Source organism: Roseovarius nanhaiticus, assembly GCF_900156535.1.
Taxonomy (GTDB): Bacteria; Pseudomonadota; Alphaproteobacteria; order Rhodobacterales; family Rhodobacteraceae; genus Roseovarius; species Roseovarius nanhaiticus.
Genome location: NZ_FTNV01000003.1, coordinates 450,836 through 508,017 on the forward strand (window position 1 = coordinate 450,836; position 57,182 = coordinate 508,017).

At 60.9% G+C, this 57,182-nt stretch carries 48 protein-coding genes and 1 tRNA gene (1 of these 49 cut by a window edge); 24 read left to right on the forward strand and 25 right to left on the reverse strand.

All coding sequences use genetic code 11. From position 1 onward, the window contains the following. Positions 1-1,009 carry the 3' portion of a lipid-A-disaccharide synthase gene (gene lpxB, locus BW975_RS15310; RefSeq protein WP_076535166.1) on the forward strand. Its footprint begins 149 nt before the window's first position, so the window shows 1,009 of its 1,158 coding nt (coding positions 150-1,158); the start codon falls outside the window, past its left edge; its stop codon occupies positions 1,007-1,009. A 6-nt stretch (positions 1,010-1,015) separates the two neighbouring features. On the opposite strand, the gene mnmA is transcribed toward lpxB, so the two are convergent. Next, positions 1,016-2,161 carry a tRNA 2-thiouridine(34) synthase MnmA gene (gene mnmA, locus BW975_RS15315; RefSeq protein ID WP_076535167.1) on the reverse strand — a complete coding sequence of 382 codons (1,146 nt, stop codon included), beginning with the start codon at positions 2,159-2,161 and terminating at the stop codon, positions 1,016-1,018. A 183-nt stretch (positions 2,162-2,344) separates the two neighbouring features. Here mnmA and sciP point away from each other — a divergent pair, with 183 nt between their 5' ends. The 5 genes from sciP (at position 2,345) to BW975_RS18390 (ending at position 8,244) form a co-directional block, all read left to right on the forward strand. Continuing rightward, positions 2,345-2,623 (forward strand): CtrA inhibitor SciP, encoded by a 279-nt coding sequence (gene sciP, locus BW975_RS15320; protein ID WP_076535168.1) that lies wholly within the window; start codon positions 2,345-2,347, stop codon positions 2,621-2,623. Between the two features lie 92 nt (positions 2,624-2,715). Beyond that, positions 2,716-3,432 (forward strand): response regulator transcription factor CtrA, encoded by a 717-nt coding sequence (gene ctrA / locus BW975_RS15325; RefSeq protein ID WP_076535169.1) that lies wholly within the window; start codon positions 2,716-2,718, stop codon positions 3,430-3,432. A 195-nt stretch (positions 3,433-3,627) separates the two neighbouring features. After that, positions 3,628-5,877 carry an NAD-dependent DNA ligase LigA gene (gene ligA, locus BW975_RS15330; RefSeq protein ID WP_076535170.1) on the forward strand — a complete coding sequence of 750 codons (2,250 nt, stop codon included), beginning with the start codon at positions 3,628-3,630 and terminating at the stop codon, positions 5,875-5,877. Beyond that, positions 5,874-8,009, forward strand: coding sequence for an ATP-dependent DNA helicase RecG (gene recG, locus BW975_RS15335; protein WP_076535171.1), 2,136 nt, complete (start codon positions 5,874-5,876; stop codon positions 8,007-8,009). Before ligA ends, recG begins: the two co-directional genes overlap by 4 nt. A gap of 103 nt (positions 8,010-8,112) precedes the next feature. Next, entirely contained in the window at positions 8,113-8,244 is a 132-nt protein-coding gene (locus BW975_RS18390) for a hypothetical protein (RefSeq protein ID WP_272482028.1), read from the forward strand. A gap of 216 nt (positions 8,245-8,460) precedes the next feature. Here the strand turns inward: BW975_RS18390 and BW975_RS15340 are convergent, their stop codons facing one another. Then, entirely contained in the window at positions 8,461-8,901 is a 441-nt protein-coding gene (locus BW975_RS15340) for an iron-sulfur cluster assembly scaffold protein (protein ID WP_076535289.1), read from the reverse strand. A gap of 67 nt (positions 8,902-8,968) precedes the next feature. On the opposite strand from BW975_RS15340, the gene hisI reads away from it, so the two are divergent. Then, positions 8,969-9,331: a phosphoribosyl-AMP cyclohydrolase gene (gene hisI, locus BW975_RS15345; RefSeq protein ID WP_076535172.1), complete on the forward strand. Its 363-nt coding sequence runs from the start codon at positions 8,969-8,971 to the stop codon at positions 9,329-9,331. A 19-nt stretch (positions 9,332-9,350) separates the two neighbouring features. Here hisI and gluQRS read toward each other — a convergent pair whose 3' ends face one another. The 3 genes from gluQRS to BW975_RS15360 form a co-directional block, all read right to left on the reverse strand. Further along, a complete protein-coding gene (gluQRS, locus tag BW975_RS15350; protein WP_076535173.1) occupies positions 9,351-10,265 on the reverse strand; it encodes a tRNA glutamyl-Q(34) synthetase GluQRS in 915 nt (304 codons plus the stop codon). A gap of 37 nt (positions 10,266-10,302) precedes the next feature. After that, positions 10,303-11,655 (reverse strand): methylenetetrahydrofolate--tRNA-(uracil(54)-C(5))-methyltransferase (FADH(2)-oxidizing) TrmFO, encoded by a 1,353-nt coding sequence (gene trmFO / locus BW975_RS15355; protein ID WP_076535174.1) that lies wholly within the window; start codon positions 11,653-11,655, stop codon positions 10,303-10,305. Positions 11,656-12,097: 442 nt separating this feature from the next. Next, positions 12,098-12,883: an enoyl-CoA hydratase gene (locus BW975_RS15360; RefSeq protein WP_076535175.1), complete on the reverse strand. Its 786-nt coding sequence runs from the start codon at positions 12,881-12,883 to the stop codon at positions 12,098-12,100. A 70-nt stretch (positions 12,884-12,953) separates the two neighbouring features. On the opposite strand from BW975_RS15360, the gene BW975_RS15365 reads away from it, so the two are divergent. The 4 genes from BW975_RS15365 to BW975_RS15380 all read left to right on the forward strand — a co-directional run bounded on the left by BW975_RS15365 (position 12,954) and on the right by BW975_RS15380 (position 16,646). Then, positions 12,954-13,388, forward strand: a complete 435-nt coding sequence (locus BW975_RS15365; protein ID WP_076535290.1) for a PaaI family thioesterase — start codon at positions 12,954-12,956, stop codon at positions 13,386-13,388. A 185-nt stretch (positions 13,389-13,573) separates the two neighbouring features. After that, the gene (rplM, locus tag BW975_RS15370; RefSeq protein ID WP_076535176.1) at positions 13,574-14,038 is read left to right on the forward strand and encodes a 50S ribosomal protein L13; all 465 of its coding nucleotides are present in this window, start codon (positions 13,574-13,576) and stop codon (positions 14,036-14,038) included. Further along, positions 14,038-14,520, forward strand: a complete 483-nt coding sequence (gene rpsI, locus BW975_RS15375) for a 30S ribosomal protein S9 (RefSeq protein WP_076535177.1) — start codon at positions 14,038-14,040, stop codon at positions 14,518-14,520. Before rplM ends, rpsI begins: the two co-directional genes overlap by 1 nt. A 119-nt stretch (positions 14,521-14,639) precedes the next feature. Further along, positions 14,640-16,646, forward strand: a complete 2,007-nt coding sequence (locus BW975_RS15380; protein ID WP_076535178.1) for an acyltransferase family protein — start codon at positions 14,640-14,642, stop codon at positions 16,644-16,646. Here BW975_RS15380 and BW975_RS15385 read toward each other — a convergent pair. The 6 genes from BW975_RS15385 to guaA are packed head-to-tail and all read right to left on the reverse strand — an operon-like array spanning position 16,628 to position 22,594. Further along, positions 16,628-17,257 (reverse strand): TetR/AcrR family transcriptional regulator, encoded by a 630-nt coding sequence (locus BW975_RS15385; protein ID WP_076535179.1) that lies wholly within the window; start codon positions 17,255-17,257, stop codon positions 16,628-16,630. The genes BW975_RS15380 and BW975_RS15385 overlap by 19 nt on opposite strands. After that, complete coding sequence (gene ppk2, locus BW975_RS15390) at positions 17,250-18,146, reverse strand: polyphosphate kinase 2 (protein ID WP_076535180.1); 897 nt, start codon at positions 18,144-18,146, stop codon at positions 17,250-17,252. Before ppk2 ends, BW975_RS15385 begins: the two co-directional genes overlap by 8 nt. A gap of 56 nt (positions 18,147-18,202) precedes the next feature. Then, entirely contained in the window at positions 18,203-19,138 is a 936-nt protein-coding gene (locus BW975_RS15395; RefSeq protein ID WP_083687153.1) for an alpha/beta fold hydrolase, read from the reverse strand. Positions 19,139-19,154: 16 nt separating this feature from the next. Continuing rightward, positions 19,155-20,078, reverse strand: a complete 924-nt coding sequence (metA, locus tag BW975_RS15400; RefSeq protein ID WP_076535182.1) for a homoserine O-acetyltransferase MetA — start codon at positions 20,076-20,078, stop codon at positions 19,155-19,157. A 30-nt stretch (positions 20,079-20,108) separates the two neighbouring features. Further along, positions 20,109-20,981 carry an ATPase gene (locus BW975_RS15405; protein WP_076535183.1) on the reverse strand — a complete coding sequence of 291 codons (873 nt, stop codon included), beginning with the start codon at positions 20,979-20,981 and terminating at the stop codon, positions 20,109-20,111. 50 nt (positions 20,982-21,031) lie between these two features. Further along, positions 21,032-22,594 carry a glutamine-hydrolyzing GMP synthase gene (guaA, locus tag BW975_RS15410; protein WP_076535184.1) on the reverse strand — a complete coding sequence of 521 codons (1,563 nt, stop codon included), beginning with the start codon at positions 22,592-22,594 and terminating at the stop codon, positions 21,032-21,034. A 218-nt stretch (positions 22,595-22,812) separates the two neighbouring features. Here guaA and BW975_RS15415 point away from each other — a divergent pair, with 218 nt between their 5' ends. Then, a complete protein-coding gene (locus BW975_RS15415; RefSeq protein WP_076535185.1) occupies positions 22,813-24,360 on the forward strand; it encodes a trimethylamine methyltransferase family protein in 1,548 nt (515 codons plus the stop codon). A 27-nt stretch (positions 24,361-24,387) separates the two neighbouring features. On the opposite strand, the gene BW975_RS15420 is transcribed toward BW975_RS15415, so the two are convergent. Next, positions 24,388-24,690, reverse strand: coding sequence for a DUF6477 family protein (locus BW975_RS15420; RefSeq protein ID WP_076535186.1), 303 nt, complete (start codon positions 24,688-24,690; stop codon positions 24,388-24,390). Between the two features lie 275 nt (positions 24,691-24,965). Between BW975_RS15420 and BW975_RS15425 the strand changes: the two genes are divergently transcribed. Continuing rightward, the gene (locus tag BW975_RS15425; RefSeq protein ID WP_092746238.1) at positions 24,966-26,093 is read left to right on the forward strand and encodes a DUF6456 domain-containing protein; all 1,128 of its coding nucleotides are present in this window, start codon (positions 24,966-24,968) and stop codon (positions 26,091-26,093) included. On the opposite strand, the gene BW975_RS15430 is transcribed toward BW975_RS15425, so the two are convergent. Both BW975_RS15430 and katG read right to left on the reverse strand, forming a co-directional pair. After that, positions 26,090-26,815 (reverse strand): VIT1/CCC1 transporter family protein, encoded by a 726-nt coding sequence (locus tag BW975_RS15430; RefSeq protein ID WP_076535188.1) that lies wholly within the window; start codon positions 26,813-26,815, stop codon positions 26,090-26,092. The two genes, BW975_RS15425 and BW975_RS15430, sit on opposite strands and share 4 nt — an antisense overlap. A gap of 113 nt (positions 26,816-26,928) precedes the next feature. Further along, on the reverse strand, positions 26,929-29,115 hold the full coding sequence (katG, locus tag BW975_RS15435) for a catalase/peroxidase HPI (protein ID WP_076535189.1): 2,187 nt from the start codon (positions 29,113-29,115) through the stop codon (positions 26,929-26,931). 167 nt (positions 29,116-29,282) lie between these two features. On the opposite strand from katG, the gene BW975_RS15440 reads away from it, so the two are divergent. The 5 genes from BW975_RS15440 (at position 29,283) to BW975_RS15465 (ending at position 37,054) form a co-directional block, all read left to right on the forward strand. Beyond that, positions 29,283-30,230, forward strand: a complete 948-nt coding sequence (locus tag BW975_RS15440) for a hydrogen peroxide-inducible genes activator (protein WP_076535190.1) — start codon at positions 29,283-29,285, stop codon at positions 30,228-30,230. Positions 30,231-30,309: 79 nt separating this feature from the next. Next, positions 30,310-31,266 carry a lipoyl synthase gene (gene lipA / locus BW975_RS15445; RefSeq protein ID WP_076535191.1) on the forward strand — a complete coding sequence of 319 codons (957 nt, stop codon included), beginning with the start codon at positions 30,310-30,312 and terminating at the stop codon, positions 31,264-31,266. 1,375 nt (positions 31,267-32,641) lie between these two features. Next, positions 32,642-32,716, forward strand: a tRNA-Asn gene (locus BW975_RS15455). Positions 32,717-32,880: 164 nt separating this feature from the next. Further along, positions 32,881-35,559 (forward strand): DpnII family type II restriction endonuclease, encoded by a 2,679-nt coding sequence (locus tag BW975_RS15460; RefSeq protein ID WP_083687140.1) that lies wholly within the window; start codon positions 32,881-32,883, stop codon positions 35,557-35,559. Between the two features lie 4 nt (positions 35,560-35,563). Continuing rightward, entirely contained in the window at positions 35,564-37,054 is a 1,491-nt protein-coding gene (locus BW975_RS15465) for an AAA-like domain-containing protein (RefSeq protein ID WP_076535194.1), read from the forward strand. A 54-nt stretch (positions 37,055-37,108) separates the two neighbouring features. On the opposite strand, the gene BW975_RS15470 is transcribed toward BW975_RS15465, so the two are convergent. Continuing rightward, complete coding sequence (locus BW975_RS15470) at positions 37,109-38,359, reverse strand: DNA cytosine methyltransferase (protein WP_083687141.1); 1,251 nt, start codon at positions 38,357-38,359, stop codon at positions 37,109-37,111. 109 nt (positions 38,360-38,468) lie between these two features. Between BW975_RS15470 and BW975_RS15475 the strand changes: the two genes are divergently transcribed. Continuing rightward, a complete protein-coding gene (locus BW975_RS15475; RefSeq protein WP_076535195.1) occupies positions 38,469-39,551 on the forward strand; it encodes a restriction endonuclease, SacI family in 1,083 nt (360 codons plus the stop codon). 12 nt (positions 39,552-39,563) lie between these two features. Here BW975_RS15475 and BW975_RS15480 read toward each other — a convergent pair whose 3' ends face one another. From BW975_RS15480 to BW975_RS15515, 8 genes are all read right to left on the reverse strand, one after another. Further along, the gene (locus BW975_RS15480) at positions 39,564-40,907 is read right to left on the reverse strand and encodes a hypothetical protein (protein ID WP_139194242.1); all 1,344 of its coding nucleotides are present in this window, start codon (positions 40,905-40,907) and stop codon (positions 39,564-39,566) included. Further along, the gene (locus tag BW975_RS15485) at positions 40,895-41,590 is read right to left on the reverse strand and encodes a recombinase family protein (RefSeq protein ID WP_076535197.1); all 696 of its coding nucleotides are present in this window, start codon (positions 41,588-41,590) and stop codon (positions 40,895-40,897) included. The genes BW975_RS15480 and BW975_RS15485 overlap by 13 nt, the downstream gene beginning before the upstream one ends. 691 nt (positions 41,591-42,281) lie before the next feature. Continuing rightward, positions 42,282-43,610 carry a tyrosine-type recombinase/integrase gene (locus BW975_RS15490; protein WP_083687142.1) on the reverse strand — a complete coding sequence of 443 codons (1,329 nt, stop codon included), beginning with the start codon at positions 43,608-43,610 and terminating at the stop codon, positions 42,282-42,284. 466 nt (positions 43,611-44,076) lie between these two features. Beyond that, positions 44,077-44,793: an ABC transporter ATP-binding protein gene (locus BW975_RS15495; RefSeq protein WP_076535199.1), complete on the reverse strand. Its 717-nt coding sequence runs from the start codon at positions 44,791-44,793 to the stop codon at positions 44,077-44,079. After that, positions 44,790-45,506 (reverse strand): ABC transporter ATP-binding protein, encoded by a 717-nt coding sequence (locus BW975_RS15500; protein WP_076535200.1) that lies wholly within the window; start codon positions 45,504-45,506, stop codon positions 44,790-44,792. Before BW975_RS15500 ends, BW975_RS15495 begins: the two co-directional genes overlap by 4 nt. Further along, positions 45,484-46,431, reverse strand: a complete 948-nt coding sequence (locus BW975_RS15505) for a branched-chain amino acid ABC transporter permease (RefSeq protein ID WP_076535201.1) — start codon at positions 46,429-46,431, stop codon at positions 45,484-45,486. The genes BW975_RS15500 and BW975_RS15505 overlap by 23 nt, the downstream gene beginning before the upstream one ends. Before the next feature lie 8 nt (positions 46,432-46,439). Then, positions 46,440-47,324 carry a branched-chain amino acid ABC transporter permease gene (locus BW975_RS15510; protein WP_076535202.1) on the reverse strand — a complete coding sequence of 295 codons (885 nt, stop codon included), beginning with the start codon at positions 47,322-47,324 and terminating at the stop codon, positions 46,440-46,442. Positions 47,325-47,411: 87 nt separating this feature from the next. Next, positions 47,412-48,599: an ABC transporter substrate-binding protein gene (locus BW975_RS15515; protein WP_076535292.1), complete on the reverse strand. Its 1,188-nt coding sequence runs from the start codon at positions 48,597-48,599 to the stop codon at positions 47,412-47,414. A 135-nt stretch (positions 48,600-48,734) separates the two neighbouring features. Here BW975_RS15515 and BW975_RS15520 point away from each other — a divergent pair, with 135 nt between their 5' ends. Next, a complete protein-coding gene (locus BW975_RS15520) occupies positions 48,735-50,099 on the forward strand; it encodes an amidase (protein ID WP_076535203.1) in 1,365 nt (454 codons plus the stop codon). Between the two features lie 244 nt (positions 50,100-50,343). Here BW975_RS15520 and BW975_RS15525 read toward each other — a convergent pair whose 3' ends face one another. Next, on the reverse strand, positions 50,344-51,276 hold the full coding sequence (locus BW975_RS15525) for an MBL fold metallo-hydrolase (protein ID WP_076535204.1): 933 nt from the start codon (positions 51,274-51,276) through the stop codon (positions 50,344-50,346). Between the two features lie 111 nt (positions 51,277-51,387). Here BW975_RS15525 and BW975_RS15530 point away from each other — a divergent pair, with 111 nt between their 5' ends. The 4 genes from BW975_RS15530 (at position 51,388) to BW975_RS15545 (ending at position 56,400) form a co-directional block, all read left to right on the forward strand. Further along, entirely contained in the window at positions 51,388-52,674 is a 1,287-nt protein-coding gene (locus BW975_RS15530) for an ATP-binding protein (RefSeq protein WP_076535205.1), read from the forward strand. Between the two features lie 98 nt (positions 52,675-52,772). Next, positions 52,773-54,344: an asparagine synthase-related protein gene (locus tag BW975_RS15535; RefSeq protein WP_076535206.1), complete on the forward strand. Its 1,572-nt coding sequence runs from the start codon at positions 52,773-52,775 to the stop codon at positions 54,342-54,344. Continuing rightward, on the forward strand, positions 54,341-55,459 hold the full coding sequence (locus BW975_RS15540) for a glycosyltransferase (RefSeq protein ID WP_076535207.1): 1,119 nt from the start codon (positions 54,341-54,343) through the stop codon (positions 55,457-55,459). Before BW975_RS15535 ends, BW975_RS15540 begins: the two co-directional genes overlap by 4 nt. Beyond that, complete coding sequence (locus BW975_RS15545; protein ID WP_076535208.1) at positions 55,456-56,400, forward strand: glycosyltransferase; 945 nt, start codon at positions 55,456-55,458, stop codon at positions 56,398-56,400. The genes BW975_RS15540 and BW975_RS15545 overlap by 4 nt, the downstream gene beginning before the upstream one ends. Before the next feature lie 4 nt (positions 56,401-56,404). Here the strand turns inward: BW975_RS15545 and BW975_RS15550 are convergent, their stop codons facing one another. Beyond that, positions 56,405-57,154 (reverse strand): WecB/TagA/CpsF family glycosyltransferase, encoded by a 750-nt coding sequence (locus BW975_RS15550; protein WP_076535209.1) that lies wholly within the window; start codon positions 57,152-57,154, stop codon positions 56,405-56,407. Positions 57,155-57,182: the final 28 nt, after the last annotated feature.

Consider the following 57,182-nt stretch of genomic DNA (forward strand, 5'->3'; position numbering starts at 1 on the left):
GGATGAGCTGAGCGTCATGGGCATCATCGAGGTTCTCCCGAAATATCGCCACCTCAAGCGCCGCATCCGCGAGACGGCCGAAGCCGCTCTTGGGTCGGATGCGGATGTGATGATCACCATCGACAGCCCGGACTTTTCGCTGCGCGTGGCCGCCTTGGTCAAGGCATCTAGCGATATGCGCACGGTCCATTACGTCGCGCCCTCGGTCTGGGCCTGGCGCGCGGGCCGCGCCGCCAAGATGGCGAAGGTGATCGACCATGTGCTCGCTCTCTTGCCCTTCGAGCCGCCTTACATGGAGGCGGCGGGCATGGCGTGCGACTTCGTCGGCCACCCGGTGGTCAGCGAACCGCAAGCGACGAAGGCGGAAATCGAGGATTTCCGGGCGCGCCATGATCTGGGCGATGCGCCCGTGATGCTGGTACTGCCTGGCTCGCGCCGGGGCGAGGTGGGGCGTTTAGGCCCGATATTCGGCAAGGCGCTTGGCCCTGTTCTGGAACGGCATCCAAACCTCCGCCTCGTTGTGCCGACGACGGCGCATGTGGCGCCGGTTCTGCGCGATGTGGTTGTGGACTGGCCGGCCTCGCCATTGATCCTCGATCCGTCGCAGATGGAGAGTGACGCCTATAAGGCTGAAAAGGCGTGTGCTTTTGGAACAGCTACTGGTGCGCTGGCGGCGTCGGGAACCGTGTCCCTCGAATTGGCGGCCAGCGCGACGCCCATGGTGATCGCTTATGATGTGAGTTGGGTGAGCCGTCAGATCATCGCGATGATGCTCAAGATCGATACGTTGACGCTGGTCAATCTGGTTAGCGAGACGCGCGCCATTCCCGAATGCAACGGCAAGCATTGCAACCCTCCCGAGATCGCGGCGGCGCTGATCAAGATGCTGGAAGCGCCGGGCGCACAGCTGGATGCTATGGCGCTGACGATGGAGCGTCTGGGCCGCGGCGGCGAGGCACCGGGCCTGCGCGCGGCGCGCGCCGTTCTGGATGGGATCGGCCGCGGCTAGCGGAGTTCAGTAGCCGCGCCAGATCCAGCCGCCGCCCAAGATGCGCGTGCCACCTGTCTCGTAGAAAACACAAGCCTGTCCGGGGGATACGCCCTCTTCGGGAGTCAGCAACTCGACTTCGGCGGTGGTGGGCGAGAGGGGCCGGATCACCGCCTCGCGCGGGGCGCGGGTGGAGCGCACCTTGACCGAGACGTGCCGGTCGGACACTGCGTCGAACGCATCGTCGCCCAGCCAGTTGATCTCGCGCAGGGGCACGATCGCGGTGCTGAGCATCTCCTTCGGCCCGACGATCACGCGCCGCGCGTCCACGTCCAGCTTGACCACGTAGAGCGGTGTTTCCAGCCCGCCGATCCCCAGCCCGCGGCGTTGACCGACGGTGTAGTGCAGCACGCCCTCATGCTGGCCCAGCACATTGCCCTCGTGATCGACAATCTCGCCCGGCTCGGCGGCGCCGGGGCGCAGCTTTTCGATCACGGAGGCGTAATTTCCGTTGGGGACGAAACAGATATCTTGGCTGTCGGGCTTGTCGGCGACACTCAGCCCGTACTTGGCGGCCAGCGCGCGGGTCGCGTCCTTGGAGGGCAGGTGGCCCAGCGGAAAACGCAGATACTCCAGCTGCTCGGGTGTCGTCGAGAAAAGGAAATACGATTGGTCGCGGTTGGCATCTTCTGCCGAGTGCAGCTCGGGGCCGTGGGCGCCCATCTTGCGCTGAATGTAGTGGCCGGTCGCCATGCAGTCGGCGTCCAGGTCGCGCGCGGTCTCGAGCAGATCCTTGAATTTTACCCGTTCGTTACAGCGAATGCAGGGCACGGGCGTGGCGCCGGCCAGGTAACTGTCGGCGAATTCATCAATTACGGCCTCTTTGAAGACGTTTTCATAATCAAGCACATAGTGAGGGAAGTTCATGCGTTCCGCCACGCGCCGCGCATCGTGGATGTCCAGCCCGGCGCAGCAGGCGCCCTTCTTGGCCAGTGCCGCGCCATGATCATAAAGCTGAAGGGTCACGCCGACGACGTTATAGCCTTCCTCGGCCAGCTGTGCCGCCACGACCGAGCTGTCGACGCCGCCGGACATCGCCACGACGACGCGCGTCTCGGATTCGGGCTTGGCAAAGCCGAGGGAATTGAGGCGGGGGGCGGTATCGAGAGGCATGATGCGGCATCCGTTATGTCAACTTGACGCCTCACATAAGCGTTCGGTGGACAAAACGCAAAACGGTTCGGCCGAAAACTGCAGCCGCGGTTTAGGCAAATCCTAGATACTTAGCCCGCCGCGTTTCAGGGCACATTAACGCTGCTGCGGCCAATCTGTCCTTGGTTTCACGAGGATGGAAAGATGTACCTGAAAAAAGTCGGCGGACCGCGCGCCGTTACACTGCCGGATGGCAGCAGCATGACCCAGGCTGACCTGCCTCCTGCAAATACCGTGCGCTGGGTCGCGTCCCGCAAGCTCGCCGTGGTTCGCGGCGTTCTTTACGGTCTGCTCAGCCAGGGGGAGGCGTGCAAGAAATATCAGCTGAGCGAGGAGGAATTCAGCGAGTGGGTGCGAGCGGTTTCCCTGCACGGCGAAGAGGCTTTGAAGGCCACGATGGTGAAAACGTATCGACAACCATAGATTGCATTCGCTAAATGTTCACCTACGGTAACTTGTAGTTAACCAATTTTAGTCAGGTTGGACAAAAGTGATCCTGCTGCGGAGAAAAGCGAATGCGTATCTTACTGGTCGAAGATGATCCAACAACTTCGAAGAGCATCGAGTTGATGCTGACCCATGCCAATCTCAACGTCTATACGACGGAGCTGGGCGAGGAGGGGATCGATCTTGCGAAGCTCTATGATTACGACCTCATCTTGCTGGATCTCGGCCTGCCGGACATGACGGGTCATGACGTCTTGCGCCAGTTGCGCCTTGCCCGGATTGAAACGCCTATCCTGATCCTGTCGGGCGCGGACGATACCGATAGCAAGATCAAGGGCTTTGGCTTCGGCGCGGATGATTATCTGACCAAGCCCTTTCACCGCGAAGAGTTGGTGGCGCGTATCCACGCGATTATTCGGCGGAGCAAGGGCCATTCCCAATCGGTGATCCGAACCGGGCTGATCAACGTCAACCTGGACGCCAAAACCGTTGAAGTTGCCGCCAAGGCCGTTCACCTCACCGGCAAGGAATATCAGATGCTCGAGCTGCTGAGCCTGCGCAAGGGCACGACCCTGACCAAGGAAATGTTCCTCAACCATCTTTACGGCGGCATGGACGAGCCCGAGCTCAAGATCATCGACGTCTTTATTTGCAAGCTGCGCAAAAAGCTGAGCGAGGCGACAGGCGGCGAGAGCTATATCGAGACTGTCTGGGGACGTGGCTATGTCCTTCGTGACCCCGAGCCGTCCGAGTTGGACGACAAACGGCTTGCCATCGGCGCCTGATCTCGGGCGGTGACGGCGACGTTGGGGCAAATCGCAGAGCCGCCCTGAGCCCGGTCGTTTTCGGCATCGTTTTATCGGGTGGGGGCGCTCGCTTGCGGGCCTGCGCGCTAGCGTCTGGACCTCGCCCGCGCTGCACCCTATCACGTCATGCATGAGATTGGCGGACCTTTGGGACCGCACGGCATGGGGGCTGGGATGCAAGACAGGCGCGCTGTGAACGATCTGACGGAGGAGGAGGCGCGCGCCGAGCTTGAGGCGCTGGCCGCTCTGCTTTCGCAGGCGAATCTCGAGTATCACGGCGAAGATGACCCGCATCTGACGGATGCAGAATATGACCGGCTGAAAGCGCGCAACAGCGCCATCGAAGCACGATTTCCGGCGATCAAGAGAGCTGACAGTCCAAGCGAGGTGGTAGGCGCCGCGCCCTCGGGCCGTTTCGGCAAGGTGGCACATGCGCAGCGCATGATGTCGCTGGGCAACGGCTTCGGGTCCGATGACATCACCGAATTTGACGACCGCGTTCGCAACTATCTGGGCCTCGCCAAAGAGGCGCCCTTGGCTTACACGGCCGAGCCCAAGATCGATGGGCTGAGCCTCTCACTGCGATATGAGGACGGGCGGCTCGTTCAGGCCGCGACGCGCGGCGATGGTGCGGTGGGAGAGAACGTGACCGCCAATGCGCGCACGATCGCAAGCATTCCGACTAGTCTCGACGGCGCACCCGACATCCTGGAGGTGCGCGGTGAGGTCTACATGACCCACGCCGATTTCGCGGCCCTCAACCAGCGCCAAGACGAGGCCGGCGCCAAAAGATTTGCCAATCCGCGTAACGCCGCCGCTGGATCAATCCGGCAGCTCGATTCCGAAATCACGCGCGCCCGGCCTCTGGCGTTTTTCGCTTATGCTTGGGGCGAGGTGAGCGCGCCTTTGGCCGAGACCCAAATGGGCGCGGTCACGCGGCTAGCGGCGCTTGGGTTTGAGACCAATCCGCTGACAAAGCTCTGCCACTCTGTCGATGACCTCCTCGATCATTACGCCCGGATCGAGCAGCAGCGGGCGAGCCTCGGCTACGATATCGACGGCGTTGTCTACAAGGTCGACGATCTCGATCTGCAGCGGCGCCTCGGCTATCGCAGTACCACACCCCGCTGGGCCATCGCGCATAAATTCCCGGCCGAGCTGGCCTGGACGCGGCTGGAGGATATCGAGATCAATGTGGGACGCACTGGCGCGCTGAGTCCTGTTGCAAGGCTTTCGCCCGTGACTGTCGGGGGCGTCGTGGTCAGCAACGCGACCTTGCACAACGAAGATTACATCGCCGGTCGCGCCAGCGATGGAGGTGAAATTCGCGGGGGTAAGGATATTCGCATAGGCGACTGGGTGCAGGTCTACCGCGCGGGCGATGTCATCCCCAAAGTGTCCGATGTCGATCTGGCACAGCGTCCCGAGGGCGCCAAGCCTTACGAGTTCCCCAAAACCTGTCCCGAATGTGGCTCGGACGCGATCCGCGACGAGGGCGACGCTGTGCGCCGCTGCACGGGTGGGCTCGTCTGTCCCGCGCAGGCCGTCGAGAAGTTGAAGCATTTCGTCAGCCGCGCCGCGTTCGACATCGAGGGTCTCGGCGCCAGGCAGGTCGAACTTTTCTACGCTGACGATCAGCTGCCGATCCACACGCCGGCGGATATCTTTACCCTCGAGGCGCGCGACAAGAAAAACCTGACCAAACTGGCCAACCGCGATGGCTGGGGCGAGACGAGCGCCCGCAACCTTTTCGATGCCATCGACGCGCGCCGGCGGGTGCCTCTTGCGCGGCTTCTCTTCGGCCTTGGCATTCGCCATGTGGGCGAGGTGGCCGCGTCTGATCTCGCGCGTCATTACGGCAGTTGGGAGGCTTTGACGCGGGCTGTCGATGCCGCCGCCCCCGCCGCAGCTTGCCACTTGCGCGCTGACGCAGCCGAGGCCGAAGAGCGGCGCGCCGCCGCCGAAGAGGGCCGGCGTGCGCGCATCAAACCCGCGCGCGAGGCAGAATGGCAGGATTGTGGGCCGGAGGCGCGCGCGGCGTGGGATGATCTCATCGGGATCGATGGGATTGGCGCCACGGTGGCCGCCGCGCTGGTCACTGGCTTTGGTCAGACAGCCGAGCGCGCAAGTATCGACCGGCTGACCGAGCAGTTGACGATCGAGGACGCGGCGGCGCCTGATACGGCGGACAGCCCGGTCGCGGGCAAGACTGTCGTGTTCACCGGTACGCTGGAAAAGATGACCCGCGCCGAGGCCAAGGCCCGCGCCGAGGCTCTTGGGGCCAAGGTGTCGGGCAGCGTTTCTGCCAAAACCGATATCCTGGTGGCCGGGCCCGGTGCGGGTTCCAAGGCCGACAAGGCCGCATCGCTGGGCGTCGAAACGCTGGACGAGGACGCCTGGCTCGCGCTGATCGGCGGCGCATGAGCGGGGGCGGCCCCAACGCGCCCAAGGATGCGGGCGCCGCGCCCAAGGGCCGCCCGCCCGCGCTCTTCCCGCTATTTGCGGGGATTGAGACCTTGCCGGGCGTGGGACCAAAATCGGCCAAGCTGCTATCGGCGCTTCACATCGAGAAGCCTGCGGACCTTTTGATGACGCTGCCGCATTCCGGGATCGACCGGCGCAAGCGTGAGACCCTGCTGGGCGCCGACTTGCCGGGCCATGTCACCGTCGAGGCGGTCATCGGTCAGCATCGCCCCCCGGCGCGGCGCGGCGGGGCCTACCGGATCACCGCCGAAGATGCGCAGACGACGTTTCAGATCGTTTTTTTTCGGGGACATGACGAATATCTGACGCGGATCCTGCCGCCCGGCGCAACACGGGTTCTTTCGGGCAAGGTGGAGTTCTTTGACGGGATGGCGCAGATGGTCCATCCGGAATACATGCTGCCGCCCGAGGAGGCAGGCGAGATCCCCGATTTCGAGCCGATTTACCCGCTGACAGCTGGCCTTACCCAGGGCGCGATGCGCAAGGCTGCGCAGGCCGCGCTGGCGCGTGCGCCTGAGCTATCGGAATGGATCGATCCGGCGCAGAAGGCGCAAGCGGGCTGGCCCGATTGGCACGCCGCGTTGATTGCGGCGCACGCTCCTGCCGCAATCTCGGACTTGGGCGCAACCCACCCCGCGCGCGAGCGCCTCGCCTATGACGAGCTGATGGCGCACCAGTTGACACTGGCGCTGGCCCGCAGCCGCATGAAACGCGGGAAGGGTCGGCGCACCGTGGGCGATGGCGCCTTGCGGGCGCGCGTTCTCAAGGCGTTGCCCTACACACCTACCGGCGCGCAGAGCCGCGCCATCGGCGAAATCGCCGAGGATATGGGCCGCGAGATCCGCATGAACCGCCTCCTGCAAGGCGATGTGGGCGCGGGCAAGACGCTGGTGGCGCTCAACGCGCTGCTGGTCGCGGTCGAGGCGGGCGGGCAGGGTGTGATGATGGCACCGACCGAAATTCTGGCGCGCCAGCATCTTGAGGGGCTGCGGCCTTTGGCCGAATCCGCGGGCGTTGTGTTAGAAATCCTGACGGGCCGCGACAAGGGTGCCGAGCGGCGCGCCAAGCTGGCCGCGCTGGCAGCGGGCGATATTCAGATCCTGGTCGGCACCCATGCGGTCTTTCAGAAGGATGTGGGCTTCCGCGACCTTCGCCTTGCCATCATCGACGAACAGCATCGCTTTGGCGTGCGTCAGCGGCTGGAGTTGGGGCGAAAGGGCGCTGCTGTCGATGTTCTGGTCATGACGGCAACGCCGATCCCGCGCAGCCTCAGCCTCGCGCAATATGGCGACATGGATATCAGCGTATTGGACGAAAAGCCGCCGGGGCGCAAACCCATCGCCACCGCGCTGGTGAACATGGCGCGCATAGACGAGGTGGTTGAAAAGCTGCGCCGCGCCATCGCCGACGGGCGGCAGGCCTATTGGGTCTGCCCGTTGGTCGATGAGAGCGAGCTGAGCGATCTGAGCAGCGCCGAGGAGCGGTTTCGCGCCCTGCGCGCGGCGCTTGGTGAGGGGCGCGTGGGTCTGGTTCATGGCCAGATGCCGCCCGAGGACAAGGACGCTGCAATGGCGGCGTTCCAACGGGGCGAGACATCCGTTCTGGTCGCAACGACCGTGATCGAGGTTGGTGTCGATGTGCCGAATGCCTCGATCATGGTGATCGAGCGTGCCGAGAGTTTCGGCCTTGCGCAGCTGCACCAGCTTCGGGGCCGTGTCGGGCGTGGCAGTGCGGCTTCGACCTGCCTTCTGATGTATCAGGCGCCGCTGAGCGAGAGTGGTGAGCGGCGGCTCGGCACGATGCGCGACACCGAGGACGGATTTCGCATCGCCGAGGTCGATCTGGAGATGCGGGGCGCGGGCGACATGATCGGGACCGCCCAATCGGGACTGCCACGGTTTCGCATCGCCGATCTGGAGGGGCAGGCGGCGTTGATGGCCGTTGCGCAAAGTGACGCGCGCAAGCTGCTGTCGGATGATCCAGATCTGAGCAGCGCGCGCGGGCAGGCGGCACGGGTGCTGCTTTGGCTGATGGAGCGCGATCAGGCGATTCGTTTGATTTCAGTAGGTTAGTGAGATCATCGCGCTTTGTTCTCAAATGTTCTTAAAAAGTTCTTTACAATGGTTAATGAAAATGAGAACAAAGTAGCAACTGATCCACCGAAAGGATGCCACGATGCTACACCAGATCAAAACTGCCGCGGCCCGGTCGCAAGAGACGCTGCTGGCGGATGCGCTTGGCGCTGCCGCTCTGGTCATCCTGCTGATGGGGTGCCTCTATATGCCTGGCCTCCTCCAGGGTTTCTGACACCGCCTGTTTCTGCCTGCGATATCCCTTGCTTGGGCGCCTCGCATCACCTGTCCCCAAACCACGTGATGCATCACAGACCGACACTGCCTGTCCCTGGTCGATTCGGATCCTGCCTTTCCGGAACTGCGCTCAAGGTCCCTCATGGGAACACGCATTCCTCCGCCGCCATCCACACCGGATGCGCGGCGGTTTTTTGTGCCGTTCAGGGGGTATTCAGTCGCAAGCCGTGTCCAGAGCTTCGACCGCGGCGTCGAGCGACAGCATGATCGATGCGTGGCGGTTTTTGTACTCCTGCGCAGGGCGCAGCACCTCCAGCCCGTCAAAGGGAGCGGGCGGGGTCGGGCCATCCTCGGTCAGCATTTTTGACAGGGCGTCGCGCGCGTCGCGCACCTTGGCGGCCTCGCAGCCCACTATAGCGCCGCCGACGACACTGGCGGCGGCCTGACCGAGGGCGCAGGCCTTGACGTCCTGTCCGTAGGCAGTGACGACGCCGTTTTCGCAAGTCAGATCGACCGTGATCGCCGAGCCGCAAAGCGGCGCCCGCCGCTTGACCGTTGCGCCGGGCGCATCGAGGCGGGTGTGGTTCGGAATGTCCGCCGCCAACGCGAGGATGCGCTGGGAGTAAAGCTTGATCATATCGGTCTTGGCGGTCATGTCTGGTTCCTCGTCGTGATGCGCCTTAGATAAGGCGGACCCGCCCGGAAGCAAAAGGAAATCCAGCATGTATTTCGATACCGCCAGCCTGACCTATGACGCCCGCGGTCTGATCCCGGCCATTGCGCAGGATGCTCATTCGGGCGAGGTGCTTATGATGGCTTGGATGAACGCCGACGCAGTCGCCCTGACGCTGCAGACGGGCCGCGTAACCTATTGGTCGCGTTCGCGGCAGGCGTTTTGGATCAAGGGTGAGACATCGGGCCATACTCAGCGCCTGATCGAGCTGCGGGTCGATTGCGACCGCGATTGCCTGCTGCTCAAGATCGAGCAGGTCGGGCCGGCCTGTCATACGAACCGGCGCAGTTGCTTCTACACAGTCGTCGAAGAGGGCGGCGAAAAGGTGGTGATGGCGCCCGAAGCTGACTGAGGGGCTGTGAGTATTTTTGCTAAGATGAAGCCGGACGGGATCCGAGGGTGTGAGCCGCAGGACCTTGGACAAGCCCGATCATTGCGCGGATGTCCTGAGGGTTAGCGCCCTCGGCGCGATACTTGGCGATGGCGCGCGCGTCGTCCCGCTTGGCCAAGCGTTTGCCGTGATCGTCCCGGATGAGGCGGTGGTGATGGTAGAGCGGTGTCGGCACGCCTAGAAGGCGCTGCAGGATGACGTGGATCACTGTGGCCTCGAACAGGTCTTGACCGCGGGTGACGGTGGTGATGCCCTGAGCCGCGTCGTCGAGGACGACGGAGAGGTGATAGGACGTGCCCATGGCGGGGCGGGCAATGACAATATCGCCGACCGTTTCGAAAACCGTTTCCCAGCATGTATCGATCCGGCCGGTCTCTCCATCGGGGCCTGTGCCGGTTTCCGTGAATGCGGGCGCTGCGCCGAGCCGCAGTCGTGCGGCGCGCATGTCGAGGCGCAGGGCCGCGCCATCGGAGACGCCGCGCGGTGCGGCATCCAACGAGGGCCTGCACGTGCCGGGATAAACGATCCCGTCCGGTCCGATCAGCGGCGCGCCTTCTTGCGGGGCGCTGGCGGCGGCGGCGATGTCGCGGCGCGAGCAGGTACAGGGATAGGCAAGACCCTTCGCGACGAGGTTATGCAACGCTGCGGAATAGGTGTCGATGCGCTCAGACTGGCGCATGACAGGCATGGGCCATGTCAGGCCGAGCCACGCCAGATCGTCGTAGATCTGCGCTTCCCACTCGGGCCGTGCGCGGGATTGGTCGATATCCTCGATCCGCAGCAGGAATTGTCCGCGATGCGCCTTGGCCATGTCATGGGCCAGGAGCGCCGAATAGGCATGGCCTAGATGCAGCGGGCCGGTGGGGGATGGGGCGAAGCGTGTGACATATGTCATATATCAGCGCTTTTTGATCCATAGTTCATGTAAACTATTAGGCTTGGGCGGGTGTCGCCACCAGCCAGTCCTGCCACGCTGCTTTGGCGCGGTCCGTATAGGCCTTGTAGCGGTCGGTGCGTCCGCGCCGGCCGCCCTTGAGGCCTTCGACGGGCCGGAAAAGACCGAAATTGACGTTCATCGGCTGAAAGGTCTTGGCCTCGGCGCCGCCTGTGATGTGGTGAATGAGCGCGCCCATGGCGCTGTCCTGCGGCGGGCTTGCCATCGGCTGGCCGAGGATCTCCGAGGCGGCAAGGCGTCCGGCCAAGAGTCCCATCGCCGCGGATTCCACGTACCCTTCGACGCCGGTGATCTGCCCGGCAAAGCGGATATGCGGATGCTTGCGCCAGCGCATCTGATCGTCGAGCAGCGTGGGCGAGTTGAGGAAGGTGTTGCGGTGGATGCCGCCCAGCCGCGCAAAGCGCGCGTTCTCGAGGCCGGGGATCATGCGCAGCACTTCGGCCTGAGCGCCATATTTCATCTTGGTCTGAAAGCCGACGATATTATAGAGCGTTCCCAGTGCATTATCACGGCGCAGCTGAACAACGGCCCAAGGTTTCACATCCGGCTGATGCGGGTTGGTGAGGCCTACGGGCTTCATCGGGCCGTGGCGCAGTGTCTCGCGGCCGCGCTCGGCCATGACCTCGATCGGCAGGCAGCCGTCGAAATATCCCGCCGTCTCGCCCTCGTGAAACTCGGTCTTGTCGGCGGCGAGCAGGGCGTCGATGAAGGCGTCGTAAGTATCCCGGTCCATCGGGCAGTTGAGATAGGCGGTGCGCTCGTCCTCGGTCTCGCCCTTGTCGTAGCGCGACTGCATCCAGGCCCGGCTCATGTCGATGCTGTCATGGTGGATGATGGGCGCGATGGCGTCAAAAAATGCGAGTGCGTCGGCGCCGGTTTCCGCAGCGATCGCCTCGCCCAGACCAGCGGACGTCAGCGGACCCGTGGCGATGATCCAATGGCCGTCTTTGGGGATCTCGGTGATTTCGGCATCCTGAACAGTGATGTTCGGATGCGCGCGCAACGCCTCCGTCACCGAGGCGGCAAAGGGATCCCGGTCCACGGCCAGCGCGCCTCCGGCGGGCAGTCGATGCTTGTCGGCGGTCTGCATGATGAGGCCATTGGCCGCGCGCATTTCCCAATGCAAGAGGCCCACGGCGTTTTGCTCATCATCGTCCGAGCGGAAGGAGTTGGAGCAAACCATCTCGGCCAGGTCGCCGGTGCGATGGGCGAAAGTGGCCACTTTGGGGCGCATCTCGTGGATCACGACCTGCACGCCCATATTGGCGGCTTGCCATGCGGCCTCGGATCCGGCCATGCCGCCGCCGATAATGTTCAGAACCTGTGTCATGTGGCGGCAGATAATCTATCGGGCCGCCCATGGAAAGGGGTCACTCGGGCGCAGGCGCCTGAGGGATTCCGTCGGATCTCGGCCCCCGTCAGTGGCCCCTTGGCCGTGTCCAGCGTCAGGTCCGAGAGGACGTACCCAAGGAGGACGGGTATCATATGGGGTCATGAAGGTCAGATCGGGTCGCCGCGCCAAGCATATCGGTGGCCAGAGAGAGGCTGGCCTGGAGGGACATGACAGCGGCTGCGGCGACCCGATATCTAGTTCTACGGTAACGTCAATTACGGCGCCCGGGAAGGACTACTTGAAGCATTGCGGCAAAAAAACGGCAATTGTGGGAATACTGTGGCGAGGTTTCGGAAACATTGGCCGTTGATTCATGGGACTGGATGAAATCCGTCAACAGATCCGCCGCTCGCGCCACCTCCACGGGTCGAATCGGGCTTTATTGTGACCAATTCGGGCTGCGCTTGGACAGGAACGCTTCAATCCCCTCGGCAGTCTCCGCCATCATCATGTTCTGGGTCATCACGTCCCCGGTATGAAGATAGGCTTGCTCGACGCCCATCTCGAGTTGCTCGTAGAAGGCGCGCTTGCCGATGCGCACCGCACCGCCCAGCTTGTCGGCGACCGTTTGGGCCAACTCCATCGTGGCGGATTGCAGGGCGTCCGGGGCCACGGCGCGGTTTATCAGTCCGATTTCGCACGCGCGATCGGCGTTCACAAAGGCGCCGGTGGTCAGCATTTCGAAGGCCTGCTTGCGCGGCACCGCGCGGCTGAGTGCCACCATCGGCGTCGAGCAGAACAGACCGATATTGACGTCATTGACGCCAAAGCGGGTGCCCTCGGCGGCAACCGCCATGTCACACGACGCAACCAGCTGGCACCCCGCGGCGGCGGCAACGCCATGCACCTCGGCAATGACGGGTTGGGGCAGGGCACGGATCGCCATCATCACAGCGGCGCAGCGTCCGAAAAGATCGGCAAAATAGGCTTGGCCATCATCCGCGGCGGCGCGGCCCAAGGTCATCTCGTTGAGGTCGTGACCGGCGCAAAATGCCTTGCCAGCACCCGCGATGATCACGGCCCGGATGTGGTCTTGCCCGGCGAGCGTCTCGAGTTCGGCCATAAGGGCAGCCAGCATCGCATCGCTGAGAGCATTCATCCGTTCGGGGGCGTTTAAAGTCAGGCGGGCCACGGCCCCGGTGTCGCTGCGCTCGATCATCGCCATCTTGTCGCTCCTCCTGCTATGAGCCAATCTGTAGCGGTGCCAAGGACCGGAGGAAAGCATGAAGCCGCAGATGACGCTCAAGATGACACGATCCGAATTGACCGAGTTCATGGCGCGCGAATTTCCGCAGGTGTCGGATGATTTCGTGATCGACGAACTGGGTCCGATGCGTCTGTCGCTGCGTCTCAAGGTGCGGGAATTGCATCTGCGTCCCGGCGGTACGGTCTCGGGGCCCGCGCTTTTTGCGCTGGCGGATGTGGGCATGTATTTGGCGGTGCTGGCCATGATTGGTCCCGAAGCCTTGGCCGTGACGACGAATTGCAGCATTGACTTCATGCGCAAGCCCCAAGCGGGCGTCGATGTGATCGCGGATCTGCGCCTGCTCAAGCTGGGACGCGTTCTGGCCGTTGGCGACGCGTTGATCCGCTCGGACGGTCATGAGGCGCCAGTCGCACGCGCGAGCCTGACATATTCGATCCCGCAGGGTAAGGTGCAGGCGGGCTGAGATCCGGCATTCTTAGCGGCAGGCTATTGGGGTATTATTATACCTAATTTTTAACACACTGAAATTGCTTAATTAATCCGATAAGCCACGTGTTGACCCGGCGCGCACCTTCTATATAACCCGCCCATCACCACGGGGTAGGCCCGGCCTGCACCCTATACGATGGAATCAAGGAATCTGCGGTCATGAAGACATTCTCAGCGACACCGGCGGATATCGACAAGAAATGGATCATCATCGACGCCGAAGGCGTCGTGCTGGGCCGTCTTGCGTCGGTTATCGCCATGCGCCTGCGCGGCAAGCACAAGGCAAGCTTCACTCCCCATATGGACATGGGCGACAACGTCATCGTCATCAATGCCGAGAAGGTCCAACTGACCGGCAAGAAGCGTGACAAGCCCAACTACTGGCACACCGGCCATCCGGGCGGCATCAAGTCGCGCACGACGGGCGAGATCCTTGAGGGCAAGTTCCCCGAGCGCGTCGTGATGCAGGCGGTCAAGCGCATGCTGCCGGGCAACCGCCTGAGCCGCCAGGTGATGACCAATCTGCGCGTCTATGCCGGCGGCGAGCATCCCCACGAGGCGCAAAGCCCCGAGGTGCTGGACGTCAAGAACATGAACTCCAAGAACACGCGGGTGGCTTACTGATGGCTGACGAAATCAACTCCCTCGAAGAACTTTCCGCCGTCGCAACCGGCACCCCCGTCGAAGAGGCCGCCCCGCGCGAGCCTGTCCGCGACGAGTTGGGCCGTGCTTATGCCACGGGCAAGCGGAAGGACGCGGTCGCACGCGTCTGGATCAAGCCCGGTTCGGGCAAAGTCACCGTCAACGGCAAAGAGCTGAACGTCTATTTTGCGCGTCCGGTTCTGCAGATGATCCTGCGCCAGCCCTTTACGATCTCGGGCACCGAGGATCAGTTCGACGTGATGGCAACTGTCGTCGGTGGCGGCCTCTCGGGCCAGGCCGGTGCGGTCAAGCACGGCATCTCGAAGGCGCTGCAGCTTTATGATCCCAGCCTGCGCGGTGCGCTGAAGGCGGCAGGCTTCCTGACCCGCGACAGCCGCGTCGTCGAGCGCAAGAAGTACGGTCGCCGCAAGGCTCGCCGGAGCTTCCAGTTCTCCAAGCGCTAAGACGCGCCCGGACGATCATGTACTGGACAGGGGCGCTGCGGGAAAACCGCCGCGCCCCTTTTGCTTTCTGGGCTTGAGCCATGGCGGCGCTTGGCCCAACTGCTGGATGCTATTGGCTCATGCGTTACCGGCCTGAAATTGATGGATTGCGCGCGGTTGCGGTGATCCCGGTCATCCTGTTTCACGCAGGCTTTGCGTCTTTCGCTGGCGGCTATGTCGGCGTGGACGTGTTTTTCGTTATCAGCGGGTATCTGATTACAACCATCCTGATTTCGGAACGCGAGGCCGGCACCTATTCGCTGCTGGATTTCTACGAGCGGCGTGCACGGCGCATCCTGCCCGCCCTCTTTCTGGTCATGTTTTGCACGATCCCGTTCGCCTGGCGCTGGTTGGCGCCGGACCCGTTCGACGACTACGCGCGCAGCGGGGCGTTTGCGGCGCTTTTCCTGTCGAATTTCCACTTCCTGGAAAAGTCGTCCTATTACGATATCGGCTCTGCCCTCCGTCCGCTGTTACACACTTGGAGCCTTGCGGTCGAAGAGCAATTCTATCTTTTGTTTCCACTGGTCCTGATTCCGCTTGGCGCCTTTGCGCGGCGCAAATTTCTGGTGGTGTTCCTGATCCTGTCGGCACTGTCGCTGGCCTTGGCGGAATGGGGGTGGCGCAACTATCCGGGACAGAATTTCTACTTCACCTTCTCGCGCCTTTGGGAATTGCTGGCCGGCTCGATCTGTGCTGCGATCCTCTTTGCGCGGCCCCGGATGCGCAATGATGTCGCGGCCCTGGGCGGGCTGGCGATGATCCTGTGGTCGGTGTTCAATTATACCGCTGCCACGCCTTTTCCGTCTGTATACGCGCTGGTGCCCATCGTTGGCACGGCGCTGGTGATCCTTTTCGCCGATACCGGGACATGGGCCGCGCGCGCGCTCAGCGCTCGGCCGATGATCTGGGTCGGGCTCATCAGTTACAGCGCCTACTTGTGGCACCAGCCGCTTTTTGCTTTTGCCCGCATTCGCAGCATCGAGGAGCCTCCCTTGTGGGTGATGGCGCTTTTGTCTGTGATCACTCTGGGTCTGGCGTGGCTGACAATGCGCTATGTCGAGACGCCGTTTCGGCGGCGCACTCTGCTGCCGAGGCGGCGCGCCTTGCTTTCGGTCAGCGTCGCGGGCATCGCCGGGTTTGCGGCGCTAGGCTTCTCGGGTGTTGCGACAGACGGCTATCCTGGTCGGCTTGATAACGCGGGCTCGGGCGGCATGACCGCGATGCGCGCCGAGTTGATGACCTGGCCCGAAAATACCGGCTGCCTCGACGGCGTGACGCAAAGCGATATGGAACTTTGCACCGTTTTCCAGCCATCTGGCGATGTTGCGGGCGATATCCCAAGGGTCGCAGTCCTTGGCGACAGCCACGCTCAGGCGCTGTTGCCCGCCTATGCCCTCATGTCGCAGGACCATTCGGTCGAGGTGCAGTATGCAGCGCTCGGTGCCTGTTCGCCTCTTTTGGGCGTGTATTCCGCCAAGGGCGGTAGCTATTCTCAGCGGTGCCACGACTTTGTGCGCAAATCTGCCGAAGATGTCGTCGCGCGAGGGATCGACACCGTTTACCTTGTTGCGCGCTGGACCCTCTATGCCATCGGCGACTACGCCGACGAAGAGCTGACATACGCCCTTGCCGAGCGCTTTGGCGCGCAGCATGTGCGCGCGGATCAAAGGCTGGCGACGTTCGAAGCAGCTCTGGCGCGCACCTTGGCCTTTTATCGCGCCGCGGGTGTGCGTGTGGTGGTCGTGGACCAGGTGCCTTTGCAACACGTGATCACCCAGACGATGATCGAGCAATCCATGCTGATCGGGCTGGACTGGCCGCAGGCTGAACAGAAATTTCGGGCCAGTTTCGTCGCGCGCAGAACCTTCGATGAGTTCAGCCAGGCCGCGGACGAAATCATGGCACAGCAGGTGGCCGAACACGGCGCCACACTCCTGATGCTGAGAGAAGCCTTTGTGGAGGGTGGCGGTTATGCATGGATGCGGGATGGCAAGGCGCTTTACCGCGATACCAACCATTTGTCGCTGGCCGGGGCGCTCGCCCTGGCGCCGATGATATCCCAAAGCTACGCGCCGCGCCCCTGATCCTGCGGGATAAGGCCGAGGCCGCGCAGGTAGATACCGATACCCGATTCCAGCAGATCCTCGGGCGCAAAAGGGCTGGCCGCGCCGGGTGCGCCGCGCGCAAAAAGCTCGACCACACCATGGCTGAGCGCCCAGATATGGGCCGAGAACATCGCCGCGGGCGGGCGCTGCGCTGCAGGGATATGCTGGCATAGCTGCTCGGCGGCCGCCTCGTGGACGCGGCGCGCCGCAAGGGCTGCAGCGGCCAGCTCGGGCGTGCGATTGATCGATATCCCGCTTTCGAACATGGCGATGTAATGGCCGGGATGCTTGCGCGCGAAGGCCAGATACGCGCGCCCCGTCGCCTCGAACGCTGCCAGCGCAGAAGGGCCGCCGCCGTTATAGGCGTGCTTCATCAGCGCGCCGAACATCTCGTAGCCTTGTAGAGCGGCCTCGGTGATCAGGTCTTCGCGGCCTGCAAAGTGGCGATAGACCGCGGCGGGGGTGACGCCCGCGCGGCTTGCCGCTTCGGACAGCGTGAACCCGGTCGGGCCCTTGGCCTCGATCAGCTCGAGCGCGGCCTCGACGAGCGCCTGGCGTAGATTGCCGTGATGATATCCGCGTTTAGGCACGGGGCGGCTGGTCCAGAGGCTCGCCCTGCCACAGCTCGGGTCCGCCAATGATTGAAGGATCTGCCGGGCCGATGGCCTCGGCGTCCTTGTCCTCGTAGGGCACGGCACGCAGGATGCGGCGGATGGCGGCAAGGCGTGCGCGGCGCTTGTCGTCAGCGCGGATCACGGTCCAAGGCGCATCAGAGCTGTGGGTGCGCGCGAGTGTCTCGGCAATGGCCTGCGAATAAGCATCCCATTTGTTCAGCCCCTCGACGTCGATCCAGCTAAGCTTCCAATGCTTGAGCGGATCGCCTTCGCGGCCCAGAAATCGGCGCAGCTGCTCGGCCCGGCCCACGTTCAGCCAGAACTTGATCAGGATGATGCCGTCCTGCACCAGCATCCGCTCGAAGGCGGGAGCTTGGTCAAAGAAAAGCGCGCGTTGCGCTGGCGTGCAAAAGTCAAACACATGCTCGACCACGCCTCGATTGTACCAGCTGCGGTCGAAGGACACGATTTCGCCCGCCGCAGGCAGATGCGATGTATATCTCTGGAAATACCACTGTGTCGCTTCGGTATCCGACGGCTTGGGCAGGGCGACGACGCGCGCGCCGCGCGGGTTCAGGTACTGATGGACACGCTTGATCGTGCCACCCTTGCCCGCAGCGTCGCGCCCTTCAAAAAGGATGGCGATGCGCGCGCCCGCCGTTTTCGCCCAAGCCTGAAGTTTGACCAGCTCGACCTGCACCGCGTGCAGCTCGCGCTCGTAGGTCTTGCGCGGCATGCGTTTGGTATAGGGATAATCTGCATCCAGAATATCGTCCTTCTGCGCCGCACGAATGGCATCGGCGACCTGCGCGGGCGCAGTTTGTTCAAAGAAGGCGCTGATCGCACCGTCAAAGGCGTGGGTCATGAGGCTGCTCTCCTCTTTCGCGCCAGTATGGGCCGGGCGCCCGATCCTTGCAATCGCTAGAGGCCTGCGCGCGCCGCTGCGCGGTCGATGGCCGCGATAACCTCGTCCTCGGCGACATGTTGCAGCATGTGGCCCATGCCGGGCAGGCGGGTCAGAACGGCGCCGTCTATCTGGTTCACCAGCTTTTCCGAGTGGATTTCAAGCCCGACTGTCGTGTCGGCGGTGCCGTGTATGATCTCGGTCGGGGCAATGATCTGGCCGTATTGCGGCACCAGCGCCTCGATCTCGCCGAGGAGATTCGCGCGCTGATCGGCATTGGCCGACAGGCTGACCCGGCGCAGGGTAAGGGGCGCGGCGATCGCCTCCGCGTAGCCTTCGGGGGGCTCTTGGGGTTTGAAGACGCCCTCGATCGACGATTGCACGACCGTCTCGGGCACGAAGGCGGTGATGAGCGGCACCACCAGCGCCTGGCCCCAGCGCGAGGAGGTGATTTCGTAGAAAGTGCCAAGGCCGGTGTCCCACGGGTTTGACGCGGCGGCGACGGGGATGAGGGCAGCGACATCCTCGGGGAAGGTCGCGGCCCATGCCAGCGCCACGGCGCCCCCATAGCTCTGACCCATGACAATCGGCTGCTCGGCGCCCAGTTTCGCGGCGGCGGCGCGCAGAAGCTCGGCCTGCTGGACGATGCTGGCGCCGGTGCTGTTCAGCCGCTCGGTATAGCCAAGGCCGGGGCGGTCAAACACGATGACGCGGTAGCGCTCGGCCAGGCGCGGGGCCAAGCTGAACGTCATGTCGCGCGTATTGCCGCTGGCGCCGTGGATCAGGACCAGATCGGGACCGTCGCCCATGACCACCGCATGGACCTGAGTGCCGTTCACGTCGAGTATCTGACCCTCGGGCGGGTACTCGGCGACGGCGGACCTTTCGCGCCAAGTGGCCATGACCTGTACGGCCACCACGAAAAGGGCAATGACAACAGCAACATATATCATGACCTTGCGCATCCGCTCATGTCCCGATGGTGTCGATGTCATAAGGCGTCGTCTGGTAGATCATTGAAATCCAGTTGCCGTAAAGTAGATGCGCGTGGCTGCGCCAGCGGTTGCGCGGCGCGCGCGTGGGATCGTCGTCGGGGTAGTAGTTGCAGGGCACGTTGATCGGTGTGCCGGCGGCGGCATCGCGGTCATATTCCTGCTTCAGCGTGTCGCTGTCATATTCGAAATGATTAAAGACATAGAGCGCGCGATGCGCCGCATCCTCGACGAGGCAGGGGCCGACCTCATCCGAATGCAAGAGCGTGGTCAGGGCGGGCACGGCATCGATCTCGGCGCGGCGCATTTCGGTCCAGCGGCTGACCGGGACGACCATATCGTCGGAAAAGCCGCGCAGATAGGGCGAGGCAGGCTGCATGTTGTCGTGCCGGAAACAGCCGAAGGCCTTGGCGGGCAGCATGTGTTTTTCAACGCCGTGGAAATGATTGATCATCGCCATGCCGCCCCAGCAGACGCCGAAGGTCGAATGAACATGGCTCTGCGTCCATTTAAAAACGCTGGACAATTCGTCCCAATAGGTGACGTCGCAAAAATCCAGATGCTCGATCGGCGCGCCGGTTATGATCAGCCCGTCGAACTTCTCGCCGGTGGCCTCGACCTCGGCGAAGGACCGATAAAAGCTCTCCATATGGTCGGCGGCGGTATTTTTGGTCTGGTGCTCGCTCATGCGGATGAGGCTCAGCTCGATCTGGAGCGGTGTCGCGCCTATGAGCCGGGCGAACTGGTTTTCCGTCTGGATCTTTTTCGGCATCAGGTTCAGCAGGCCGATGCGCAGCGGGCGGATATCCTGACGCGCCGCCTGATCCTCGTCCATGACCATGACGCCTTCGCGCGTGAGCACGTCGTAGGCGGGCAGGTTGGCAGGGATCTTGATGGGCATGGGTCAGGCGTCCGTTCTTGCAAAAAGGGCTTAGATAGGCGTGGACGTTCGGCGCTCAAGGGCGGCGGCGATCCGATCATTGAAACTTGCGGTGTCCGTGATCGCCTCGACATCCGCGGGGGTCAGGGTCACGCCCCAGGGGGCCATCGCCTCAAAGCGCGGCTGGCGGTGCGCGAGAGCCTTCGCATAGGTCCAGCGAATGAAGGCATCAGGATCAACATCCGCCTCTACGCATTCGTTTTCACTCAGGTATTCCTCCCATACGCGGGTCAGGAATTCGGGCTGATAGGCCATCGGTTTGGGCGCTCGGTCAAACCGCCGGATCAGCTCGGCAGTATGGGCGTCGGTGCCTTCGAGATAGACCAGCAGGCAATGCTGCGACAGCTCGGTCAGCAGCGGATCGGCCGGATCGTTGCCATCGGCCCATTCACAGATCGACCCGCCGGTGTCGCAGATGAAATTCGGATAGCCATAAAGCTGCACCGCACGCTCGATGAAATAGCCGGTATCCATCAGCGCGGCGATCTCGGCGCGGCGGAACTGCTCTTGGCGGGTGCGGTATTGATCCATGGCCATACCGCCGCACGCCGGATTGCCCGGCCTGCCCAGATAGGTCGAGACGGGGGCCAGATTGTTGAACGTGATGTTCGAGCCGATATAGATCGAGTCGGACAAGAGCAGATCGCGCAGGAAGGGCACCTGCATCGCGTGCGCCTTGGCATTGTCTGCGATCAACTCGCCCATGTAGCGCGTGCCGATGCGGTAATCGATGGAGTAGTGAAACCAGTCCCCAGCGCCGCGCAGCATGTTTGACAGATGCGTTTTGCCCAGACCCGACATGCCGTAAAACAGCACATGTTTGGCGGGCGCGGCGCGCCATGTTGCGGCGTCGGGATAGAGCATGACCTGCCTCTTTGGCTAGCGTGCCGGGGCGGTGGGCGGCGCTGCGTCGCCTATTCCCACTCGATCGTGCCCGGCGGTTTCGAAGTGATATCGTATGTGACGCGATTGATGCCGCGCACTTCGTTGATAATGCGTGTCGCCGTCTCGCCCAAAAAATCATGGGTGAAGGGATAGTAATCGGCGGTCATCCCGTCGACCGACGTCACGGCCCGCAGCGCGCAGGCAAAATCGTAGGTCCGTCCGTCGCCCATGACGCCCACGGTGCGCACGGGCAGAATGGCAACGAAAGCCTGCCAGATCTCGTCATAAAGGCCGTGCTTGCGGATCTGGTCGATGTAGACGGCGTCGGCCTTGCGCAGAATTTCGAGCTTCTCGCGGGTGATCTCGCCCGGGCAGCGGATGGCAAGGCCGGGGCCGGGGAAGGGGTGGCGCCCGATAAAGCTGGCCGGCAGGCCCAGCTCCATGCCCAAGGCGCGCACTTCGTCCTTGAAAAGCTCGCGCAGCGGCTCAATCAGCTTGAGGCCCATCTTTTCCGGCAAGCCGCCGACGTTGTGGTGCGATTTGATGGTGACCGACGGCCCGCCCGAAAAGCTGACCGATTCGATGACATCGGGATAAAGCGTGCCCTGCGCGAGAAACTCGGCTCCCTCAATCTCGTTCGCGTATTTCTGGAACACGTCGATGAAGAGGCGCCCGATGATCTTGCGCTTGGTCTCGGGATCGCTCTGGCCGTCAAGTTCGCCCAAAAACAGATCGGCCTCGTCGGCGTGAATGAGCGGGATGTTATAATGGTCGCGGAACATCGTGACAACTTCGTCCGCCTCGCCCTGTCGCAAGAGACCGTGATCGACGAACACGCAAGTCAGCTGATCACCGATCGCCTCGTGGATCAGCACCGCGGCCACGGACGAATCGACGCCGCCCGAGAGACCGCAAATCACCTGTTTGTCGCCCACCTGCTCACGGATCTGGCGCACGGCCTCCTCGCGGTAGGCGGCCATGGTCCAGTCGCCGGTAAAGCCGGCGTCCTGAATGAAATTCTGGTAGAGCGTCTTGCCGTTGGGCGTGTGATGCACCTCGGGGTGGAACTGCACGGCGTAGAAGCGGCGCTCGAGATCTGCCGTAACCGCAAAGGGCGCGCCGGGCGAGGTGCCATAGATGTCAAAGCCGGGCGCGATGGCCGCGACATGGTCGCCATGGCTCATCCAGACCTGCTCGCGTTCTTCCAGGAACCAGCCTTTCAGCAGGTCGATGCGCGTCTCGGTCGGCGTGACATAGGCGCGGCCGAACTCGGCGGTGCCGTCGCCGCGCTCCACCTTGCCGCCCAACATGTGCATCATCACCTGCTGGCCATAGCAGATGCCAAGGACGGGCACGCCCATCTCGAAGACCTTTTGCGGCGGTCTGGGCGAGCCTTCGTCCATGACGCTGGCCGGGCCGCCTGACAGGATGATGGCGCGGGGCGCCAATTCATCCAGAAAGGCGTCCGTCACGTTCTGGAACGGATGGATTTCGCAATAGACATCCAGCTCGCGCAGGCGGCGCGCGATCAACTGCGTTACCTGGCTGCCAAAGTCGATGATCAGGAGGCGTTCATGTTCAATCTCGGTCATGCCAGCCTAGTAGGCCGGGCGGCGCTTTTGCGCAAGAGGGCCGGTATGCCCTGATCCTGAATCACGGCATAGCAGCCTCGGTGTGCTTGGCAGAGCCGCATGTCGCTTTCTCCCCGCAGATGGCGCAAATCGCCGCCGGCGCAGCTTGGCACTGCGATATGAGAAGCCATCACTTGGCCCTGGACTCGGGGCCTTTCAGTATTGCGAGGGGTATTATCATGGCAGAAGCAGCAGCAGCCGGTCGGCGCACACGCGGGGGCGGCGGGGCCGCACGCCGCGCCGAGCGGACCGCCGTCAGCGTCGAGACCGCCAAATTCATCGAGCGGAACATCCCCAATTACGAACTGCTGAACGAAGAGGCGCTGGAGATCATCGAGCGCAATGCCGAGACCGTTCTGGCCGAGATCGGCGTCAATGTCGTCGACAACCCCGCCGCATTGGAGCGCTGGCGCGAGGCGGGCGCCGAGATCGATGGCGAGCGTGTGCGCATCCCCCGAGGCCTTGCCCGCAAGCTGTGCGCGACCGCGCCCAGCCGCTATACACAGCACGCGCGCAACCCCGAGCGCAATGTCGAGATCGGTGGCAAGACGCTGGTGACGGCGCCCGTCTATGGCCCGCCCTTCGTGCGCGACATGGAAGGTGGCCGGCGCTATGCGACGATGGATGATTTCCGCAAATTCGTGAAGCTGGGCTATATGTCCAAATGGCTTCACATGTCGGGCGGCACGGTGTGCGAGCCGACGGATATCCCCGTGAACAAGCGGCATCTGGACATGCTCTATGCCCATATGACCCTGTCGGATAAGCCCTTCATGGGCTCGGTCACCGAAGCGAGCCGCGCGCAGGATAGCGTCGATATGTGCGGTATCCTTTTTGGCGAGCAATTCGTGCAGGACAACACGGTGATGACGTCGCTGATCAACGTCAATTCGCCGATGACCTTCGACGACGTGATGATGGGCGCGCTCGAGGTTTATGCGGCGAACAATCAGGCTTGCATCATCTCGCCCTTTATCGTCGGCGGCGCCATGGCGCCCGTGTCGGTGATCGGCACGCTGACACAGGTTCTGGCCGAGGTGATGGCGGGCGTGGCCTATAGCCAGCTGGTGCGTCCCGGTGCGCCGGTGATCTTCGGCGCTTTTGTCACCTCGATCGACATGAACTCGGGCGCGCCCACCTTCGGCACGCCCGAAGCGAGCCACATCCTTTATGGCGCGGGCCAGCTGGCGCGCCGGATGAACCTGCCGTTCCGCTCGGGTGGGGCATTGTGCGGCTCCAAGCTGCCCGATGCGCAGGCGGCCTACGAATCGGCCAATACGCTCAATGCCGTGCTCCTTGGCGGCGTGAACTTCATGCTGCACAGCTGTGGCTGGCTTGAGGGCGGTCTGGTCGCCGGTTTCGAGAAGTTCGTGATGGATGCGGACCAACTGGGCGTTCTGCACAATCTGGCGCGCGGCGTGCAGTGGGACGAGAACGGGCAGGCGATGGACGCGCTGCGCGAGGTCGGTCCCGGCGGGCACTTCCTGGGCTGCGCGCACACGCAGGCCAACTTCAAGGACGCGTTCTGGCGTACCGAGCTGCTGGATTACAAGCCGTTCGAGACTTGGGATGAAGAGGGCGCACGCGATACCATGACGCTCGCCAATCTGCGCATGCACCGGATGTTGGACACTTACCAGCGCCCGGCGCTGGACCAGGGTATCACTGATGCGCTGGATGAATTCGTGGCCAAGAAGAAGGCGTCGATGCCCGACGCCTTCATGTAAGACAAGACCGCCCGCGCGGCCTGGCGATCAGGCCGCGCGGGTGCTGCGCAGAATCCGCGCCTCGCCCATCATGGCGATCAGGATCTCGACATGGCGTGTGGCAGAATAGCCGCCCGAGAACCCGTTGGTGCCAGTCTTGCGCTGATCATTCAGCGCCTCTTCCATTTCTACCAGACGCGCCAACGCCGCAGCGCTGCGCGGCAATGTGCCATAGCCGAAATGGCGGCGCAGATGCGCCTCGCGTCGGTATTCGGCCGCGCCGATGCGCGCCGCGCGGATCAAGAGGCGTGGGCGACGCAGGGTATCGAGGGCTTTGAGAATGTCGTGCATGGGGTGTCTCCGAACTGAATTGCGACCTTTTCATGGCACAACTATGGCGGGTGTTGCGCAATTGACCTCAACAGCGCGCGCTCCGGTTCCCGTTTGTTTACGCATTAGCAACCAATGTTGCCAAACCGTTGACAATTAACGGACCGGTAACGTTTTCTCGCTTAGGTTGCATTCAAAGACGTGGATAAGTCTGTGGATAACCGGCGAACCGTAGGGTGGGATCCCTGCGCAATCGCTGCGAAAAAGGCAAATGAAGGGTAGATATCTTGGGTAGCGTGAGGGATAGCGTCGGCGCGCAATGCGTGCCGTCTTGGGTGCCGCATGGGGCGAGGCTTTACCTCGCTCATACCGAGCAGGGGTCGTCGATCCGCGCTTTGGCACGGCAAACGGGCTGTCACGCCTCGACAATTCTGCGCCGCATTCGCCAGTTCGAAACCCGCCGCGACGATCCGATGGTTGATGAGGCGCTGCGGCGTCTTGGATGCCGCGTCGCGGCGCGAGACGAGACCGGTCCCCTGGATCAGGAGACTGCCATGACCGCCCAGACGAAATTCGACCACAAGGACAGCCGGACAGCACAGGCAAGCGAAGAAGTCGGCGGCGACGTGGCCGGCGTGACCGAGGCCCAGCTGACCGCCGAGGCAGGCCGCATCCTGCGCCGTCTGGCCGAGCCGGGGGCCGTCCTGGCCGTGGCGGCCCAGATGGAGAAAGCCGTCGTCGTGCGCGGCGATGGCGCTGCCGATCCAACCCGCACCGCCGTTGTCGACCGCGCAGTGGCCGAGGCGATGGCGCTCAAGGGCTGGATTGCCTGCGATGCGCCTGGCCGGTTGGCGCGCTATCACATCACCAAGGCGGGGCGCGCGGCGCTTGGCTGCCTCTTGGCCGAGGCCGAAAACCGCGCCTCAGGCTTTGCCGATGCGCAAGCACCTTTCAGCGCCCGCGAGGAGGTCTCGGCGCCGCGCCGTGTGCGGTACTCGGCCAACGAAAGCCCTTTGTTGGCCCTGGCCCGGCGGCGCGACCGGGACGGGACACGTTTTATCCCCGAAGATCTGGTGCGTGCGGGCGAGCGTCTGCGCGAGGATTTCGAGCTGAGCCAGATGGGCCCGCGCGTGACGCAGGATTGGAGCCGGTTCCTGACCACGGCGGGTGGCGGCGATCCTGCCGGCGGGCATGCGCGCGGCTTTGAGGCGGCGCGCCGCCGGGTTGAGGGAGCGCTGCATGATCTGGGGCCCGGCCTGGGCGATATCGCGCTGCGCTGCTGCTGTCATCTGGAGGGGCTGGAAAAGGCCGAGCGACGCATGGGCTGGTCCGCGCGCTCGGGCAAGATCGTGCTGCGCATCGCGCTGCAGCGATTGAAGCGCCACTATGACAGCCTGGGCGAGGCGGGCGGCATGATCGGCTAGCCGCCTACAATGGCGCCCACGCCAAAGGCCACCAGCGCGCAGACGGTGCCGACCAGCACCGTCTCGCCCACGGTGCGTACCAGACGCTCGCCCGTTGCGCTCCACCGCACGACCCCCAGCGCGACCAGCGCGGCGCCCGTGGCGGCAACCGACAGCCAGAAGGTCTCGCTTGTCGGATCGAGCAGGAAATAGGGGATCAGCGGGACCGAGCCGAAGATGACGAAGGACAGAAACGTCATAAAGCCCGACAGGGCCGGGCTGTCCTCGTCCGGATCGAGCATGCCGAATTCGTAGGTCATCATCAGATCGGCCATCAATTCAGGATGGCGCGCGACGATGGTGGTAAGCGTGTCCGCCTCCCCTGCGGGCACGCCGCGCTGGCGCAGGATCTCGAAGAGCTCCATGCGCTCATGCTCGGGGTCGCTGACAATTTCGCGCATCTCGCTGGCGCGGCGGTTGCGATAAAGATCGTGCTGCGAGCGGGTCGAGAGGAACTCGCCCAGCCCCATGCTGACCGCGTCGGCAAAGAGGTTAGCAAGGCCAAAGACGAGAACCGCAACGCCGCCGATCTGCGCGACGCCATCGGCCTGCGCGCCAGCAAAGCCTGCGACGATGGCGAAGGTCGTGACGATGCCGTCATTGCCGCCATAGACGATCTGCTTGAGAAATTCCTGCATTCGTCCAAGCGCATGTGCCTCGCGCCGATGTTCCTGCCAGTCCATGAAATGCCCTTGTTGCCCCGCGCTTCATTATTGCGCGCCAAGGCTGCCTTGTGCCACACGAAAAGAGCGGGCCATGGCCCGCTCTTTGCCTTGATGTTCACGCTGCGCTTGGATCACTTCAGATCGAAGCGGTCCGCCTCCATCACCTTGGTCCAAGCGGCAACAAAGTCGCGCACGAAGCGCGGGCCGGCGTCGTCCTGCGCGTAGACTTCGGCAACAGACCGCAGCTGCGAGTTCGAGCCGAAGACCAGATCCGCGCGCGTACCGGTCCAACGCTGCTCGCCCGTCTTGCGGTCTTTCGCCTCAAACGCGGATTGCGCCTCGTCGGTCGATTTCCACTCGATGTCCATGTCCAGCAGGTTGACGAAAAAGTCGTTCGTCAGTTGGCCGGGACGTGTGGTCAAAACGCCATGGCAATGATCGCCATGCACGGCGCCCAATGCGCGCAGGCCGCCGACCAGCACGGTCATCTCGGGCGCGTTCAGCCCCAGAAGTTGTGCGCGGTCCACCAGCAAATGCTCGGCATTCATGGTGTAGCGGCTGTCCTGGTAGTTGCGGAAGCCGTCATAGACCGGCTCGAGCAGATCGAAACTCTCGACATCCGTTTGCTCGGCTGTGGCATCCGTGCGGCCCGGCGTGAACGGCACATCGACCTTGTGGCCCGCATCCGCCGCTGCCTTTTCGATGGCCGCAACGCCGCCCAGCACGATGAGATCCGCGATCGAGACCTTCTTGGAGCCGGATTTGCCGTCGAAATCGGCCTTGATGCCCTCATAGACGTCCAAAGCCTTGGCCAGACGAGCAGGCTCGTTGCCGGCCCAGTCCTTTTGCGGGGCAAGGCGGATGCGCGCGCCATTGGCACCGCCACGGTTGTCAGAGCCGCGGAAGGTCGAAGCCGATGCCCAAGCCACGAAGACCAGATCGCTGACGCTGAGGTCGCTCTGCAGAATCTGCGATTTCAGCGCCTTGATGTCCGCGTCGTCGATCATGTCGTAATCGGCGGTGGGGATCGGATCCTGCCAGATCAGATCTTCTGCCGGGACGTCCTTGCCCAGATAACGCGATTTCGGACCCATGTCGCGGTGGGTCAGCTTGAACCAGGCGCGGGCGAAGGCATCGGCGAAAGCTTCGGGATCCTTGTGGAACCGGCGCGAGATTTTCTCGTATTCCGCGTCAAAACGCATCGCGAGGTCCGCGGTGGTCATCATCGGCGGATGGAACTTCTCGGGATCATGCGCATCGACGACCATATGCTCGGGCTTGGGATCGCGCGGCGTCCATTGCTGCGCGCCTGCCGGACTCTTGGTCAGCACCCATTCGTTGTCGAACAGCACGTCGAAATAGCCCATGTCCCAAGTCGTCGGCTTGGGCTTCCACGCGCCCTCGATTCCCGAGGTCAGCGTATGCGCGCCGATGCCGCTTTCGTTCGAGTTTTTCCAGCCAAAGCCCATGTCGGCCATGTCGCCCGCCTCGGGCTCGGGGCCCTGATAGATGGGGTCATTTGCGCCATGCGCCTTGCCGAACGTGTGCCCGCCTGCGACCAGCGCGACGGTTTCCTCGTCATTGACGCCCATGCGGGTGAAGGTCTGGCGAATGTCATAGCCCGATGCGACCGGATCGGGGTTGCCGTCCGGACCTTCGGGGTTGACGTAGATCAGGCCCATCTGGACGGCGGCGAGGGGGTTGTCCATCTCGCGCTCGCCATAATAGCGGCTGTTGTCGTTGTCCGATGTGGCCAGCCATTCGGTCTCGGCGCCCCAATGTACGTCCTCCTCGGGCGAATAGATATCCTCGCGCCCGCCGCCAAAGCCAAAGACGGGACCGCCCATCGATTCGATTGCGACGTTGCCGGTGAGAATGAAGAGGTCACCCCAGCTAAGGCTGTTGCCGTATTTCTTCTTGATCGGCCAAAGCAGGCGGCGCGCCTTGTCGAGGTTGCCGTTGTCGGGCCACGAGTTCAGCGGCGCAAAGCGCTGGTTGCCGGTGTTCGAGCCGCCGCGCCCGTCAGCGGCGCGGTAGGTGCCGGCCGCGTGCCACGCCATGCGGATAAAAAGCGGGCCGTAATGGCCGTAATCGGCGGGCCACCAGTCCTGGCTGTCGGTCATCAGCGCGTGCAGATCGGCCTTGACCGCGTCGAGGTCGAGCTTCTTGAACGCCTCGGCGTAGTTGAATTCCCGCTCCAACGGGTTCGGGCTGCGGCCATGCTGGTGCAGGACACTGATCTGCAGCTGGTCGGGCCACCAGTCACGATTGGTGCGTTTTTTCTTGGCGTTGAAGGGGCATTTGAGTGCGCCGTCCATGAGAAGCTCCTTGTTTTGGTGCGCGCATTTGCTGTGGCGCGTCTGTTGATGTCCGTGGGTCAGCGGGCCACCAAGTGACCGCGTCTGGAATCATTCTAGGTTGAACATGACCGCTGGTTGCCATAAATGCAAATTACAGTTTCTTCTTGTTGTGATAGGATTGGGTTATGGCGATTTCCTTGCGCCAGTTGGCATATTTCCGTGCACTGGCCGAGCATCGCCATTTCGGACGGGCTGCCGCCGCAATGGCCGTGTCGCAACCCGCGCTTTCGGTGCAGATCCGCGAATTGGAAAGCACGCTGGGCCAGCCGGTGGTCGAGCGGCGCGCGCGCGATGTCGTCCTGACGCCTTTCGGGCGGCGCATGCTGGCCCATGCCGAGACGGTGGGAGAGGGCGTGCGCGCCATGGAGGAGGCCGCGCGCTGGCATGGCGGGCTGCCGTCGCGTCTGCGGCTGGGGCTCATTCCCACCATCGCGCCCTATATCCTGCCCGGCACGCTGGAGCGGCTGCGCAGCGGTGACATCTCGCTCGACGTTCAGGTGCAGGAGGCGCGGACGGACCGCTTGACCGATGATCTGCTGGCGGGCCGCATCGACGCTGGCGTCATGGCGCTGCCCGTGGATGTGGCGGGTCTGGAGGCGCAGACGCTGTTCGATGACCGGTTTCTGCTGGCGGGCAGCGCTGCGCGACTGGGCAGTCTGACCAGTGCGGTGCGCACACTGCGCCCCGACGATCTGGGCGCCGAACAACTGCTTTTGCTCGAAGACGGCCATTGCCTGACCGATCAGGCGCTGGAGGCGTGCAGGCGGGGCAGGGGCCATGCACGGATCGACATGGGCGCGTCGTCCCTCGCCACGCTTTCGCGTCTGGTGGCGGCGGGCTTTGGGCTTACCTTGATGCCCGAACTCGCCGCCGAGGCCGAGCTGCGCGGCGCGTCCGGAATCCGCCTGATGCGCTTTGCCGCACCCGAGCCGAAGCGCAGCATTTGCCTCGTCCGGCGCGCCTCGACCGCGGGTGAGGGGTGGTTTGCGCAGCTTGCGGGCGTTCTGACGGAGGTCGGCCGCGGCATCACGGCGGCGGCGCAATCGCCTGGCGGTCTTGGTGGGCCGCAATGACGCACCGCTATACTGGCAACTTGCCGCTGCAAGGCCTATACTTACACCAATTGCCAACACCATTCGCGAGGACCCGTTCGTGCGTGATCTGAAAATCCCCAGCCAGCGCCATCCTGAAAAGGCACGGCGCCCCGATAATGCGCAGCCGAAAAAGCCGGATTGGATTCGCGTCAAGGCGCCGGGGGGGCAGGGCTATGCCGAAACCGCCCGCATCATGCGCGACAACAATCTGACGACCGTCTGCGAAGAGGCGGGATGCCCCAATGTTGGCGAATGCTGGAGCCAGGGCCACGCCACCATGATGATCATGGGCGAGGTCTGCACCCGCGCCTGCACCTTTTGCAACATCGCCACCGGCAAGCCGCCCGAGGATCTGGACGTTTTCGAGCCGGGCCGCGTCGCCGATGCCGTGCAAAAGCTGGGCCTGAACCACGTCGTCATCACTTCGGTCGACCGAGACGACGTCGAGGATGGCGGAGCCGAGCATTTCGCGCAGACCATCCGCGCCATTCGCCACCGCAGCCCAGGCACCACGATCGAGATCCTGACGCCCGATTTCCTGCATTGCGACCCGTCGGTCCTGCAAATCGTCGTCGATGCCAAGCCGGATGTTTTTAACCACAATCTCGAAACGGTGCCTGGTCTCTATCCGTCCGTGCGCCCCGGCGCGCGCTATTTCCACAGCCTGCGCCTCTTGCAGCGCGTCAAGGAGATGGATCCCGAGATCTTCACCAAGTCCGGCATCATGGTCGGCCTCGGAGAAGAGCGCGCGGCGGTGCATCAGGTGATGGATGACATGCGTGCGGCGGATATCGATTTTCTCACCATCGGTCAGTACCTTCAGCCGACGCCGAAGCACCATGTGCTGGACCGTTTCGTCACGCCCGACGAATTCAAGGCCTACGAGAAGGCCGCGTTCGGCAAAGGATTCTTGATGGTGTCGGCCACGCCGCTCACCCGCTCGTCCTATCACGCGGGCGACGATTTCGCACGCTTGCGCGAGGCGCGGCTTGCCCGGCTGGCCAAGGCGGTTTGAGGTCGCTCAGTTGACGATCTCATAAAAGCCGCGCGGACTCGCGCCCGAGCGCAGATTACCCGACGGCGGTGCTTGAAAACGACCCTTCGGGCAGTGACAGACCTCTTCGCAATTGACGATATCCGCGCGGGCGCCGTTGCAAATGCTGGCAAGGTTCAGGTTTGCTCGAAGGAGGTGCGGAGCGTGCCGCTCTGCGATGAGCGCCCGAGCCGATCTTGGTCCGCCTGGCTTGCGCTTGACAGCTGAACTTCCCAGTGCGCACCCCGGTAACCATTGGTTGCGTGACACGATCAGACGGGGGCTGGCATGCGAATAGTTTTGAGCTCTGCCATCTTTTTTTCACGGCTGGACATCGCGGCGGTCAAGCAGTGGTCTTATCGGCAAAACCTGAAAGCGGTATAACGAAGCGACCATGACAGCGGTGGAGTCCGTTGAGTCAGCCACGACCGAGCTTGTTGACGCGATCCGGCGCGCTTGCGCGCAAGCGGAGAAATCGATCGCTCAAATGATTGCGTTTCTCTCGCTATGCACAACTGTCGGTTTGGTGGCGCAGATGATTGACTTTGCGCATTCACCTGTATCCCCGGACTTGCTGACGAGGCGTATTCTTTCGGCGGTATCCGGTGTCTTGGTCGTGTTTCTGACGGCACTCGTATGGAAACGGTCGAGGCAGTAGCCAGACGAGTCGTCGTGTCTTGATTATCTCGCAGCGCGGCATATTCTGACGCGGGCCGCTCAAAATACATCAAAGCGTCAAGCAGAGGCCGCGCGATGGTCCAAGCAATCAGTGTGCGCTTGTAATCAGGGATGCGATCGATACGCCTCGACACGAGCGCGCAACTCGTGCGGCCTGCCTTTGCGTTCTGTACTCTATCCTTACCCGCTGCCGGACCGACAACACAGGTTTGAGACGCATGCCGCCCTTGTCTTTAAAGCCTTTTAGGGAAGGGGTAGCAGGGGATATACCGCTTGAAAACTTCGGAAATGCCATCGACCTTCAAGCGCTCACGACCTGCCACGAGCGGCGCTTAACCTTGATTCCAAGGTTTAGATACTGCGAGGCTGGGAGGTCCTCCAGGCCGTTGGGGAGATTGCATATGACCGCCTCTCAGCCTCTTCCTACTCGCTTCAGCGTTGGCTTCAAATCCAAGCCCGATGCAAGCAATTCTACGCACATGAGGGACGAGCGCCGGATCAAGCGGTAACCGCAGTGCCGACGGTTCTTATGGTCTGCCCTGCCAGCGCGTCGGACGTACTCACACGGAGGCCACGCAGATACCGAAACGCCATTCTGGTACTTTGGGAATTTGATGCACTTTTTTGCCAAGAACCCTCTGGACGCCGCCAAACCCCATTGCTATACGGCACCTCGTGTTCCGGCGTAGCTCAGCGGTAGAGCAGTTGACTGTTAATCAATTGGTCGTAGGTTCGATCCCTACCGCCGGAGCCATAAGTTTCAAGGGCTTGGCGAGCAATCGCTGAGCCCTTTCTGCTCCTCGCACCATGGTAGGACACAAATAGGCCGCAGCGCAGCGGTTAGCTTCGGTAACTTTTGGGAGTTCGGCTTCCTGAGAGCAACAATAGTCCACAGAAATACCTGAGTGCTGTTCTGAGTTGATCCTCGTCGAGCCAATGAGACTGGATCAAGGCAATGGTGCGTTGCAAAAAGATCAGATATTAGGGGGAAGAGCAGACCGAAACCATGAGGCGAAGTTCGTAAGTGCCATGACCAACTTGGAAAAACGAATTGATGACTTCAGAAGCTCTGTCGTCTCAAGCCTCTTGTCTCCAACAGACTTTGTCGACTGGGGTGCAGTCTCGCGCGAGATGTCACAGCAAACTAGAGCTATCGCTGATCTTCAAGATTTTGTTGACCATGGGAACTTAAGCTACGAAGCGTTGGCATCACACTTGTCCGAGAAGCCAGCAACCTATCCACTTTTGCTTTCGCTTTTGGCGTTCAATGCTTCAGGTTCGCAGATTGAAAAGTGGGGACTTCCAGAAAGGGTTCCAACGGAACCTACACAGCGGCAGCGTCTAGCTAAGAACCTGACAACAATCGGTTACTCTGAACTCTTTACTGAGAATTCTCGTATCAGCGATCAGTTGAGAGTTGCCGAAATCTATAAAGACAGCTTCAAGCGCCGATTTCGTTCTGGAAATCAGTTCGAGAAAAGCGTTTCGGGGCTTGTCAAGAAAGCAGTTTCGATAGCCAACGATCATTGTGAAGAACAACTGCGCAGTGCAGGCACTAGTGTTTTACGGCACTCATCGGTGGCGAGGTTCTTAGATCACGTTATTATGCAAGGCCAAAGGCCGATTGCGGGTATCGCCACGGTTTTTCAACAGCAGTCAGGAGGCCGCCAGCAGCGTGAACTCTCGGTAACTTATCCTACCCTACAAAGGAATTTGCGCGAACTTGGCATGTCGCTAGTCTTAATTGCTGACGGCCCAGGTTTTCAAGATGCTTCACCAAGAGCGCTCCAAGCGCTTTTCGAAGGTGTCAGATTCCCCATGACTATCCGACAGGCAGGAGATGGCGAATTGGTCGACGCCTTGCTGGCGGCGAGTACTGAACCAGAGATTGCTCCCTTGGAGAGCGCTGCAGTCGATCGGCTAATTGATGCTGCGTTAAATGAGCGAGGAGAAGTTAATGCTTCAGATCTGCCTCTAGGGAGCAAGGAAGCTACGCTTGCGATGGCTAAATTTGCTGAAGTGCATCGGGACCTTTCCATTCGAATGTCCTTTGACGGCACACACCTAGAGTGGGACAACCGTGAACATGTGCAGTCGGCGATCAATTTAGAGACATCGTTTGAGCCCGAATTAGCCGTTAAGCTGTTCTCGTTCCTCATGAGCGCAGACGAAATCGAAATAAAAAATTCGAACGGCGACTGTGACGCCATAGTGGAAATTGACAAGGTTGCCCCCTTTCCACAGAAGCTCTTTGTCAAGGCAACAGGAAACGACTTTGACAACAGTTTGGCACAAGCCGCGTCAGCAAAATCGATGGAGTTCGCCCACGATGCTCGCTTTTCTGTGCTCATTCTTTCGGAGGAGTTGCGTGCACCTGACCTAGAAGAGCATAGACGGATGCAGTCGTTACGCCCAGTTAGCATAATTGTTTTATCCCCAGCGCAGCTGAAAAAAGCGAGCAAATCTTCGACGCCGCGCGCACTTTTCGTGGACGAGCTTTTGGGACAAGCAGACTTGTCCAAGGTCAGTCCGTTTGTTCTTTCTAATGCAACGCCCAGCAGAATGTTCTTCGGTCGAGAGCAAGAAGCAGCAGCTACGCTCGCCACTATTAGTACGAACAGTGTCGCGATCCTTGGAAGTCGACGGATAGGCAAAACGTCGCTACTCAGACGTTTGCGCGAAGATTTGAAGGACGCCAATTTCTCCCCATTTTTCACTGACTGCCAGACCGTTCGTACTTGGCAGGACTTCGCAAACTTGGCGCAACGCGATTGGCATGTTTCTGTTCCTGGTGAATTCTCCCCCAACCACTTGACCGACCTAGTGCAACAGCTCAGGCAGAGGTCAGAAGACCCGGTTGTTATTTTGCTGGATGAGATCGACCAGCTCCTACTTTGGGATATGCAACACGACGAAAACTCCGTACCGGAGGCCTTCTTCCGAGCATGTCGATCAATATCGCAATCTGGGGCAGCACAGTTCGTTTTTACTGGTGAACGAGTAATATCAAAGAAACTTTGGGACCCGCAGTCTCCCCATTGGAATTTCTGCCGCCCCATTCAATTAACTCAATTACCGCGCAAAGACGCGCTTGAACTACTGCTGATACCTCTAAGCGGTCTTGGCATTGACCTACCACAACGAAGTGAGACATCTGAACTGGTATGGCGGTTCACGAGCGGACATCCACAGCTCGTTCAGTTTCTAGGGGATCGGCTAATTCGAAATTTAGAAGTCGGGCGCCACAATACTTCATACTCCATCGATGCGGATGACGTTATGAAGGTGGCGCATTCGTTTGATTACGCCGAGCACTACGTTTCCACCTACCTCGGGCAAGCAAACAGTTTAGAGCGCGCTATCGCTCGTAGCTTTGGGGCCGCCTCAAAGAAAAAGGCACAGCTAAGGGACGTGGCAAGAAGCGAACACGCAGATGTTCTCGAGGACGAGTTCGAGACAGCGCTGCGTATGCTTCAATTGTACGGAATTCTTGAAGTTGAAGATAATCTTTTCAAGTTGAGAGCTGATTGGCTCCCTGAAGCGCTGACGCATTTTGGTGCATCTGAAAACGCAAGCATTTTATCGACAAGGAAATAATTTGATGGTTTTCTATCAGGGGCCTATCCCGATTGGGAACGACAGCTACATCGAGCGCGATTTAGTTAATATTCTTTGTGGTGAACTTCTAAACGAACGCTGGGTGTTGTTCCTTGGTCCGCGACAACATGGCAAAACTACGGCGTTAATTCGAGTTAAGAAGCTCATAGATGATGCCGGAATACAATGCGTCTATGTCGACTTGCAACAGCAACCACCGCTGGAGAGCTACTCTGGTTTCGTCAACTGGTTCTCAGCGAAGGTTGCAGAGCAACTTGGCGCAGAGTTCGAGCAAGATGAAAGCTTGGACGACTTACAGGTTGCACTAAATCGAGTGCTACCAGAAGGTACAAGCCGGGTCGTCGTACTTGTAGACGAAGCATCAAATATCCAAAGAGATGATTGGCGTAACTCATTCTTTGGCCAACTACGTGGTCTTTCGAGTGCAAGGGCATTCGCAGAGGACATAGACGCATCAAAGCGGCTTACATTTTTGTTCTCCGGCACGTTTCGGCCAGAGACGCTGATCGATGCAGCCAACTCACCTTTTAATGTTTGCGAAAAGATAGAAACGGTCGATTTGACTGAAGAAGAGGTGCATCGGCTGGCTATGCTCACACTAGGGGAGGATGAGCGGTCGCGACAAATTTCTGAAAAGGTGTTTTCCGCAGTAGGAGGTCAACCCTATTTGATACAGAGGTTGCTTGGAAAAGCATCGGGGGCCGAAAATCAGCAGGCTGCGTTAGCGACGGCGATTGATGAGCTTAAGACAGGCCAAGCCGATCATATAATCAACCTGTTCTCTCGCTATTTGGCTGAGACTAATTTGACGAAATTGGTTGCAACGTTGGCAGCTAATGGAGAGCTTGATAACTCTCCAGCTGACCCAGACTACGCGTTTTTGTGCACCGGTGGCCTTGCCAAAAGAAACGGCGGCAAAATTATTTTTAGAAATGCTGTTTACGAAGAAGTCGCCAAGACAAGCCCACAGATAGGGAACAGTGATCCAGCGGGTGAAAGAGCGCCTGTTTTTCCACTCAGACCTGAGAGTTTCAGAAAACTTATCGATGATGAGCTTAGAGAGATAGCATATAGTGCTCAACAAGGCGCCGTTGCTTCATACATGGGCAATAGCAACAGATTGGCACTGGCAGGATATGGCTGTTCAATTGAAGCCATCCTGATTGACTACCTAAAGCGCAAGTCTGAACAAGAAAGGCGCGCCGCGGGCCAACAAGCGCCGCAGTGCAACCTCAACAACTTCGAAACCTATGCAGACGCAGGCAGCCTACGTCTGGTTAACCTTGTCAAAATAGCCAATCGTCTCTTGGGCTCTAACGCCCAAGTGCCAGATGCCCTTAGGGATTGGAGAAACCTAGTTCACCCAAGCGTAGCCACACAAAACTATATGAGAGACGAACAACTGGCGCCAGAAGTTCGAGCTGCGGCTGCTCTTCACGAGATATTTCTGCGTGATCTACCTGAGCAGCCTTAGGATCGGATTGAATTTCCGGTGTAAGACTGCTGTGATAGTATTGGATTTAGTATACTAAGGCTCAGATAAGGTTAACTTGGGAGACGTTTTCCTTTGCCTCTCTTTTTGCCTTTTCGTTCCCGGGTGGTCTTTGTGTTCACCGACCATATACATGTACTTTCCAGGCACTTTATCGACGGGCTCCGGCTCTGGAACTGGCAACCGCTTCGGCGGGAGAAGTCTCAGCGAGCCTTCCGGGGCATCGTCCAATATCTGCGACCGGATGGAACGAGCCAAAACTTCGGCAACAAGCGACGGTACTGCATTCCCCAGCATTTTTTGCACATCGGTTCGGCCGCAATCAAACACCAAACCATCTGGAAAGGTTTGAATTCGGCACATCTCTTGTGTGGTCAGTTTGCGATTATTCCAGTGGAATGGACCAACTGCGGAACCCGGCTGCGCTTGTATGGTCCATGATGGCTGGTCTTTGGCAAGTTTCAACAGGAAACTCCAGTATCGAGTTCGCCAACCAAACAAGTTTTGACCGCCTCGGCGATTTGTATGCCAAAGGTAGTTGTGACCCTCAGGGATCGACGGTAGTAGATCACCCCATTTTCCCCCTACCGCAATTGAAGTTTCATTAGAATTCTTAGGAAGGTCTCCGATTGCATCCCAAGCCGTACGGAATGGCTCTCGATCATCCAAAGGCGCGATTTCGTCTACTGAAGCATGCGTTTCCGCAGGAAATTGAAAATCACGCCCGTCCCGGCTTGCGATAAGAAAAACGCGCTCCCGAGCTTGTGGAACGCCGTATCGAGCGGAATTCACCATTTTCCAGTGAACTTTGTAGTTAGTTCCAGCTTTTGTGTTAATCGCATCAATGCCAGACAACAGATGCTTCAATCCTTCGTCTTTGTCACGATAAACGAGCCCATACACATTCTCTAAGAGAAACGCTTTGGGCTTTGTATCGCGAAGCACACGCAAAAACGCATCCAGCGTAGACGCCCGAGGGTCGTCCAGCCGCCGAGTATCACCGTTAAACCAATATGACGACTTCGAGAACGGCTGGCAGGGTGGCCCGCCGATCAGTACATCGGCTTCTTCGGGAAGTAGCTGTGCCGCTGTGAGTATCTGTTCCGAAGAGAAGTTGTGTATGTCGCCTTCCAGAACAGGCCACTCAGGCCGATTGAGACGCATTGTGCGGCAGGCGACCTTATCGATTTCGCAAGCGACGCGCGTAACAAACCCTGCAGCTTCAAAGCCGAAATCAAGACCCCCGACACCTGTGTAAAGGCTTATGACTTTAAGTTCCTTAGACACGTGCGGACCCCAACTTCTTGTAGCGACTTGACCCTCGAAACACTACCTGTTCTGTACTAGGTTGACAATGACCCGACACTCGAACCACAAAAAGCCTTAGGAAAAAGCATTGAAGATTGACAAAGTAGCAGCGAAGGAGCTGGTGCGGCACCAAGCGGAGCGCGATGATGTACCATCTGCATGGATAGGTAAGGTTCGAGAGTTGTCGCGGTTGTGCGAAGAAGGGGTGTCCAAGACCCACTTGGCTTTTTTGGCGACCGCCATGCTTGCCAAAGCCTGCGACAGACGCGCAGACCTATTCGCTATTAAGCCGCAGCACGCCAAGAACGCAGAAGGAGCTTTTTCGGCTCGGGTTCTGTGTCATAGCGTCTTAGTCCCCCTATCCGCCGAGCTTGGGTTTAGCTTAGGTGTGACTGGGCGAGAACCTCTGAACAATCAGCCTTACTTTCGGATGACGCGGCTGGACGATGGTACACCGGTCCATCCGGGTGGTCGGGCGGCATTCGAGTACATGCTGGACCTAGTAAGAGAACTAGAGCAAGGCGACGAGGAAAATGCTGCTGACGCGTTAGCGGCCTTTGTCGCAGTTCGCAGAGAATTCCAGCCAAACTACGCCGACCATAGCTCTTCGATTACGGTTGTGCCTTGGAAACTGGCAGAACTGGCGGAAGGTTTCGTCAGCGAAGCTTCCGAGAACGGACGTAGAGCGCAAGCCGTTGCGGCGGGCCTAATGGATACTGTCTACGGCGCGGATAGGGTTGAGAGCGGGCGTGTGAATGACCCTAGTCGTCGGCATCCCGGAGATGTGTGCGTAGTTAACGCTGAAAGAACTGGCTGGGAAAAAGCTATAGAGGTGCGCGACAAACCGGTGGCAGCTTCAGATGTTCAAATATTTGGGAAGAAGTGCTTGGACTTAGGGGTAAGAGACGCCGCGCTTCTGATGGTTTCAGAAAAGCAAACTATTTTGGATAGCGTGGCTCTGCAGCGCTGGGCACAAAACTTTGGACTGGGCTTGACGCTGTTTGTGGGTTGGCAAAGTTTTGTGGAGCAAGTGCTCTACTGGAGCCCCCTAACAAAACCGGACGTTGCCAAATTGGCAATAGGAACAATCCACAAACGGCTGGTCGAGGTTGAGGTTGCGGAGACGTCTGTCGTTCGCTGGCAAGAAATAACTGCGAAGGCAAATACTTGACGCTAAATGAAGCTAGCGATACCGCCGAAGGCTGGCCAAAGCGTCGCGGTATTCATCAGTGACAACGTAAATACGGCTTCTGGGGCGAAGCGTCCTAAGAACACCCAAGTCACGCAGCGCATGAACGACAGAAAGCAGTCTTGGATTTCCGTAGGGCACAACCTTTCCAAAAGCTACCAGCGCGGCAATGATCGCCTCGGCAGTATGCGCATTGTCGGCTGTCCGTGTGATTTGGTACATCAGCTCCACAGCCGTAAAACTGCCCGGTGGCGGCGGGTCCGCTACAATCGATTGCAGTATGGGCTTCAAACGTCTGACCGCCACTTCGGCCAACGGTGCAATCATGGACACGACACCTTCAATGCTGTCGCGTCGTCTGCCGCCCACAACTGCATTATGGATAGCTGAATCTTTCAATGTTACCTCGAAACGGACGCGGCGGGTTGTTTTTGCGTAAATCTTGATGCTGATGTTCTGGGTCAGCTTAAGCTTGATGCAAGGACTTTGGCGCTGTATTTCGAGCGAAGGTGCGGCTGTATCGTACCAATCCTCAGCCATGGTTATGGCCTGCTCGGAGAGTATTTCTCTAAGCTGTAGAACCCAGTCAATTGGCGCGTTGCTATCGAACTCCCAGTAGAATTCGATTTCCCGAATTGAGAAGTACGGCAGAAGCACCGCCCTTGCTTTGCTGTGCTGAAATGCAGTCTGAACAGATTCCGATAGAACGCTTTGCGCCAATGTCAGGTATTCACGAAGCTGGCTTCCACGGGGAGATGCAAGAGCGAACGCATATTTCTTGTTCGGCCCTATTATGAGATTGGTTGCAGGCCGGAGAGGAATTTCGTTTTCGTACCAGTTTTCGTCCGGAGAAATTGCCAAGACGTACTCAGAAACCAACTTTGGGCGATCCAGCCGGGTGATGCGTTTTAACGCCTGAGCCTGAACGAAGCGCGTATGGTTGAGTGTGGCTTCAAACGCGAGGCGGCCCACTTCGCCATCTTGGGGGCTGGTCAGGCGGGATTGCCATAAGACTTCGGCTGCTTTGCCCGAAATTAGAGGCTTGCTTGCACCCAAGCTATCCCGGTTGGGATTGGAGCGGAACTTTAGGTGACGGACGTCCCGAATTCGTTCAACCAACTGGTTATTGAAAAGCGGCAAGCATTCGCCATCTACCGAAGTTACCTCCGCTTCACGCAACCCCGACAAAGCCTCACAGATATGATCCCTTTCCCCGAATAATGCCCAGTCGCCCACATCTATGCGGATACGGTCAATAAACGCATTTTCAGCATTGATTTGCGTAGACGGTGACAGTTGCCGTACAAAACTGTCTCTTCTGACTATTAGGTTTGACATGGGGGGTTAGGAATATTCCCGATGGTAGTATGGTTACGGTCTGCATACCTTTTCCACACTCGCTGGACTGTAGATGGATGCCACTGTCCGGCCGTATAGGATGGTACTTTGTCGAAATTTAGCCGATCTGCGATTTTTCTGACCGAAAGGCCATTCGCTTTGTGCTGCTTTATCACTGGCCCCAGCTTGTCGCTGTAAGCGTCGGCATCTGCGATTTTCAGATCGGCAAGCGCTTGGCATGATTTGCCAAGTTTTACTCCCCTAGCTTTTGCTGCCGCCAGAGCGGCTTTGGTTCGCTCCGAGATTGCCCTACCTTCATGCTCAGCCACTGCAGCCATAATGTGAAGTACAAATCGGTTCGCCTCGGGCATGTCCACCGCGCGGAAAGGAACACCGCTCTCAATAAGGCCAGAGATGAAGTGTACGTTGCGGGCAAGTCGGTCGAGCTTGGCGATGATGAGGGTTGCCCCCTCCTGCTTGCATTCTTCAAGAGCATATAGGAGCTGTTTCCGCGAGTTGCGCTTACCGCTTTCTACCTCCACGTACTCATTGATAAGTTGACCGCCGGATTGGGTGACGAAGCGGTCCACTACCGTTTTTTGTGCTTCCAGTCCAAGACCGCTCTTTCCTTGGCGGTCAGTCGAGACCCGAATATAGGAGATATATTTTTCCGCGAAATCCATTATGTGCTCCTGTAAACGTTGGTTCGTTCAGGTACACCTGGTCACCTCGATTGCCTTTGCGTAGGGTTTACGCCGCTTTTTTCGACGATGAGGGCGATTGTGTCTTGGCAACACGCTTATGTGAGGTATCGCACCGAAAACATTAGGCTTTTTGCTGCAATCGATTGCATTGAGGGTATCGCTACACGTACGAGCAACCGTTTTGTACTATTTTGTAATAATTTTCAGTAGGTTGCTTTGTAATTCGTTATGTCTATTTTCCTATAGGCCCTACAGCACCGAACACTGGCTTCCATTCGAATTTCCCTGTAAGTTTGTTATGTCCCTTCCCATTTACTGTCCGCAATTTTTTGGCCTGCAGAGAGTAGGGGGGGGGGGTCGTAGTGTCGATTTTTGAAAGTTTGGGTGCCCTATTCTGGTTTGTCGCGCGTGTAGTCCTGTTGCGAATATCCACTCTTATTGTACTCATCTAGCAACGCGATCTGGTACTTCACGCCACTACCTCTTCCAAAAGAAACAGGACCTTGACCCTTGCTGCGTAGGTTGCGCAAGGTTTGCTTGGTCTTGTTCACATATCTTGCTGCGTATGTGATGTCGCACCATTTGCCGTCCTCTGACACCCAGCCGCCGCTTTTCTGTTCTTCTAACTCTTTGACCCGTCGTTCGAGGCTCCTGATTTTTAGGCGGAGCCTTACGGTTTCCGGCGTTTTAATGCCTTTCTTAAGTTTCCGCTTCGACCTGTTTTGATCGTCGGGCATGCTCGCTTATTCCCCTCTGGCTGGTCCTGCTGATAGCTGGTCGAGCTACGGCGGTTAGTTTCAATGGACGTGATGGCATTTTCAAGGTCGCCGCGTACAGCCGTTTCAAAGGGGTGTGCATATCGCCGTGTCGTGATCGGACTTGTGTGCCGCAAAATAGCTTGCGCGGAGTGGAGGCCGCCAGTCCGTGCCACATACGTCCCGACTGTGTGACGAATATCTTTTAGGCAGGCGTTGGGAAGCCCCGCTAAATCACAGGTGCGCTTCCAAGGTTTTGTGAGCGTTTTCAATCGTTCTTCTGGGTTGACGCCTGGGAATACCCAGCCTTGTCGATGGTCGCTAGATGCAATTGATTGCAAGAAATTCACCGCAGCATTTGCCAATAGCAACCTTCCCTCACCAGTTTTGGTACTATGCAGAGTGGCGACGCCCGACCCCAAGTCGATGTCCTCCCAGCGGAGGCGCAAAACCTCTGACGGTCTACACCCCGTGAAGAACAAAAGAGTAATCGCTTCAAAGGCGACTTTGCTCCTAGGCATTTGCTTTTGTGCCGCTTCTATTGCACGAAAAATACGGGCCTGTTCGGTGTCTGAAAAATAGTGCTGCTTGGGTCGTTCCTTATTCATCTTAACCCGCGATGCTGGGTTGCTGCCGCGCGGTATCACATCCCAGTCTTCGGCCTTAAAGAGCATTGCCTTTACAACGCTGAGCATGCGGTTTGCGCGGATCGGTGCGCTCGACATTGACGCATGTAAGGATTCGATGTCCAAGCGCGTCAACTCGACCAAAGGAAGTTTCCCAATTTTCGGCACCACTCGACTCTCCAGTACTCGCTCATATTCTTTGAAGGTGGATGGAGCCAATGTTCTCTTTGCTTGGTCGCGCAGATAGATCGCCGCGAACTCCGCGACGGTCATCGCGTTTCTTTGGTTGATCCTGTCACTTGCTGGATCAGCACCATTGCTTACTTCAACCGCAAGTTCCTTCGCCTTCCGGCGGGCTGTTGATACTGAGATTTCACCCAGCTTACCGACTGTAAGCTTTCGCTGCCGACCGAATAACGTGCGGTACCTGTAAACAAATACCTTACGGCCAGCGGGGGTGACCTTGAGCAAGAGACCTACGGTTTTCGGATCGTTCACGGTGTAATCTGAGGGTCCCGGCTCAGCATTTCTTAAACCCACTTCTGTGAAGGCCACATGCTTCGGTGGGGCAGGTCGGCTTTCAAGCCGCGGTCGGGGTCTTGGTTTTTTAGGGCGCATATAGGGCACAAAGCTCCGGGAGTTATCCGTATGCTTTGAGTGTATTCTCCAAGTCGATCTTTGAAAATATCAAATAAAATTAGTAACTTATGTGGCTTTGTGATGGTATAGTATAAATTGGTATAATCGGAAAAAACGGCTGTTAATCAATTGGTCGTAGGTTCGATCCCTACCGCCGGAGCCAAAGATTTGAAGGACTTAACGCACGCCCGCTAGGTCCTTTTTCTTTTAGGACGACAGCCTAGCTGCGATATTCGCGTTCGGTTACCACCTTGCGAAAGCGCTGATCCAAACCAACGACGAAGCGTGTGAAAACGAGATTTGCAACGCGCTGGTATGTGCTGGGAGCCTGTGGGGGCAGCATGATTGGCGAAATGCTTGGACCGCCCAATTAGCGCCATCTCCTGCGGCACGCATGCCGACATGGTAAAGGTCGGGATCGAATTCCCGCGCTCAAAAATGAGATTTAAAGGCCCAGATAAGCCTTGCGAACAGCAGGGTGTCCTTCCAGTTCTTCCGCCGGACCTTCCAGCACGATCCGGCCATGTTCCAAGACATAACCGCGATCTGCGACTTTCAGGACCTGGCGCACATTCTGCTCGACCAAGAGGACGGGCAGGCCCGTGGCGGCGACGCGTTGAATGGCGGCCATCACGTCCTTGACCAAGAGGGGTGAGAGGCCGAGGCTCGGCTCGTCCATCAATAGCATCTTGGGCCGCAGCATCAGGGCGCGCGCGATGGCCACCATTTGCTGCTGCCCTCCGGACAAGGCGCCCGCCGGGCTGCCTGCCAGACGGACCAGATCGGGGAAAAGCGCGTGCACCTCCGCGAGGCTTTCGTGGCGGCGCGCGCGCGCCTCCGGCAGGAAGGCTCCGAGAAGCAGGTTGTCTTCGACCGTAAGGTTCGGGAACAGCTGCCGTCCCATCGGCACATGCGCCAGCCCTTTTTGGGCCATCTGGTGCGGTTTGACGTTGCCTATGGCCTCGCCGTCAAACAGGATTTGCCCCTTCCAGGTCGGGATCATGCCCGAGACGGCGCGCAAAATGGTCGATTTTCCGCTGCCATTGCCGCCGACAAGACCGACAAGTTCGCCCTGCCGAACCTCGAGATTGATGTCGAACGCCACCTGAAGCGTGCCGTAGCCCAGATCGACGCCTTCGACTGAAAGAACGCTCTTGCTCATTCCGTCCCCAGATATGCTTCGATCACTTGCGGATCGCTTGTGACGGCCTGCGGCGTGCCTTCGGCGATGCGCGCACCGCTCGCCAGAACGATGACGTGATCGGACAGTTCGATGATCGCCTCCATGATATGCTCGACCATGACGATGGCCATGCCGCTGTTCTTCAGCCCGTGGACCAGCCCGATCATTTCGCGCAGCGCAGGTGGGTTGAGGCCCGCCATGATCTCGTCCAGAAAAAGGACCTTGGGACGCAGCGCCAAAGCGCGCGCAAGTTCCAGTCGGCGCCGCCTGGCCAGGTTGAGATCCATGGCCGGCTGATGCGCGCGATCACCCAGACCGACGATCTCAAGCTGCTTTAGTGCAAGATCCTCGGCATTCTTGCGTCGCGGCTCTGACAGGAATGCCCCGATCAGCACGTTTTCCAGTACCGTCAGCTCCTCAAAAGGGCGCTCGGTCTGGAACGTGCGCCCCATTCCCAGGCGCGTGCGTGCGTAGGCGGGCGCCTTCGTGACATCTTGGCCCGCGAAGGAGATCTGCCCCTCATGGACCGGCACATAGCCGGTCAGCGCGTTGAAGAGCGTCGTTTTCCCGGCCCCGTTGGGCCCGATAAGGCCCAGAATTTCGCTGTCCGCAACCCGCAGCGAGACATGATCGACCGCGACCACGCCGCCGAAGCGGACGACGATTCCATCAGCCTTGAGAGCGTCGGGCATATCGCCTCCGGATCATGTTTCTGGCCGCCTCGCCAAGGATGCCACGCGGCATGAAGAGGACAACGATGAGAATGAGAAGCCCGTAGATCAGCAGGTTGGCCTCGGCGAAGGCGGTGCGGAAAATCTCGCCCGCGCCGATGATCAGCACGGCCCCGACAAGGGGGCCGAAAATTGTCCCGCGGCCGCCGATGATGGCGGTCAGGGCAATCTGGATCGAGAGCAGCAGGTAGAACATGATATGCGGCTCGAGAAAGGACAAAAAGATGCCGTAGATGCCGCCGCCGGCGGCCGTCAGCGCGCCCGACACCATGAAGGCGCGCAGCTTGATCGCACGCGGATCGATGCCGGCGGCCATGGCCGCGTTCTCGTCCTCGCGCACGGCGCGCAGCTGATAGCCAAACCGCGCCATCGACATCCAGGCGGTGCCACCAAGGCAGACCAGTGCAAAGACCAGTGCCATGTAGAACTGGGTCGCACGCTCGAAGAAATCGATGCCGAAGGGCTCGGGCAGGGTGGCAATGAAGACGCCTGTGGCGCCCCCGGTCAGCCAGCCCTCGTTGATGGCGACGAGGCGCAGGATTTCGGCTACGGCGATGGTCGAGAGTGTGAAGTAGGGCCCGCGCAGCCCAAATGTGATCGACCCCCAGAGCCAGGCCAGCGCGGCCGCGGCCAGCATTGCCAGCGGAAGGGTGATCCAGGGCGCAAGCCCGTGATCGATCTGTCCGATGGCGACGACATAGGCGCCCAGCCCCACAAAGGCCGAATGCCCGAGGCTGACCTGACCGGCCCATCCGCCAAGGATATCCCAGGCCGTGGCCCAACCGATGAACAGCAGCATGCTGATCCCCACGGTCATGTATGCCGGAAAGACATGCGGATAGGCCAGTCCGACGAGTGCGAAGAGCGCGATGGCGCCAAATGTCATGGGCCGGCTCATACGCGTTTCACCGAGCTGCCGAAGAGGCCTTCGGGCCGCAGGAGCAAGATGAGCAGGAACGCGATAAGCCCGTAGGCGTCACGGTACTCGGAGGCCAGATAGGATGCCCCCAGCACTTCGACGACGCCCAACAAAAGCCCCCCGCCAATGGCGGCCCCGATGCGACCCAACCCGCCCAGAACCGTCACGACAAACGCCTTGAGCGTGAAAATGGCGCCCGTGGTGGTCGGGGTGGCAAACAGCAGCGGGATCAGTGTCGCACCGGCGATCATCGCCAGCATGACACTGAGGCCGAAGACGATGGAGTGAATCCGCGTCGTGTTGATGCCGACCAATTCGGCGCCAAGACGATTTTCGGAAGTGCCCCGGATGGCCCGTCCGATTTCCGTCCGCTCGAGCACGAGGTAGAGACCGATAATGGCAAGCGCGGTGGCCAGACCTGCCAGAAGCAGGACCACCGAAATCCGGACTGGCCCGACGGCGATGGTCGAAGCCGCGTAGCTGACCTGAACCGACTGCGGCTCGCCGCCGAAGGTCAGCAACAGCGTGTTGCCGATGACGAGCGACAGCCCCAGCGTGGCCAGCATCGACGCTTCGGCAGGCGCCTCGACAAGGCGCGCCAGCATCAGCCGTTCGATGAGCACGCCGGTCAGGAACCCGACGGGCATGGCGATGACAAGCGACAGATAAGGGTCCCAGCCGAGGACCAGGTTGAACAGGACGGCGGAATACATGCCCAGAACCACGAAATCGCCGTGGGCGAAGTTGATCGTGCGCATCACGCCAAATATCAGGGTCAGCCCGACCCCGACCAGCGCATAGACACCGCCGATCAGAAGGCCGTTCGACAGGTTCTGCGCAAACGCAATGAAGTCGAGCATGATGTGTTATTCCAGACTTGGGCGGCGCTTATCGACTAAGGGCGGCGTGGCCTGCCAAGATTTCATGGCAGGCCGCTTTGACAGGGATCAGCGTGCATCCCAAGCCGGGTTCGGAAACCGGACTTCTTCTGCCGCAAGGTCCGCGGGGTAGACTGTTACATGCCCACCATCCTGAATTTGCAGGATCAGGCTGCGGATCGGGTTCTGGTTCTGGAACTCGCCCTCGTCCTCGAATTTGACCGTCGTCACGGCGGTGTCGAGATCGGTCGCCTTCAGAGCATCGCGCACGGCGGTCCGGTCTGTCGATCCGGCGCGGCGCAGGGCGTCGGCCGCGACGGTCAGGGCCAGATAACCTTCGGCCTCGTAGAATGAGGGCTCGGCGCCGGCGGCTTCCTTGAGGCGGGCATAGAGATCCTGTGCGCCCTCATATTGAACGTCCTTGCTCCAGCTGACGGCGGTCACGACATATTCCGCCAGATCGCCGACCTGATCGATGAAGCTGGTCAGGGCGGCAGACGTATCCATCGCGATGACCTTGGCGTTGAGGCCAACTTCGCTGATCTGGCGGGTCAGGGCGACACCGTCCTCGGCATAGGAGATCATGTAGAGGATATCGGGCTCGTTCTCGCCGATGAACCGGTTGAGGATCGGGCGGAAATCGGTCACGCCCTGATCGTATGCTTGGCGGCCGACCACTTCATAGCCGCGCTCCTCGGCCAACATCTCGCCCTTCTCGGCCAGCGATGTGGGCCAGGCGCCATTGCCCGAAATGATCGCGATGGTCTTCAGCTCTTCGTCCTTGGTCTCGCGCAGCCAGTCGAAATAGTCGAAATAGGCGCCTGCGACGATGGTCGAGTTGTGCTTGGCGCGAAAGACCCAAGGCGAGCCGGGCTTGGTGATTGAATCGTCCGCACTGCCCAGAACCAGCAGGGGAATTTCCTGGCGTGTCATGATCTGCGCCATCGGGCCGGTGATAGAGGACGCGTATGAGCCGATGACCGTTGGCACGCCCGCATTGTCCAGGCTTTCAACCGCTGCGAGGGCGCTTTGTGCTTCCGAGCGGTCGTCTTGAATGTTCAAGGTCAGGTCTTCGCCATTGATGCCACCATTGGCGTTGATCTCGTCCAGCGCGACTTCCATGCCGGTCAGATAGCGGTCGCCGAAGGCCGAGAAGGCGCCCGAGAGGCTGTTGATCACGCCGATCTCTACCTCCGCATGGGCGGCGGTCCCCATAGTCAGGCCAGCGGCAAGCGCCAAAGTCAGATTCTTTCTCATCACATCAAGCTCCTGTTTGAACATGATCGCCGCGACACTCGCGGACGCATCAATATTGCGAAACTCCGAAAGCCATAGTTGTAATAACAAATAACTTACGTCAAGTAACGCTAAGAGAATTTTTGGAGCCTAGCCATGCCAGCCAATGATCCGTTGCAGACCGGGGGAATTTCCAACTTCAGCCGCCAGTTTCGCGAGGGCGCGCTGACCGCCGAAAGCGTGACCCGAGATTACCTCGACCGTATCGCGGCGCTTGACCCGAGGCTGGGCGCATACGCTTATGTGGCCGCCGATGATGCGATCCGCCAGGCGCAGGCGATTGATGCCATGCGGGCGGCAGGCTGTGATCTGGGGCCGCTGATGGGTGTGCCGATTGCGGTCAAGGATCTCATTCGCGTCGACGGGATGCCAGTCACGGGCGGCACCAAGCTGGAGGTCCAGGATCTGATAGGCCCCGAGGGGCCGGTTGTTCAGGCGCTGCGCCGGGCTGGATGCATCATCCTGGGCAAGACCAAGACAGTGGAGTTCGCCTTGGGCATCACGGGCGTCTCGGCGCCGCACGGCACCCCGTGGAATGCGCATGACACCGACACACATCGGCTGCCCGGCGGATCAAGCTCGGGCTCCGCCGTCGCGATGGCCGCGGGCCTCTGCGGCTTTGCGATCGGCAGTGATACCGGCGGCTCGGTTCGGGTACCCGCGGCCTTGAATGGGGTTTTCGGTCTCAAGACATCGTTCGGACGCCTCTCCAACGACGGGGCATTCCCGCTGGCCGCCCATCTTGATTCGATTGGCCTTTTGACACGCGATGCGCGCGATGCCGAGATTATCTTTTCTGTCCAGACAGCTGAGGCGCCCGCTCCAAAGAGGCCGATATCGGCGCTGAGGATCGGCAGACCCAGCACGTATTTCTTCGATGGGATCGAGCCATCGGCGGCAGAGCGCGTCGAGCGGGCGATTGATCTGCTGTCTCGGCACGGGGCGTCGATCGAGCCGGTCGATATCCCCGAAGCGCCTGAACGAGAAGACTACTTTCCAGCCGTCTTGCCGGTGTGCCTCGTCGCATCGCTGGGTCGCGAGCGGGCCGAAGAAGGTCTTTCGTTGATGGACCCGGTGATTTCAAAACGGGTCAAGACGGCATTTGACGTTGACGCGATCCGCTTGGTGCAATTGGAAGCGCGGCGATCGGCATCGATGCGCGCTGTCCACGCACGCATCGCAGGGTTCGACGCTTGGATATCGCCAACCGTCAGCGATGTCGCCAGTCCCGTCTTGGCGCTCGAGGATCCGGAAAAAGGCTTTGAGCTGGCCCTTGGCATGACGCGCAACACGCAGCCTGCCAATTATCTCGATCTCAGCGCGGTTTCGATACCTCTGCCAACGGATGACGGACAGATGCCCTTCGGCTTGCAATTGATGGCGGGGCCGGGCCGTGAATTCGAGTTGATGGCAATTTCGCAATCCATCGAAAATGCTCTCGAGGACGGGATGAGTCGGTGAACTCAAAGATCGTTTGGTGGACGTGACTATTCAGGGCAGCCCTGCGGGTTTGGTCGCGTTTCCATCCGCGTGCGGCCGCTGCAGCGCGGTGATAATGCTGCTTGGCTCGACACGGTGATCGACCGATGATGTCCGCACTGCCTTCTGATTTGAGAGCCGCGTTTGAGTAGCTTTGCAGGTCCAAACCTTGCGCGGCTGGCAGTTATCCGGGGTGGGGAACTCTGTCTGCAATCCGGGCGCGCTATTACTTGGGGTCTTTCGCAGGTCGACGCGTGAACACTGAACCGGCATCGAGCGCGCCGTGAGGCGCGACCTCGCCCCGTTCGCTGAGGTCGATGAGATGCGCCAGGACATTGCGCGTGGCGGCCGGCAAGAGCTTGGCAGGTATGTCCCGATAAAGCGCGCGCGCGAGGGTAGGGGCATCGGCGGCGCCCTTGGTCAATTCCACCAGAATGGCCGCCTCGCGCGCGGCACGATTTTCGATAAGCCAGGTCATGCGGTCCTCGGGTTTCGACACCGGCGCGCCATGGCCGGGGTGCAGTATGGCGGGCGACAGGCCCAGCAACCGCTTGCACGACGCGACGAAGGCCGCGGCATCGCCATCGGGCGGCGAGACGAGCGAACTGGCCCATCCCATCACCAGATCGCCGGTAAATATCGCATCATCGGTGGCGAAACACATATGATTGCCGAAATGGCCGGGCGTCCAGAGCGCGCGCAAAGCCCAATCCTCGCCGCTCACGATTTCATCATCGGCCAAGGCGCGGTCCGGCCGGAACGCGGTATCCACGCCTTCGCCGCCGCCAAGCGTGCCCGCAGCCGCAAGACGCGCCATGACCGGACTGCGTCCCGCCTGTGCATCCCCAAAGGCCAGCACCGGGGCGCCCGTGGCCTCGGCCAAGGGCCGGGCCAGCGGGCTATGATCGCGGTGGGCGTGTGTCACGAAGATATGTGTGATGTGCTGGCCCGGCGTCAGCGCGTTCAGGATCGCGCCCAGGTGCGCTGCGTCATCCGGGCCGGGGTCGATCACAGCAATGCCGCGCGTGCCCAAAAGATATGTGTTGGTACCGCGGAAGGTCATCGGCGATGGGTTCGGCGCGAGAATGCGGCGCAGGGCTGGATTCAGCGTGTGGGGGACGCCCGGCTGCGGATCGAATTCGGGGGCTGTCGGCGGCATATCGGCACGGCTCCGTCCGGATCTGGGTGGCCCCAACGCTAGCCGCGCCGCGCTGCAGGGTCCAGCGCGGCCCGCCTTGCGCGCCTCATGGCTGCGCTGTAGCGTCGCGCCATGTTTCGATGGCTCAAGCGCACCATGCCGCGCGGCCTTTATGGCCGCGCCTTTCTGATCCTGCTTTTGCCGGTGATCTCGCTGCTTCTTGTGGTGTCGGTAGTCTCGGCTCAGCGCCTCTTCGAGGGGGTGACGCGGCAGATGACCACGTCGGTCAGCCGCGAGGTCCGGCTGATGCTGGACGCACCCGACCCCGCGCCCATCGCAGAGGCATTGGCCATCACCATAGGTCCAGTCGCCCTGGATCAGATCCCGCGCGAGAATGTGCGCCGGTGGTACGATATCACCGGCATCATCCTGCTGGACGAAATCGAAACACTGCTGCCCCGCCTGCGCGCGGTCGATCTGGGCAACACGCAGATCGTGCATCTTTACTTCGTGCAGGACGGCCAAGGCACGCGCATGACGGTCGACCGGCGCCGTTTTTCGGCGTCCAATCCCCATCAGCTATTCGTCAACATGCTGTTTTTCGGCGTTCTCATGACGGTGATCGCCTATCTTTACCTGCGCAATCAGCTGCGCCCTATCACGCGGCTGGCCCGCGCCGCCGAGGCCTTTGGCCGGGGCCGGAATGTGCCCTATCGCCCCTCGGGCGCCAATGAGGTGCGCGCGGCGGGCAGTGCCTTTCTGGACATGCGCGCCCGGATCGAGCGACAGATCGAACAGCGCACGCTCATGCTGTCGGGGGTCAGCCATGATCTGCGCACACCGCTGACCCGGCTCAAGCTCAGCCTCGAGATGCTGGAGGACGAAGACGAGCGCGAGCCGATGCTGCGCGATGTGCGCGACATGGAGCGGCTGCTGGACGCATTTCTGGACTTTGCGCGCGGCACTGCAGAGGGCGAGGCCGAGGAGGTGGATCCCGCCCAGCTGATCCGCCGCATCGCCGAAGATTGCGAACGCGCCAGCATCCCCGCAACGATCCACGAAATCAGCGGCGAGGGGACGGTGCCGCTGCGCCCGGTCGCGCTGCGCCGCGCCATCGAGAACCTCATCGGCAACGCCGTGCGCTATGGCACCCGCGCCGAGCTGTCGATGGTGCTGAGCGAGCGCGCCTTGCGCATCACCATCGAGGATGACGGACCCGGCATACCCGAGGATCGCCGCGAAGAGGCGTTGCGCCCCTTCGCGCGGCTCGAGCCATCGCGTAATCAGGACAAGGGGCCGGGCGTGGGTCTCGGCCTCTCGATCGCCACGGATATCGTGCGGGCCCATGGCGGCGCACTGCGTCTTGGCACGTCCGAGCGTCTGGGCGGTTTGCGCGCCGATCTGGTTATCGGAAGATGAGTGCGTGCCGCTTTCTCCGGCGGCGCTGGAATTCATGGACTACCGCACGGCCCCCTATGCTATAGGCAGCGGGGCGTAGACCACCGTATAGAGGCCGGATGACGACCAAGACCAACGCACCATTCATCTGGATCGAGATGCAAGGCGGCGCGCCCGTCTGCCGGGGCGATGCCAGCTGGCGCTCGGGGCGCGAGATCGCGGGTCCCATCGGCAGGCTCTTTGCCGTGTGGCAGTGGGACGGTGCCCGGCTGGAGGCCGAAGTGGACTCGCACGGATTTCACAGCCTCTTCGTCTACGAAAAGGACGGCGTGATCGCACTTGCCCCGAACCTGCTGACGCTGGTCGAGGCGGGGGCGGACAGCACACATGACCAGCGGGCGCTGGCAGTCTTTCATCGCATCGGCGTTTTCATCAATGACGACACGCCGCTCAAACACATCCGCACCCTACCGCCCGCCGGGCGCCTGATATGGCAGGCGGGCCAAGCCACCATAACCGGCGGCGCGCCCATCCCCAAGGCGCAGAGCATTACGCGCAAGGATGCGGTCGAGGGCATGACGCAGTTTTTTCGTCAGGCAATGACCCGCGTGCTTGATGCCAGCGACGATCCCGTGACGCTGCCCCTCAGTGGTGGGCGCGACTCGCGTCACATTCTGCTCGAAATGCTGCATCAGGGGCGCGCACCGCGCCAATGCGTCACGTTTCACCATAACGGTGCGGAGATGAATAATGAGGCGCTGGCGGCCCGCGCCGTCACCGCGCGTGCGGGCGTCGCCCATGACGTGCTGGGCTACCCGCGCCCGCGCCTCGCCGATGCGCTGCGCTGCACAATCCTGACGGGGCTATGCGCCGATGAGCATGCCCAGATGATGCCGCTGCATGACTATGTCGCGCGGAAGGGCGGCACGGCAATGGACGGGATCGCTGGCGACATCCTGACCAACCCCGACAATGACGCCGAGGCGTTCTTTGCGCTGGCCGAGAAAGGCGATTTCACCGGCATCGCGCGTGGTTTGACCGAGGGGCACGCGCGCGTCATTTCGCAACCCGGATGGGGGCGCGGCGCGGGTCCGATCCTGTCGCCTGACATGGACGAAGAAGTGCATGACTATCTGGGCCGCGCCATTGCGCAATATGCCGACGCTCCAGACCCTTACCAGATGTTCTGGATGTATCATCGCACCCGGCGCGAGATCAATTTCGTCAGCCAGTCGATCCTGTCGGGCGCGGATCAGGTGCTGTGTCCTTATCTCGATCCCGACTTCGCGGAGTTCTGCCTGTCGCTGCCCTACAGCGTCACGCGGGACCAGCTTTTGCATGACGATGTGATCGCCGGAGCCTATCCGGACTATGCGGATATTCCCTACGCCGCCGGCTTCGCGGCGCCGTCCGCTCGGGGCGGCGGTATGGCGCATAAACTGCGTAGCGGGGTCGACATGCTGCGGATCACGGCGGCTTTGGGGCCAAAGGCCGTCGCGCAGCGGCGTGATTTCTTGCGGCCGCCTGCGCAGCTCAAGCGGATGCCGGATACGGCCCTGCGCCTCCACACCCTTTGCCTAGATGGCTTGACTGCCGGGCGCGCGCGCCGCCTGCGCGAGATCGCCGAGCAACTCGAGGCTGCGCAGCCCCGGCGTCTGGTTTCAGAGCGAATGGACGGGAGGCCTGCATGATCGACCTCTTGCTGCGCCGTTTGTCGCGGGCGGCCCAAGCCCGTAAGCGCGCCGGGGCGTATCGCCGGCCTTTCGATCCGGGCGCCGCGCGCAAGATATTGCTTTTGGCGGTGGATCACCCAATCCCGCAGAGCCAGATTTTCGGATTTCACCATTATGCGGACCGGTTTCGCGATAAATGGGATGCCGATATCCGCGAGTATCCTGTGGATGCGCCTCTTGATGCGTCACTTGCAGAAGAGGCGACAACTGTCTGCATTCAAACGTATTTCGATATTCCTGATGCGGATCTTGCCGAGCTGTTCTCCGCTATCCGTGCGCTTAACCCTGACGCGCGGCTCGTCTATCTCGACTGGTTCGCGCCGACGGATTTGCGCTTGGCCGATCGGGTCGGGCCGCGCGTGGACGCTTATGTTTCCAAACACCTGCTGTCTGATCGCAGGCAATACGGCCAGCCGACCTTCGGCGACACGACATTGATGGATTACTACGGTCGCGCGTATGATCTGCCGCACGAGGAGCAGACATTCAACGTTCCCAATATCTTCTTGGATAAACTTCATCTCGGTCCCTCCTTCCTGACCGCGGATTTCATGCTGCCCGTTTTCGAGCGCGGCAAGATGCCGGACGGCCCGCGACCCACCGATCTGCACGCGCGGATCGCAATCGAGGGCACGCCTTGGTATAGCGCCATGCGCGGGGCCTGCGCCGAGGCGGTCGCGCAGCTGGGCGGCGTGCGCAAGGTGACCGGCTTCGGCATCCGGCATGACAAGTTCCTGCGCGAGCTGCGCGCTTCCAAGATCTGCTTCAGCCCGTTCGGCTATGGCGAGGTGTGCTGGCGCGATTACGAGGCGATCCTCTGTGGCGCGACGCTGCTGAAACAAGACATGGGTCACGTAGCGACCGCGCCCGACATCTTCGTGCCGTTCGAGACTTATGTGCCGGTAGCCTGGGATCTATCGGATTTTGCCGAGCGTGTGACATGGCTTCTTGAGGATGACGCCGCGCGGATCCGCATCGCGCGGAACGCGTTTGAGGTCTTGCACGATTACGCCCGCTCGGGCGGCTTCGTCGATCAGATGGCGTCCGCGCTGTTCGGGGCGGCCCAGCCGTGAGCGCGGAGGTCGAGGCTGTCGTGATCGGGCGCAACGAGGGCGCGCGCCTGATCGCGTGCCTCGCGTCTCTCGAAGGGCAGGTGGCCCGGATCATCTATGTCGACAGCGGTAGCACCGATGGCAGCGTCGAGGCGGCGCGCGCGGCGGGTGCCGAGGTGGTGACGCTCGATATGGCGCGCGCCTTTACGGCGGCGCGCGCGCGCAACGCCGGGCTGGCCCTGGTCCGCGCGCCTTTCGTCCAGTTCATTGATGGCGATTGCCAGTTAAGCTCCGGCTGGATCCCCGAAGGCTTGGCGCATCTAGCGGAACATCCGCAAACCGCCGTGGTCTGTGGCCGCCGGCGCGAGATCCATCCCGAGGCGAGCGTTTACAACCGTCTGTGCGATATCGAGTGGGATACACCTGTCGGCCCCGCGCTGTCTTGCGGTGGTGATGCGTTGATGCGCCGCGCGGCGCTGGATGAGGTGGATGGCTTCGATCCCGCGCTGATCGCGGGCGAAGAGCCGGATCTGTGCCTGCGCCTGCGCATCGCGGGCTGGGCGATCTGGCGGCTGGACGCGGAAATGACGCTCCATGACGCTCAGATCCTGCATCTGGGCCAATGGTGGCGCCGCGCCCGCCGGGCGGGTCATGCCTATGCCGAGGGCGCCGCACGCTTTGGGAGGCTGCCCCATCGCCACTGGGTGCGCGAGACGCGGCGGGCGCTGATCTGGGGCGCGGTGCTGCCTCTGGTGATCGTCATCGGCGGCGCGCTCTGGTGGCCGCTGGCGCTGCTGGCGCTGGCCTATCCGGCGCAAGTGATGCGCCTCGGGCTGCGCAGCGGGAATTGGCCTTGGGCGGTCTTCAGCGTGCTGGGCAAGTTCCCCGAGGCGGGCGGCGCGCTACGCTATTGGCTGGCGCGGCTCCGCGGACGGCGGGGCGGGCTGATCGAATACAAGTGAGCCGTCAGCGCGCACGCCAGGCGCGCCAGGCCAGACCCGGCAGGATGGCAAAACAGCGCGTGTAACGGGGGATCAACCGCCGCGGATTGGTCGCCGCGCGCCAGAGCCATTCGAGCGCGAGCGCGCGGACGAGGCGCGGCGCCCGCCTCTGGTGCCCGGCCAGAAAATCCAGACCCGCACCGATCGAAACGAGCCCCACCGACGGCGCGCATTTGGCCCCACGCGCGGCCAGAACCTCCTGCTTGGGCGCGCCCAGCGCAAGAAAGCAGAGCCCTGCGCCCGACGCTTCCAGCTCGGCCAAAATGTCCCGTGCCGCGTCGCTCTCGGGATCAAAGCCCAAGACGGGCGCGTGGCGGTAGGCCACGCGCAGCGCGGGGATCAGGCGGCGCAGATGCGCCTCGGCGCCTGTCAGCGCGGCCTCGGTGCTGCCGATCAGGGCGATGGGGCGCGCCTCCTCACTCGCCAGCCGCGCCAGCGGCACGATCATGTCCGAGCCGGGCATCAGCTCGACTGGCTGGCCTGCCAGCTGCGACAGCCACCGGATCGGGCGGCCATCGGCGACGATGATGTCCTGCTGCGCATAGGCGGCGGCGAAGTCCACATTGCGCCCGATCTGTGCCATGTGATCGAGGTTCACCGTCGCCATTGCAAACCCCGTCCCCGCGCGCAGATGGTCGCGCACATCCTCCATCACCGCGGCGCGGCGCGCGTGGGTGACGGGAACCTTTCGGCCATTGCGGGTGATCAGAAACATCGAGGCGCCTTGCTGGGACGGGTCTTCA

What these genes read in the sequence shown, in the direction of transcription:
- BW975_RS15550 (WP_076535209.1), bottom strand. Translation starts at nt 57,154, where the DNA reads ATGTTTCTGATCACCCGCAATGGCCGAAAGGTTCCCGTCACCCACGCG.
- sciP (WP_076535168.1), top strand. Translation starts at nt 2,345, where the DNA reads ATGTACCTGAAAAAAGTCGGCGGACCGCGCGCCGTTACACTGCCGGAT.
- BW975_RS15505 (WP_076535201.1), bottom strand. Translation starts at nt 46,431, where the DNA reads ATGACATTTGGCGCCATCGCGCTCTTCGCACTCGTCGGACTGGCCTAT.
- BW975_RS15495 (WP_076535199.1), bottom strand. Translation starts at nt 44,793, where the DNA reads ATGAGCAAGAGCGTTCTTTCAGTCGAAGGCGTCGATCTGGGCTACGGC.
- ctrA (WP_076535169.1), top strand. Translation starts at nt 2,716, where the DNA reads ATGCGTATCTTACTGGTCGAAGATGATCCAACAACTTCGAAGAGCATC.
- BW975_RS15430 (WP_076535188.1), bottom strand. Translation starts at nt 26,815, where the DNA reads ATGGACTGGCAGGAACATCGGCGCGAGGCACATGCGCTTGGACGAATG.
- BW975_RS15365 (WP_076535290.1), top strand. Translation starts at nt 12,954, where the DNA reads ATGACGCTCAAGATGACACGATCCGAATTGACCGAGTTCATGGCGCGC.
- ppk2 (WP_076535180.1), bottom strand. Translation starts at nt 18,146, where the DNA reads ATGACCCACGCCTTTGACGGTGCGATCAGCGCCTTCTTTGAACAAACT.
- BW975_RS15515 (WP_076535292.1), bottom strand. Translation starts at nt 48,599, where the DNA reads ATGAGAAAGAATCTGACTTTGGCGCTTGCCGCTGGCCTGACTATGGGG.
- BW975_RS15525 (WP_076535204.1), bottom strand. Translation starts at nt 51,276, where the DNA reads ATGCCGCCGACAGCCCCCGAATTCGATCCGCAGCCGGGCGTCCCCCAC.
- BW975_RS15465 (WP_076535194.1), top strand. Translation starts at nt 35,564, where the DNA reads ATGGTTTTCTATCAGGGGCCTATCCCGATTGGGAACGACAGCTACATC.
- BW975_RS15520 (WP_076535203.1), top strand. Translation starts at nt 48,735, where the DNA reads ATGCCAGCCAATGATCCGTTGCAGACCGGGGGAATTTCCAACTTCAGC.
- rpsI (WP_076535177.1), top strand. Translation starts at nt 14,038, where the DNA reads ATGGCTGACGAAATCAACTCCCTCGAAGAACTTTCCGCCGTCGCAACC.
- trmFO (WP_076535174.1), bottom strand. Translation starts at nt 11,655, where the DNA reads ATGACACAGGTTCTGAACATTATCGGCGGCGGCATGGCCGGATCCGAG.
- BW975_RS15480 (WP_139194242.1), bottom strand. Translation starts at nt 40,907, where the DNA reads ATGTCAAACCTAATAGTCAGAAGAGACAGTTTTGTACGGCAACTGTCA.
- BW975_RS15490 (WP_083687142.1), bottom strand. Translation starts at nt 43,610, where the DNA reads ATGCGCCCTAAAAAACCAAGACCCCGACCGCGGCTTGAAAGCCGACCT.
- BW975_RS15395 (WP_083687153.1), bottom strand. Translation starts at nt 19,138, where the DNA reads ATGATATATGTTGCTGTTGTCATTGCCCTTTTCGTGGTGGCCGTACAG.
- hisI (WP_076535172.1), top strand. Translation starts at nt 8,969, where the DNA reads ATGTATTTCGATACCGCCAGCCTGACCTATGACGCCCGCGGTCTGATC.
- ligA (WP_076535170.1), top strand. Translation starts at nt 3,628, where the DNA reads ATGCAAGACAGGCGCGCTGTGAACGATCTGACGGAGGAGGAGGCGCGC.
- BW975_RS15340 (WP_076535289.1), bottom strand. Translation starts at nt 8,901, where the DNA reads ATGACCGCCAAGACCGATATGATCAAGCTTTACTCCCAGCGCATCCTC.
- BW975_RS15420 (WP_076535186.1), bottom strand. Translation starts at nt 24,690, where the DNA reads ATGCACGACATTCTCAAAGCCCTCGATACCCTGCGTCGCCCACGCCTC.
- BW975_RS15500 (WP_076535200.1), bottom strand. Translation starts at nt 45,506, where the DNA reads ATGCCCGACGCTCTCAAGGCTGATGGAATCGTCGTCCGCTTCGGCGGC.
- BW975_RS15405 (WP_076535183.1), bottom strand. Translation starts at nt 20,981, where the DNA reads ATGCTCTATCCCGACGCCGCAACATGGCGCGCCGCGCCCGCCAAACAT.
- BW975_RS15535 (WP_076535206.1), top strand. Translation starts at nt 52,773, where the DNA reads ATGACGACCAAGACCAACGCACCATTCATCTGGATCGAGATGCAAGGC.
- BW975_RS15485 (WP_076535197.1), bottom strand. Translation starts at nt 41,590, where the DNA reads ATGGATTTCGCGGAAAAATATATCTCCTATATTCGGGTCTCGACTGAC.
- BW975_RS15530 (WP_076535205.1), top strand. Translation starts at nt 51,388, where the DNA reads ATGTTTCGATGGCTCAAGCGCACCATGCCGCGCGGCCTTTATGGCCGC.
- recG (WP_076535171.1), top strand. Translation starts at nt 5,874, where the DNA reads ATGAGCGGGGGCGGCCCCAACGCGCCCAAGGATGCGGGCGCCGCGCCC.
- BW975_RS15540 (WP_076535207.1), top strand. Translation starts at nt 54,341, where the DNA reads ATGATCGACCTCTTGCTGCGCCGTTTGTCGCGGGCGGCCCAAGCCCGT.
- BW975_RS15380 (WP_076535178.1), top strand. Translation starts at nt 14,640, where the DNA reads ATGCGTTACCGGCCTGAAATTGATGGATTGCGCGCGGTTGCGGTGATC.
- mnmA (WP_076535167.1), bottom strand. Translation starts at nt 2,161, where the DNA reads ATGCCTCTCGATACCGCCCCCCGCCTCAATTCCCTCGGCTTTGCCAAG.
- katG (WP_076535189.1), bottom strand. Translation starts at nt 29,115, where the DNA reads ATGGACGGCGCACTCAAATGCCCCTTCAACGCCAAGAAAAAACGCACC.
- metA (WP_076535182.1), bottom strand. Translation starts at nt 20,078, where the DNA reads ATGCCCATCAAGATCCCTGCCAACCTGCCCGCCTACGACGTGCTCACG.
- BW975_RS15440 (WP_076535190.1), top strand. Translation starts at nt 29,283, where the DNA reads ATGGCGATTTCCTTGCGCCAGTTGGCATATTTCCGTGCACTGGCCGAG.
- gluQRS (WP_076535173.1), bottom strand. Translation starts at nt 10,265, where the DNA reads ATGACATATGTCACACGCTTCGCCCCATCCCCCACCGGCCCGCTGCAT.
- BW975_RS15510 (WP_076535202.1), bottom strand. Translation starts at nt 47,324, where the DNA reads ATGCTCGACTTCATTGCGTTTGCGCAGAACCTGTCGAACGGCCTTCTG.
- guaA (WP_076535184.1), bottom strand. Translation starts at nt 22,594, where the DNA reads ATGACCGAGATTGAACATGAACGCCTCCTGATCATCGACTTTGGCAGC.
- BW975_RS15415 (WP_076535185.1), top strand. Translation starts at nt 22,813, where the DNA reads ATGGCAGAAGCAGCAGCAGCCGGTCGGCGCACACGCGGGGGCGGCGGG.
- rplM (WP_076535176.1), top strand. Translation starts at nt 13,574, where the DNA reads ATGAAGACATTCTCAGCGACACCGGCGGATATCGACAAGAAATGGATC.
- BW975_RS18390 (WP_272482028.1), top strand. Translation starts at nt 8,113, where the DNA reads ATGCTACACCAGATCAAAACTGCCGCGGCCCGGTCGCAAGAGACGCTG.
- BW975_RS15360 (WP_076535175.1), bottom strand. Translation starts at nt 12,883, where the DNA reads ATGGCGATGATCGAGCGCAGCGACACCGGGGCCGTGGCCCGCCTGACT.